At 70.3% G+C, this 56,109-nt stretch carries 52 protein-coding genes and 2 pseudogenes (2 of these 54 only partly in view); 21 read left to right on the top strand and 33 right to left on the bottom strand.

Translation table 11 applies throughout. The features are described 5' to 3' along the window. A protein-coding gene (locus tag OO70_RS37855) for a lysophospholipid acyltransferase family protein (protein ID WP_407702864.1) crosses the window boundary here: on the top strand, positions 1-510 show its 3' portion. Its footprint begins 120 nt before the window's first position; the window shows 510 of its 630 coding nt (coding positions 121-630); its start codon lies off the left edge, out of view; it ends in the stop codon at positions 508-510. Positions 511-565: 55 nt separating this feature from the next. On the opposite strand, the gene OO70_RS37850 is transcribed toward OO70_RS37855, so the two are convergent. The 4 genes from OO70_RS37850 to argH form a co-directional block, all read right to left on the bottom strand. Further along, a complete protein-coding gene (locus OO70_RS37850) occupies positions 566-2,077 on the bottom strand; it encodes an MFS transporter (RefSeq protein WP_043681897.1) in 1,512 nt (503 codons plus the stop codon). Further along, positions 2,074-2,640 carry a TetR/AcrR family transcriptional regulator gene (locus OO70_RS37845; protein WP_043681894.1) on the bottom strand — a complete coding sequence of 189 codons (567 nt, stop codon included), beginning with the start codon at positions 2,638-2,640 and terminating at the stop codon, positions 2,074-2,076. The genes OO70_RS37850 and OO70_RS37845 overlap by 4 nt, the downstream gene beginning before the upstream one ends. Positions 2,641-2,720: 80 nt before the next feature. After that, positions 2,721-3,692, bottom strand: a complete 972-nt coding sequence (locus OO70_RS37840; RefSeq protein ID WP_043681891.1) for an aldo/keto reductase — start codon at positions 3,690-3,692, stop codon at positions 2,721-2,723. A 149-nt stretch (positions 3,693-3,841) separates the two neighbouring features. Next, entirely contained in the window at positions 3,842-5,269 is a 1,428-nt protein-coding gene (gene argH, locus OO70_RS37835) for an argininosuccinate lyase (RefSeq protein ID WP_043681888.1), read from the bottom strand. A gap of 229 nt (positions 5,270-5,498) precedes the next feature. Here argH and OO70_RS37830 point away from each other — a divergent pair. After that, a pseudogene (locus tag OO70_RS37830) lies at positions 5,499-5,998 on the top strand (hypothetical protein). 132 nt (positions 5,999-6,130) lie between these two features. Continuing rightward, the gene (locus OO70_RS37825; protein ID WP_043681885.1) at positions 6,131-6,835 is read left to right on the top strand and encodes a L,D-transpeptidase family protein; all 705 of its coding nucleotides are present in this window, start codon (positions 6,131-6,133) and stop codon (positions 6,833-6,835) included. Between the two features lie 113 nt (positions 6,836-6,948). Here OO70_RS37825 and OO70_RS37820 read toward each other — a convergent pair whose 3' ends face one another. Then, complete coding sequence (locus OO70_RS37820; protein WP_043681882.1) at positions 6,949-8,460, bottom strand: sensor histidine kinase; 1,512 nt, start codon at positions 8,458-8,460, stop codon at positions 6,949-6,951. Continuing rightward, positions 8,457-9,197 carry a response regulator transcription factor gene (locus tag OO70_RS37815; RefSeq protein ID WP_043682046.1) on the bottom strand — a complete coding sequence of 247 codons (741 nt, stop codon included), beginning with the start codon at positions 9,195-9,197 and terminating at the stop codon, positions 8,457-8,459. The genes OO70_RS37820 and OO70_RS37815 overlap by 4 nt, the downstream gene beginning before the upstream one ends. A 151-nt stretch (positions 9,198-9,348) precedes the next feature. Here OO70_RS37815 and OO70_RS37810 point away from each other — a divergent pair, with 151 nt between their 5' ends. From OO70_RS37810 to OO70_RS37790, 5 genes are all read left to right on the top strand, one after another. Further along, complete coding sequence (locus OO70_RS37810; RefSeq protein ID WP_043681878.1) at positions 9,349-10,701, top strand: ferredoxin reductase family protein; 1,353 nt, start codon at positions 9,349-9,351, stop codon at positions 10,699-10,701. A gap of 7 nt (positions 10,702-10,708) precedes the next feature. Continuing rightward, entirely contained in the window at positions 10,709-11,167 is a 459-nt protein-coding gene (locus OO70_RS37805) for an FMN-binding protein (RefSeq protein ID WP_043681876.1), read from the top strand. Between the two features lie 75 nt (positions 11,168-11,242). Beyond that, the gene (locus tag OO70_RS37800) at positions 11,243-12,625 is read left to right on the top strand and encodes a ferredoxin reductase family protein (protein WP_043681874.1); all 1,383 of its coding nucleotides are present in this window, start codon (positions 11,243-11,245) and stop codon (positions 12,623-12,625) included. A 19-nt stretch (positions 12,626-12,644) separates the two neighbouring features. Then, positions 12,645-13,433, top strand: coding sequence for an FMN-binding protein (locus OO70_RS37795; protein WP_199827488.1), 789 nt, complete (start codon positions 12,645-12,647; stop codon positions 13,431-13,433). Beyond that, positions 13,426-14,229, top strand: a complete 804-nt coding sequence (locus OO70_RS37790; protein WP_234337029.1) for an FAD:protein FMN transferase — start codon at positions 13,426-13,428, stop codon at positions 14,227-14,229. Before OO70_RS37795 ends, OO70_RS37790 begins: the two co-directional genes overlap by 8 nt. 70 nt (positions 14,230-14,299) lie before the next feature. Here OO70_RS37790 and OO70_RS37785 read toward each other — a convergent pair whose 3' ends face one another. The 6 genes from OO70_RS37785 to OO70_RS37760 form a co-directional block, all read right to left on the bottom strand. Continuing rightward, positions 14,300-14,839: an arginine repressor gene (locus OO70_RS37785; protein ID WP_043681871.1), complete on the bottom strand. Its 540-nt coding sequence runs from the start codon at positions 14,837-14,839 to the stop codon at positions 14,300-14,302. Positions 14,840-14,858: 19 nt separating this feature from the next. After that, positions 14,859-16,046 (bottom strand): acetylornithine transaminase, encoded by a 1,188-nt coding sequence (locus OO70_RS37780; protein WP_043681868.1) that lies wholly within the window; start codon positions 16,044-16,046, stop codon positions 14,859-14,861. Next, positions 16,043-17,002, bottom strand: coding sequence for an acetylglutamate kinase (argB, locus tag OO70_RS37775; RefSeq protein WP_043681865.1), 960 nt, complete (start codon positions 17,000-17,002; stop codon positions 16,043-16,045). The genes OO70_RS37780 and argB overlap by 4 nt, the downstream gene beginning before the upstream one ends. Beyond that, the gene (argJ, locus tag OO70_RS37770) at positions 16,999-18,153 is read right to left on the bottom strand and encodes a bifunctional glutamate N-acetyltransferase/amino-acid acetyltransferase ArgJ (RefSeq protein ID WP_043681861.1); all 1,155 of its coding nucleotides are present in this window, start codon (positions 18,151-18,153) and stop codon (positions 16,999-17,001) included. The genes argB and argJ overlap by 4 nt, the downstream gene beginning before the upstream one ends. Continuing rightward, entirely contained in the window at positions 18,150-19,178 is a 1,029-nt protein-coding gene (gene argC, locus OO70_RS37765) for an N-acetyl-gamma-glutamyl-phosphate reductase (RefSeq protein WP_043681859.1), read from the bottom strand. Before argC ends, argJ begins: the two co-directional genes overlap by 4 nt. A gap of 195 nt (positions 19,179-19,373) precedes the next feature. Beyond that, a complete protein-coding gene (locus OO70_RS37760) occupies positions 19,374-20,756 on the bottom strand; it encodes an SMI1/KNR4 family protein (protein ID WP_043682037.1) in 1,383 nt (460 codons plus the stop codon). A 168-nt stretch (positions 20,757-20,924) separates the two neighbouring features. Between OO70_RS37760 and OO70_RS37755 the strand changes: the two genes are divergently transcribed. Further along, complete coding sequence (locus OO70_RS37755) at positions 20,925-21,668, top strand: VOC family protein (RefSeq protein WP_043681856.1); 744 nt, start codon at positions 20,925-20,927, stop codon at positions 21,666-21,668. A 46-nt stretch (positions 21,669-21,714) separates the two neighbouring features. Here OO70_RS37755 and OO70_RS37750 read toward each other — a convergent pair whose 3' ends face one another. Continuing rightward, positions 21,715-22,539 (bottom strand): hypothetical protein, encoded by an 825-nt coding sequence (locus OO70_RS37750; protein ID WP_043681853.1) that lies wholly within the window; start codon positions 22,537-22,539, stop codon positions 21,715-21,717. Between the two features lie 171 nt (positions 22,540-22,710). Between OO70_RS37750 and OO70_RS37745 the strand changes: the two genes are divergently transcribed. Both OO70_RS37745 and OO70_RS37740 read left to right on the top strand, forming a co-directional pair. Next, on the top strand, positions 22,711-23,163 hold the full coding sequence (locus tag OO70_RS37745) for a MerR family transcriptional regulator (RefSeq protein WP_043681851.1): 453 nt from the start codon (positions 22,711-22,713) through the stop codon (positions 23,161-23,163). Continuing rightward, entirely contained in the window at positions 23,160-23,603 is a 444-nt protein-coding gene (locus OO70_RS37740; RefSeq protein ID WP_043681849.1) for a carboxymuconolactone decarboxylase family protein, read from the top strand. Before OO70_RS37745 ends, OO70_RS37740 begins: the two co-directional genes overlap by 4 nt. On the opposite strand, the gene OO70_RS37735 is transcribed toward OO70_RS37740, so the two are convergent. Continuing rightward, positions 23,590-26,076, bottom strand: a complete 2,487-nt coding sequence (locus tag OO70_RS37735; RefSeq protein ID WP_043681846.1) for an alpha-L-arabinofuranosidase C-terminal domain-containing protein — start codon at positions 26,074-26,076, stop codon at positions 23,590-23,592. The two genes, OO70_RS37740 and OO70_RS37735, sit on opposite strands and share 14 nt — an antisense overlap. A 138-nt stretch (positions 26,077-26,214) precedes the next feature. Between OO70_RS37735 and OO70_RS37730 the strand changes: the two genes are divergently transcribed. Beyond that, positions 26,215-26,466 carry a hypothetical protein gene (locus OO70_RS37730; RefSeq protein WP_043681843.1) on the top strand — a complete coding sequence of 84 codons (252 nt, stop codon included), beginning with the start codon at positions 26,215-26,217 and terminating at the stop codon, positions 26,464-26,466. A 2-nt stretch (positions 26,467-26,468) separates the two neighbouring features. Then, positions 26,469-26,912: a DUF6314 family protein gene (locus tag OO70_RS37725; RefSeq protein ID WP_043681840.1), complete on the top strand. Its 444-nt coding sequence runs from the start codon at positions 26,469-26,471 to the stop codon at positions 26,910-26,912. A gap of 730 nt (positions 26,913-27,642) precedes the next feature. On the opposite strand, the gene OO70_RS37720 is transcribed toward OO70_RS37725, so the two are convergent. Both OO70_RS37720 and OO70_RS37715 read right to left on the bottom strand, forming a co-directional pair. Then, positions 27,643-28,236 (bottom strand): histidine phosphatase family protein, encoded by a 594-nt coding sequence (locus OO70_RS37720; RefSeq protein WP_043681838.1) that lies wholly within the window; start codon positions 28,234-28,236, stop codon positions 27,643-27,645. Between the two features lie 104 nt (positions 28,237-28,340). Then, positions 28,341-28,778, bottom strand: coding sequence for a GNAT family N-acetyltransferase (locus OO70_RS37715; RefSeq protein ID WP_043681835.1), 438 nt, complete (start codon positions 28,776-28,778; stop codon positions 28,341-28,343). 91 nt (positions 28,779-28,869) lie between these two features. Between OO70_RS37715 and OO70_RS37710 the strand changes: the two genes are divergently transcribed. Then, a complete protein-coding gene (locus OO70_RS37710) occupies positions 28,870-29,484 on the top strand; it encodes a DUF6461 domain-containing protein (protein ID WP_158711563.1) in 615 nt (204 codons plus the stop codon). On the opposite strand, the gene OO70_RS37705 is transcribed toward OO70_RS37710, so the two are convergent. Then, positions 29,481-30,914, bottom strand: coding sequence for an aminotransferase-like domain-containing protein (locus tag OO70_RS37705; RefSeq protein ID WP_043681829.1), 1,434 nt, complete (start codon positions 30,912-30,914; stop codon positions 29,481-29,483). The two genes, OO70_RS37710 and OO70_RS37705, sit on opposite strands and share 4 nt — an antisense overlap. Here OO70_RS37705 and OO70_RS37700 point away from each other — a divergent pair. After that, a complete protein-coding gene (locus OO70_RS37700; protein WP_078651712.1) occupies positions 30,913-31,857 on the top strand; it encodes a DMT family transporter in 945 nt (314 codons plus the stop codon). The two genes, OO70_RS37705 and OO70_RS37700, sit on opposite strands and share 2 nt — an antisense overlap. A 93-nt stretch (positions 31,858-31,950) precedes the next feature. Then, a complete protein-coding gene (locus tag OO70_RS37695; protein ID WP_043681824.1) occupies positions 31,951-32,160 on the top strand; it encodes a DUF1918 domain-containing protein in 210 nt (69 codons plus the stop codon). A 1-nt stretch (position 32,161) separates the two neighbouring features. Here the strand turns inward: OO70_RS37695 and OO70_RS37690 are convergent, their stop codons facing one another. Beyond that, on the bottom strand, positions 32,162-33,406 hold the full coding sequence (locus tag OO70_RS37690; protein ID WP_043681822.1) for a glycoside hydrolase family 10 protein: 1,245 nt from the start codon (positions 33,404-33,406) through the stop codon (positions 32,162-32,164). Positions 33,407-33,574: 168 nt separating this feature from the next. On the opposite strand from OO70_RS37690, the gene OO70_RS37685 reads away from it, so the two are divergent. Beyond that, entirely contained in the window at positions 33,575-34,450 is an 876-nt protein-coding gene (locus tag OO70_RS37685; protein WP_043681819.1) for a 3-hydroxybutyryl-CoA dehydrogenase, read from the top strand. A gap of 204 nt (positions 34,451-34,654) precedes the next feature. Continuing rightward, positions 34,655-34,912, top strand: coding sequence for a hypothetical protein (locus OO70_RS37680; RefSeq protein ID WP_043681816.1), 258 nt, complete (start codon positions 34,655-34,657; stop codon positions 34,910-34,912). On the opposite strand, the gene OO70_RS37675 is transcribed toward OO70_RS37680, so the two are convergent. From OO70_RS37675 to infC, 10 genes and pseudogenes are all read right to left on the bottom strand, one after another. Further along, positions 34,909-35,478 (bottom strand): NUDIX hydrolase, encoded by a 570-nt coding sequence (locus OO70_RS37675; protein ID WP_043681813.1) that lies wholly within the window; start codon positions 35,476-35,478, stop codon positions 34,909-34,911. The genes OO70_RS37680 and OO70_RS37675 overlap by 4 nt on opposite strands. Positions 35,479-35,554: 76 nt before the next feature. After that, on the bottom strand, positions 35,555-36,895 hold the full coding sequence (locus OO70_RS37670; protein WP_043681810.1) for a hypothetical protein: 1,341 nt from the start codon (positions 36,893-36,895) through the stop codon (positions 35,555-35,557). A gap of 197 nt (positions 36,896-37,092) precedes the next feature. Continuing rightward, entirely contained in the window at positions 37,093-38,223 is a 1,131-nt protein-coding gene (locus OO70_RS37665) for a PP2C family protein-serine/threonine phosphatase (protein WP_199827487.1), read from the bottom strand. Between the two features lie 247 nt (positions 38,224-38,470). Continuing rightward, entirely contained in the window at positions 38,471-40,975 is a 2,505-nt protein-coding gene (gene pheT / locus OO70_RS37660) for a phenylalanine--tRNA ligase subunit beta (RefSeq protein WP_043681807.1), read from the bottom strand. Then, positions 40,975-42,102 carry a phenylalanine--tRNA ligase subunit alpha gene (gene pheS / locus OO70_RS37655; RefSeq protein ID WP_043681804.1) on the bottom strand — a complete coding sequence of 376 codons (1,128 nt, stop codon included), beginning with the start codon at positions 42,100-42,102 and terminating at the stop codon, positions 40,975-40,977. The genes pheT and pheS overlap by 1 nt, the downstream gene beginning before the upstream one ends. 146 nt (positions 42,103-42,248) lie before the next feature. After that, on the bottom strand, positions 42,249-43,385 hold the full coding sequence (locus OO70_RS37650) for a sensor histidine kinase (protein ID WP_043681801.1): 1,137 nt from the start codon (positions 43,383-43,385) through the stop codon (positions 42,249-42,251). Positions 43,386-43,441: 56 nt separating this feature from the next. Further along, a complete protein-coding gene (locus tag OO70_RS37645; RefSeq protein ID WP_043682032.1) occupies positions 43,442-44,281 on the bottom strand; it encodes a TrmH family RNA methyltransferase in 840 nt (279 codons plus the stop codon). A gap of 168 nt (positions 44,282-44,449) precedes the next feature. Next, positions 44,450-44,833 carry a 50S ribosomal protein L20 gene (rplT, locus tag OO70_RS37640; RefSeq protein ID WP_019066261.1) on the bottom strand — a complete coding sequence of 128 codons (384 nt, stop codon included), beginning with the start codon at positions 44,831-44,833 and terminating at the stop codon, positions 44,450-44,452. A gap of 112 nt (positions 44,834-44,945) precedes the next feature. Then, on the bottom strand, positions 44,946-45,140 hold the full coding sequence (gene rpmI, locus OO70_RS37635) for a 50S ribosomal protein L35 (protein ID WP_019065473.1): 195 nt from the start codon (positions 45,138-45,140) through the stop codon (positions 44,946-44,948). A 107-nt stretch (positions 45,141-45,247) separates the two neighbouring features. Continuing rightward, positions 45,248-45,998, bottom strand: a pseudogene (gene infC, locus OO70_RS37630) (translation initiation factor IF-3). Between the two features lie 339 nt (positions 45,999-46,337). Here infC and OO70_RS37625 point away from each other — a divergent pair. Beyond that, entirely contained in the window at positions 46,338-46,709 is a 372-nt protein-coding gene (locus OO70_RS37625; protein WP_043681794.1) for a DUF1844 domain-containing protein, read from the top strand. A gap of 16 nt (positions 46,710-46,725) precedes the next feature. On the opposite strand, the gene OO70_RS37620 is transcribed toward OO70_RS37625, so the two are convergent. Next, a complete protein-coding gene (locus tag OO70_RS37620; RefSeq protein WP_043682029.1) occupies positions 46,726-47,454 on the bottom strand; it encodes an SseB family protein in 729 nt (242 codons plus the stop codon). A 150-nt stretch (positions 47,455-47,604) separates the two neighbouring features. On the opposite strand from OO70_RS37620, the gene OO70_RS37615 reads away from it, so the two are divergent. Continuing rightward, complete coding sequence (locus tag OO70_RS37615) at positions 47,605-48,600, top strand: serine hydrolase (RefSeq protein ID WP_043681791.1); 996 nt, start codon at positions 47,605-47,607, stop codon at positions 48,598-48,600. 12 nt (positions 48,601-48,612) lie between these two features. On the opposite strand, the gene mycP is transcribed toward OO70_RS37615, so the two are convergent. Further along, positions 48,613-49,788, bottom strand: coding sequence for a type VII secretion-associated serine protease mycosin (gene mycP / locus OO70_RS37610; protein ID WP_043681788.1), 1,176 nt, complete (start codon positions 49,786-49,788; stop codon positions 48,613-48,615). Next, positions 49,785-50,873 carry a hypothetical protein gene (locus OO70_RS37605; protein ID WP_234337028.1) on the bottom strand — a complete coding sequence of 363 codons (1,089 nt, stop codon included), beginning with the start codon at positions 50,871-50,873 and terminating at the stop codon, positions 49,785-49,787. The genes mycP and OO70_RS37605 overlap by 4 nt, the downstream gene beginning before the upstream one ends. A 2,134-nt stretch (positions 50,874-53,007) precedes the next feature. On the opposite strand from OO70_RS37605, the gene OO70_RS37600 reads away from it, so the two are divergent. Next, entirely contained in the window at positions 53,008-54,210 is a 1,203-nt protein-coding gene (locus OO70_RS37600) for an amino acid deaminase/aldolase (RefSeq protein ID WP_043681783.1), read from the top strand. Between the two features lie 19 nt (positions 54,211-54,229). Here OO70_RS37600 and OO70_RS37595 read toward each other — a convergent pair whose 3' ends face one another. Together OO70_RS37595 and OO70_RS37590 are read right to left on the bottom strand one after the other, a co-directional pair. Continuing rightward, positions 54,230-55,462 (bottom strand): HAD family hydrolase, encoded by a 1,233-nt coding sequence (locus OO70_RS37595; RefSeq protein WP_043681780.1) that lies wholly within the window; start codon positions 55,460-55,462, stop codon positions 54,230-54,232. A gap of 44 nt (positions 55,463-55,506) precedes the next feature. After that, positions 55,507-56,109 carry the 3' portion of a 3-oxoacyl-ACP reductase gene (locus OO70_RS37590; RefSeq protein WP_043681777.1) on the bottom strand. The gene runs 180 nt beyond the window's last position, so the window shows 603 of its 783 coding nt (coding positions 181-783); its start codon lies off the right edge, out of view — the gene reads right to left on this strand; it ends in the stop codon at positions 55,507-55,509.

Here is a 56,109-nt window from a genome sequence, read left to right as displayed (position 1 = left end):
GACCGGCAGGTGTTCTTCATCGGCAAGGACGAGTACGTCACCGGCAAGGGCTTCAAGGGCCGCCTCATGGCCTGGTTCTTCACCGGCGTCGGCATGATCCCGGTGGACCGGGACGGGGCGAACGGTGGGGTTGCCGCGCTGATGACCGGGCGGCGGGTGCTGGAGGAGGGCAAGGTCTTCGGGATCTACCCCGAGGGGACGCGGTCGCCTGACGGGCGGTTGTACCGGGGGCGGACCGGGATCGCCCGGCTCACCATGATGACCGGGGCACCTGTTGTTCCGTTCGCGATGATCGGGACGGACAAGTTGCAGCCGGGGGGTGCGGGTTTCCCCCGGCCGGGGAAGGTCACTGTTCGGTTCGGTGAGGCGATGGAGTTCTCTCGGTATGAGGGGATGGATCGGGATCGGTATGTGCTGCGGGCTGTGACCGACTCTGTGATGACTGAGGTCATGCGGTTGTCTGGGCAGGAGTACGTGGATATGTACGCGACGAAGGCGAAGGCCGCGTAGGGGTTCGCTTTCGGGTGCGGGTGCGTTGTGGCTGGTCGCGCAGTTCCCCGCGCCCCTAAAGGCGTTGCCCTCGCAGGAGGAACCATGCGGCCGCCGCTGTCGCGAGCAGGACCGCCGCGCCTACGCCCGACGCCACGCTGAGGCCGCTGACGAAGGCCTCTCTTGCCGAGGTCAGCATTTCCTGGGCTGCCTGTGTCGGCATGCTTGCCGCCGACTCCACCGCTCCGCCCAACGACTCGTGTGCCCCGCTCGGTGTGCCCGCCGGAGCTGCGAAGCCCCTGTACACGCCCGTCACGATCGAGCCGAGTACGGCGATTCCGAGGGCCGCGCCCAACTCATAGGCCGTTTCCGAGACCGCCGATGCCGCTCCCGCCTGTTCCTTCGGTACGGAGGAGAGGATGACGTCGGCTGTCACCGTGAAGGAGAAGCCGGCGCCTATGCCGACCACCAGGAGCGCGGCGCCCAGGAGCGGGTAGCCGGTCGACTGGTTGAGGGTTGTCAGTACGGCCAGTGCCAGGCCCACCGCCGCCAGGCCTCCGGCGACCACCGCGCGGACCGAGAAGCGGCGGGCCACTCTTCCCGCGATCAGGCCTGCCGCCACCGCGCCCACCGCTGCGGGGATTTCGGCCAGGCCCGCCTCGAACGGGCCCCTGCCCTGGACCAGTTGCAGGTACTGGGAGAGGAAGAAGACCAGGCCGGAGAGGCCGAGGATGGTCAGCAGGTCGGCCAGGACCGCTGCGCTGAAGCCGCGGTTGCGGAACAGGCGCATGTCCAACAGGGGTGCGGGGAGCGTGAGTTGGCGGCGGACGAACCAGTACAGGGCCGCCGCGCCCAGGGCGCCCACCGCGAGCGAGGGCAACTCGAAGCCGTGGGTCGCGGCCTCCTTGACCGCGTAGACCACGCCGATCACACCGACGAGGGACAGGACCACGCTGATCAGGTCCCAGGGGCCGGGGTTGGGGTTCTTGGACTCGGGGAGGGTCTTGATGCCGACGAGGACGAGGACCGCCATCACGGGCAGGTTGATGAGGAAGACCGAGCCCCACCAGAAGTGTTCGAGCAGGAAGCCGCCCGCCACCGGGCCGACTGCCGTACCGGCGGAGGCGGTTGCGCCCCAGATGCCGACGGCGAGGCTGCGTTCGCGCGGGTCGTGGAAGAGGTTGCGGATCAGGGCGAGGGTGGCGGGCATCAGGGTCGCGCCCGCGACGCCGAGGAGCGCCCGCGCCAGGATCATCAACTCCGGTGTCGTGGCATAGGCGTTGAGGATCGATATCGCGCCGAAGGCGGTGGCGCCGACGAGCAGGATGCGCTTGCGTCCTATGCGGTCGCCAAGGCTGCCCATCGACACGAGCAGGCCCGCGATGACGAAGGAGTAGACGTCGCCGATCCAGAGGAGTTGGGTGCCGGACGGCTTCAAGTCCTCGCTGATGTAAGGGGTTGCGAGGCCCAGGACGGTCGCGTCCACGGCCACCAGCAGCACGGCGAGCACGAGGACGGAGAGCGCGAGCCAACGGCCCGGGCGCTTCTCCGTCTCGGTCACAGCCGCCGGCTGCAGGGTGCTGGTCATGATTCCTCTCTCCGTGTTTCGTCTCTTCGTAGTGCTCCGCCGAGCAGCAGCTCGGCGATCATGCGCGTGAAGTCCTTGGGGGCGCCCTTGCCGCTCTGGACCATCCAGACACCGGAGGCCAGCAGGCCGAACAGCGCCTCGGTGAGCCAGGCGGGCGTGAGGTCGATGCGGAACTCGCCGTTCTGCTGACCGCGCCGGAACAGGGCGGTGATGCGGTCGTCGATCCGGGTCCAGCCCACGTGCTGTTCCTCGCCCTCGAACAGCTGGTTCTCGGTGTAGAGGAAGGCGAGCAGGCCGGAGGCCGGCTCGGCCTCGCGGACGAGCCGCCGTACGGCGTCCTCGGCGAGGCCCTCGTCCAGCCGTGCCGCCTCCAGCGCCGTCTCGCACTCCGCGATGCCGAGCGCTTCCAGCGCCCGTACGAGGGCGTCGCGGCCCGCGAACTGGCGGTGCAACGTGGCCCGACTGATCCCGGCCGCCTTGGCGACCTCGTCCATGGTCGCGGTGGACTTGCGGGTCAGCAAGGCTGCGGCAGCGCGGAGCACGTGATCGCGATCGACAGACATGAGACAACCATAACCCACATGAGACACTCATGTCTCAATGCGGGCATGGCCGTCTCATGCCGGTCGGCTGTCGGGGGCTTTCAGTGCCAGGGCAGCTGCCCGCGCTTCGCCCAGTACGTCTGCGGGTCCTCGGCGAGCGTCGCGAGGCGGGCGAGCTGGTCATCGCTCAGGTCCACGACCGCCGCGTGCAGGTTGGAGGCGAGTTGGCCGACAGTGGCCGCGCCGGAGAGGGCCACGCCTGCCCATGGCTCCCGCAGGATCAGGGCCAGGGCGATCGCGTCGGCACCCAAGGACGTCTCTTCGGCTACGGCCTTCAGCGCGTCCGGTGCGTATGGCGCCGCGAGGCGTCCGTTGGCCATGCCCTCCTTGACGATCACCGTGAGTCCGGCGTCGTGGGCCTCGGCGAGGGCGGGGCCCGCCGAGGTCTCCAGGGCGTTGTAGGTCGACTGGACGGTACGGAAGAGGGGCTCGCCGTCCACCGTCACGGTGAGCGCGGCGCGGATGGCGTCCGCCTGGGCGGGGCCGCTCGTCGAGAAGCCGATGGTCACGCCCGTCGCCGCCAACTCGGCCAGTTTCGCCTGGAGTTCCTTGTCGGTGAGCGCCGGGCTTTCGGGGGTCACCGAGTGGATCTGGTAGAGGTCGAGGCGGTCGCCGAGGAGGTTCGCGGTCTCGGCGCGCTGGCGCTCGTACGTCTGGACGCTGTGGTCCTTGACCTCGTGTTTCTCTGCGTCCGTGGTCCAGTCGGCGGTGTAGGTGTAGCCCCATTTGCTGCCGACCACGATGTCGTCGAGGTCGGGGTGTTCCGTCAGCCAGTCGGCCAGGAACTCCTCCGAGCGGCCGTAGGAGCGGGCTGCGTCGAAGTAGCGGACGCCTTGCGCGTACGCGGCGTCGAGGAGTTCGTGGGTGCGGGTGCGGAGGGTTTCTACGGTGCGGGTCTCTCCGAGGTCTTCGTCGCGGCCCAGGTTGATGTAGCCGGGGCGGCCTACTGCGGCGAGGCCCAGTCCGAGGTGGCTGGTGGGGGTTGTTGCGTTGGCCAGTCGGGCGAAGGGCATCGCGGGCTCCGTTTACGTCGGCTCCGTTGTGGCTTCCGACCAACGTAACCCGCGATGACCTTCGCTTCAGAGCTCGGGTTGTTGCGGTTGTTTGGCGAGTGCGGGTGCGTCGTGGTTGCTCGCGCAGTTCCCCGCGCCCCTAAAAACACTCAGCTCTTCGCCGTTGACCAAGCGTGCTGTACCGCCAAATCCCGCTTCACCTCTGCCAGTTGGATCGCCACTGCGCTCGGGGCCGTGCCGCCCCTGCCGTTGCGGGATGCCAGGGCGCCCGGCACGTTCAGGACCGTGCGGACCTCCGGGGTGAGGTGGGCGGAGATCTTCGCGAACTGTTCGTCGGTCAGGTCGTTCAGTTCCTTGTTCTCGGACTCGGCGACCTTGACGCACTCGCCGGCGACCTCGTGGGCGACGCGGAACGGAACGCCCTGCTTGACCAGCCACTCGGCGATGTCGGTGGCGAGGGAGAAGCCGGCGGGGGCCAGTTCCTCCATGCGCTCGCGGTGGACGGTGAGGGTGGCCATCATTCCGGTGAACGCCGGGAGCAGGACCTCGAGTTGGTCGATGGAGTCGAAGACCGGCTCCTTGTCCTCCTGGAGGTCGCGGTTGTAGGCGAGGGGGAGCGCCTTGAGCGTCGCCATCAAGCCCGTCAGGTTGCCGATCAGGCGGCCCGACTTGCCTCGCGCCAGCTCCGCGATGTCCGGGTTCTTCTTCTGCGGCATGATCGACGAGCCCGTGGAGAACGCGTCGTGCAGGGTCACGAAGGAGAACTCCTTCGTGTTCCAGATGATGATCTCCTCGGCGATCCGGGAGAGGTTCACCCCGATCATCGCGGTGATGAAGGCGAACTCCGCGACGAAGTCACGCGAGGCCGTGCCGTCGATCGAGTTCGCGACCGAGCCGTGCTCGAAGCCGAGGTCCTTCGCCACCGACTCCGGGTCCAGGCCGAGGGACGAGCCCGCCAGGGCGCCGGAGCCGTACGGCGAGACCGCCGTCCGCTCGTCCCACTGGCGCAGGCGTTCCGCGTCCCGGGACAGGGGCTGCACGTGGGCCAGGACGTGGTGGGCGAAGAGGACAGGCTGGGCGTGCTGGAGGTGGGTGCGGCCGGGCATCGCCACGTCCGGGTGGGCCTCCGCGAGGCCGACCAGCGCGTCCTGGAGGTCGGCGATCAGGCCGCCGATCGTCCGGGCGTGGTCGCGCAGGTACATGCGGAAGAGCGTCGCGACCTGGTCGTTGCGGGAGCGGCCCGCGCGCAGCTTGCCGCCGAGGTCGGGGCCGAGGATCTCCAACAGGCCGCGTTCCAGGGCCGTATGGACGTCCTCGTCGGCGATCGTGCCGACGAGGGAGCCGTCGGCGACGTTCGCTTCGAGCTGGTCGAGGCCCGCGAGCATCCGGGTCAGCTCGTCGTCCGTGAGGAGGTTCGCCTTGTACAGCACGCGCGCGTGGGCGCGGGAACCGGCGATGTCGTAGGGCGCGAGCCGCCAGTCGAAGTGGACGGACGCGGACAGCTTCGCCAGGGCCTCGGCGGGACCGTCGGCGAAACGACCGCCCCAGAGCCGTACGTCACCGCTGTTGCTGCTCACTTGCGCTGCTCCTCAAAGGCCGCGGACGGGGGTCGTCGTTCTGTGGTGTTCCTGCATTGTCTCGCATGCATGATTATGCAGAGCACTGCATGATTCGTCAATTTCATGGGATCTTGAGCGGCCCTTGAACATCGGCAACCGCTTTCTCGTACCTCTCGCCGAACGCAGGCGCCGCGTTTCCCCCCACGAGTCACTTTCAGTTCACCCCTGACCCGAGTGAGGCATTCGCATGTCCAGGGCTCTCCCCAAGTACAACAAGCGTCGCGTCGTGTTCATCGGCGGTGCCGCCGCCGTGGCGCTCACCGGTGCTGTCATCGCCGGCACGCCGAGGCCAACAAGCGACTCGTCGACACCGTCGGACAGGGCGGCGCCAACTTCGTCCAGAACGCCATCCTCGGCCCGCTGAAGGACAAGCGCGTCTCCACCATCGACCGGATCGCCATCTCCATCGGGCGCAAGGGCACCAAGCCGACGGGTCTTGACGCGCTCGCCGCGTGCACCCTCAACTCGGCCGGTACGACCGGTTCGACCGGGGCGACCGCCGAGGCCAACAAGCGACTCGTCGACACCGTCGGACAGGGCGGCGCCAACTTCGTCCAGAACGCCATCCTCGGCCCGCTGAAGGACAAGCGCGTCTCGACGATCGACCGCATCGCGATCGCCATCGGGCGTCAGGGCACCAAGCCGACCGGGCTCGACTCCCTGGCCGCCTGCACGCTCACCAAGTGACGTGACAGGCAGCCGTGGCCGCCCCGATGAACGCCGGCCGGGGCGGCCACGGTGATGTCCGGGGCGATTGTGTCTTGTCTGTTTGGCCCATCTGAGGTGCCGTCACCTCGCCTGCGCCCTACCGTCTGAACCATGCGTCCCGGTGTGCTCGCCCTTGCGTCCGCGTCCCTTCTTCTCCTGCTCGGTGCGGTGCCCGCGCGTGCGGTGGAGCCTCCGGCGCCCTCGTCGCTCTCGGACACCGGGGGTGGGAGTCAGCTGATCCTCGCTCAGGCGCCGCGAACCAACTCCACGACGGGGACTCTCAGTTGGTGGGAGCGGCGGAACGGGTCGTGGGTGAAGGTCGGTTCTACGGTTGCCCGGTTCGGGGCGAAGGGGCTGGTCGAGGGGCGGGCTCGTAAGCAGGGGTCCTACACGACTCCGACCGGGTTGTACGACCTGCCGTTCGCCTTCGGGATCAAGGCCGCGCCGGGTGGGACCAAGGTCAAGTACCGGCGGGTGCACGGGAGTTCGTGGTGGTGCGAGGACATTCGGTCTCGGGTCTACAACCGGTGGAGTGAGCCGCTGGCCGGGGACTGTCGGGCGTCCGAGTCGGAGCGGTTGATCTCGTATGCGACGCAGTACGCGTACGGGATTGTCGTTGGGTACAACTACGCCAAGCCTGTGAAGGGGCGGGGGGCCGGGATCTTTTTGCATGTCAACGGGCGTGGGGCTACTGCCGGTTGTGTGTCGGTGTCCGTGGATGCGATGCGGAGGATTCTGCTGTGGGTTGCTCCTGGGCGGGCGCCGCATATTGCGATTGGGACGGTGAGTGGGGTTACGGCAATTACTCGGTACTGATGCGCGCGGGCGCCGTTCAAGTTCGGTTGTACGGCGAGTGCGGGCCGGATGTGGCTGGTCGCGCCCACGCGGCGGAGCCGCATATCGACACAGCCCCGCGCCCCTGAGGGAGTTCAGCCCGGCGGAAGTTGGACCGTGAACGTTGTTGAGCCTGGGCTGCTTTCCAACTCCACGCTCCCCCCGTGCGCCTCCGTCACCGCCGCCACGATCGACAGGCCCAGGCCTGCTCCCCCTCCCCCCATCCCTCCCCCGCCCTCCGCCCGTCTGCGGTCCGCTCGGGTGAAGCGTTCGAAGACTCCCGGCTGGACCTCCGCAGGGACGCCCGGGCCGTCGTCGTGGACCACCAGGGAAGTCGCCTCTGTGCCCGACTCCACCGCCACCGTCACCTTCGTGCCAACAGGCGTGTGCAAACGGGCGTTGGCCAACAGGTTGGCCAACAGCTGTTGGAGGCGGTGGGCGTCGCCTGTGACCGTGACCGGTTCCTCGGGGAGTCGTAGGGTCCAGCGGTGGTCGGGGCCCGCGGCCCGGGCGTCGGCGATGGCGTCGAGGACCAGGCGGGTGAGGTCGACGGGGCGGCGTTCGAGGGGGCGGCCCGCGTCGAGGCGGGCGAGGAGGAGCATCTCGTCGACCATCACGCCCATGCGGGCGGACTCGGCCGCGATGCGCTCCAGTGCCCGGGTCACCTTGGGCGGGACGGGGTCCGGGTGGAGGAGGGCGAGTTCGGCGTGGCCCCGGATCGACGCCACCGGCGTACGCAACTCGTGGCTCGCGTCGGCCGCGAAGCTGCGCAACCGTTCCTCGCTGGCGTGCCGGTGGGTGAGCGCGTCCTCGACATGGCCGAGCATGCGGTTGAAGGCACCGGCGACCTTGCCCACCTCGCTGCGCGGATCGGACTCGGGCGCCCGGGGCGGCAGGGTCACCTCGCCGCTGGCCAGCGGGAGTTCACTGACTTGGGTGGCCGTGGCGGCGACCCGGCTGAGCGGCCGCAGCGACCAGCGGACCCAGAGCGCGCCCGCGAATCCGGCGGCCAGCAGGGCGGCACCGAAGACGATCGCGGCGACCGCCTCCAGCCGGTGGACGGCGGCCTCCACCGACTCCAGCGGGAGTCCGGTGATCATGACGTCGTTGTCCCGGCCCGCGGCGGCGAGGACGCGGTACCTGCCGAGGGAGGAGAGGTGGAGGGTGTGGGCTCTGCCGTTGACGGGGACCGCGGCGAGTTCCCGTCTGTCCCGCGCGGTCAGGGGGACCTTCAGGTCGGTCGTGGCGTCGTCCTTGTCGGTGGGCACGACCGCCGCGTTGGTGACGGTGCCGTCGACCAGGCGGGCGCCGAACGTGCCCGGCGCCTGTCGGCGGGTGTCGCCGCGTTCCCGGTCGTCGGCGTCGTGGTCGGTCAGCGTCTGGCCCTTGTGCTCCAGGCTGGCCGGGAACTGGGTCCCGACCTCGGCGAGTTGCTGGTCGAGCCGGCCGGTGAGGAAGCCGTCCAGTTCGATCACCGCGGCCACCCCGACGGCCGCGCAGCTGACCGCGAGCAGCACGACCAGGCCCGCCGTCAGGCGCGCCCGCAGGGTGTGCGGCCACAGCAGCCGTCCCACCGCCCGGCCGGCCTCCCGCAGCCGCTTTCTCATCGGACGACCGGCTTGAGCACGTAGCCGGCTCCGCGCACGGTGTGGATCATGGGTGCGTGGCCCGCGTCCACCTTCTTGCGCAGGTAGGAGATGTAGAGCTCGACGACATGGGCCTGGCCGCCGAAGTCGTAGGACCAGACGCGGTCGAGGATCTGGGCCTTGCTGAGGACGCGGCGCGGGTTGCGCATGAGGAAGCGGAGCAGTTCGAACTCGGTCGGCGACAGTTCGATGAGCCGTCCGTCGCGGCTGACCTCGCGGGCCTCCTCGTCCATGACCAGGTCACCGACGGTCATCCGGGGGCCCTCCTCCTGCTGGCGGGCCATGCCCGCGCGGCGCAGCAGTCCGCGCAGCCGGGCGACGACCTCCTCCAGGCTGAAGGGTTTCGTGACGTAGTCGTCGCCGCCCGCGGTGATGCCGGCGATGCGGTCCTCGACGGTGTCCCGGGCGGTGAGGAAGAGCACGCAGACGTCGGGCTTCACCTCGTGCAGGGAGCGCAGCACGGCGAAGCCGTCGGTGTCCGGGAGCATCACGTCGAGGACGACGGCGTCGGGCCGCAGCTCGTGCGCCCCGGCGAGCGCGGAGGCTCCGTCGCCTGCCGTGCGGACCTCCCAGCCCTCGTAGCGCAGGGCGCCGGAGAGCACCTCGGCCAGGTCGGGGTCGTCGTCGACGACCAGGACGCGGACGGGGGTGCCGTCGGGGCGGGTGAGGGCCGGTCGGCCGGAGCGGGTCGTGTTCATCGCGCTTACCAGCATCACCCCTCACCGCGTCCTCGGCCGCCGCGGGCCCCTCTGAGTTTCCTCTGAGAACGCTGAGAAATGCGTTCGCTCAGAAGTCCCTCAGAGGTTCGGCCCGCACAGTTGCGTGCAGGACGGGTGAAAGGACGCACACATGACCACCGTGTACGAGCGGCGGACGGCACCGCCCGTGGTGCCGGCCCCCCGGCGGTCACCGGCGGGTGCGGTGCTCGGGCTGCTGTGGGCCGGGGCGGCGGCCACGGTCGCCCTCTGGTGGACCGGCACCGGGTCGGTGGTCGGGGCGGCGGGCTGGCTGACCGGGGCCGGGCGGATCGCCGGGCTGTTGTGCGGGTACGCCTGTGCCGTGCTCGTGGGTCTGATGGCGCGGGTGCCGCTGCTGGAGCGGCGGATCGGCTCGGACCGGGTGGCGCGCTGGCACGCGATGGCCGGCCGCTACACGGTCTGTCTGCTGGTCGCGCACATCGTGTTCATCCTGCTCGGCTACGCGGCCCAGGACCGTGCCTCGATCGTGCACGAGACGGTCAACGTGGTCCTGGACTATCCGGACATGCTGAAGGCGACCTTCGGCGCGCTGATCCTGTTCGCGGTCGGCATCACCTCGGCCCGTGCCGCGCGGCGCAGGCTGAGCTACGAGTTCTGGTACTACGTCCATCTCCTCACGTACGTCGCCGTGTTCCTCTCCTTCTTCCACCAGCTGTCCCTGGGCAACGAGTTCGCCGGCCGGGCCGCTGCCACGGGCGCCTGGTATGCCCTGTATCTGGGCGTCGCGGCCCTGGTGTTGTGGTTCCGGGTTCTCGCCCCGGTACGGCTCAATCTGCGGCACCGGCTGCGGGTCGAGTCCGTGCACCGGGAGGCCCCGGGTGTTTACTCCGTCGTCGTACGCGGGCGGCGGGTCGACCAACTGGGCGCGGAGGCGGGGCAGTTCTTCCGCTGGCGGTTCTTCGGCGAGGGCATGGGCTGGACGTCGACGCCGTACTCGCTGTCGGCGCCGCCCCGCCGGGACCTGCTGCGGATCACGGTCAAGGCACTCGGCGACCACAGCGCGGCGGTGCCGTTGCTGCGGCCGGGCGCCCGGGTGTGGGCGGAGGGTCCGTACGGCTCGCTGACCGCCGAACGGCGCACCGCGCACCGGTCGTTGCTGATCGCGGCCGGGGTCGGGGTCACCCCGCTGCGGGCGCTGTTCGAGACGCTGCCCGGCGAGGTGACGCTGCTGTACCGGGCGCGGACGGCTCAAGACCTGGCGCTGGGCGCCGAGTTGGAGGCGATCGCGCAGTGGCGCGGGGCGAAGGTGCTGTACGCGCTCAACGGGCCGCAGGGGCAACGGCCTTCGCTCGGCGCCACAGCCCTGCGCGAGGCCGTGCCCGATCTCGCCGGGCACGACGTGTACATCTGCGGTCCGCACGCGTTCGCCCAGGACCTGTACGGGGCGCTGCGCGCCGCCGGTGTGCCGGACCGCCGTATCCACCACGAGTCGTTCGAGCTGTGAGGCCGTCGTGCACCCGTTGAACAAGAACCGTCCGCTGCGCCGGATCGTGCTGGCGAGCGCGGTCACCGCGTCCGGTCTGGTGATGCTGCTGGCGCTGAAGCCGCACACGGCGCCCGAGGTGGCCTCGGCACCCCAGGTAGTCTCGACGCCCGCGCCCTCCGGCAGCGCGAGCGGCAAGGCCGTCGCCGGGACGAAGACCGTCAACGGCGATACCGTGCAGACCCGTTGGGGACCCGTGCAGGTGAAGATCACCGTGCAGAACGGCAAGATCACCGATGTCACGGCGATCCAGTCCCCCTCGGACAATCCGCGCGACCAGGAGATCAACTCCTATGCCCTGCCCCAGTTGAAGAGCGAGGCACTCGCCGCGCAGAGCGCGAGCATCGACACGGTGTCGGGAGCCACGTACACAAGTGACGGTTACCGCCAGTCACTCCAGTCCGCACTGGACTCGGCGGGACTCTGAACGCACGAGCGCAACGGCACGTACTTCAGGACCAAGGGACCAGCCCACCCCCCTTGCCCCGTCCACGGAGGAACCGTGACCACCACGCTCGCAGGCGGACGTGCCGCCCGCCGACAGACGATGCGCCGCATCCGCCCGCGCCGCTCCCCAGCGACCCTGCTGCTGCTCGCCGTCTGGGCGGGCGCGGTCGGAGTGCTGTGGATGTGGTGGCACAACACGCCGTCCATCGCCGACCAGAACGGCAAAATCCTCAACGCGGGCCGCATCACTGGCCTGTTGGCCGGATATCTGATGGCACTGGTCGTGCTCCAGATGGCCCGCGTGCCCGCTCTGGAGCGGCGGGTCGGCTCCGACCGGGTCGCCCGCTGGCACGCGATGAGCGGCCGCTACACGCTCTGTCTGGTCTTCGCGCACGTCTTCCTCATCATGTGGGGCTACGCCCTCCAGGCGGGCAAGACGCTGAGCGACATCGTCCAGCAGACCATCGACTCGGTGAACCAGCTGCCCGACATGGGCAAGGCCGCCATCGGCACCGGCCTGTTCCTCCTGATCGGCCTCTCGTCGATCGGCGCCGTCCGCCGCAGGCTGCCGTACGACCTGTGGTACCACGTGCATCTGCTGACGTACGCGGCGGTGTTCTTCACCTTCTGGCACCAGATCACCACCGGCAACGACTTCGCGCTGACGCCGATCGCCAAGACCGTCTGGTACGGGCTGTACGGCTCGGTCACCGCGCTGGTGGTCTGGTACCGGATCCTCACCCCGATCCGCCTCAACATGCGGCACCGGATGCGGGTCGAGGCGGTCATCGAGGAGACGCCCGGCATCGTGTCCGTGCTCATCGGCGGGCGGAAGCTGCACCGGATGGGCGCGGAGGCCGGGCAGTTCTTCCGGTGGCGGTTCCTGGCGCCGGGGATGCGCTTCAGCTCGCACCCGTACTCGCTGTCGGCGGCGCCCCGCCCGAACATGCTGCGGATCACGGTCAAGGCGATCGGCGACCACAGCGCCCGGCTGCGCGAACTGCGGCCCGGGACCAAGGTGTGGGCCGAGGGCCCGTACGGCGCGCTGACCTCGCAGCGGCGCACCCGCGGCAAGGTGCTGCTGGTAGCGGGCGGCGTCGGCATCACACCGATGCGGGCGCTGTTCGAGACCCTGCCCGGAGCCGCCGGCGACATCACGCTGCTCTACCGGGCCAACACCACCCAGGACCTGGCACTGTGGGACGAGTTGGCGAAGATCGCCGACGAGCGCGGCGCCCGGCTGATGTACGCGGTCAACAGCCCCGACGGGGAACGCCCCGACATCTCGGCGGAGTCCCTGCGGCGCAAGATGCCCGACATCGACAACCACGACGTCTTCATGTGCGGGCCGCCCGGCTTCGCGCAGTCGGTCTACGAAGCACTGCGCGGCGCGGGGGTCCCCGCCCGCCGTATCCATCACGAGTCGTTCGAGATGTGAGCGACGGGAGTCAGGAGCGATGAAGAAGAGCCACCCCATCCGGCGTGTTCTGCTTGCGAGCGCCGCCACCGTGTCCGGGATCGTGCTGCTGCTCTCCCTGAAGCCGGCGACCGACTCCACCTCGGCGTCCGCGCAGGGTGCGGCGGCCCAGGGTGCCGCCGCCGCGCAGGAGTCGCCCCAGGGCGGTGCCGCGGCGGCCGGGACCTCGACGGTCACGGGCGCTGTGGCCCAGACCCAGTACGGGGTCGTCCAGGTCCGCCTGACGGTCGCCAACGGCAAGATCACCAAGGCCGAGGCGATCCAGGCGCCCAAGGGCGGCACCAGCGACCAGAAGACCGCGCTGTCCGTCCCCAAGCTCAACCAGGAGGTCGTCGCCACCCAGAGCGCGGACATCACGTCCGTGACCGGGGCGACGTACACCAGCGGCGGCTACAAGCAGTCCCTGCAGTCGGCCATCGACAAGATGAAGGCCGCCGGCGCCAACACGGCGTCCCCGTCGCAGAGTTCGGCCGCCGGGTCGGGTCAGGCCGCGCAGGCCAAGACGGTCACCGGTGACGTCGTGACGACCGAGTACGGGCCGGTCCAGGTCCGGATCACCGTCGCGGGCGGCAAGATCACCAAGGCCGACGCGGTGCAGGCGCCGAGCGGCGGGACCAGCGACCAGAAGACTGCGCTGTCGATCCCCAAGCTCAACCAGGAGGCCGTGGCCGCCGGGAACGCGAACATCGACTCCGTGTCGGGTGCGTCGTACACGAGCGGCGGTTACAAGAAGTCCCTGCAGTCGGCACTGGACAAGGCCGGTGGCTGACACGGTGACCGATCCCGCGGAGGCTCCCGCCGCGCTGCGGCACGCCGAGGAGGTCATGGGGACGGTCTTCTCCTTCGACATCCGCGGCGGGGAGCCCGAGGCCGTCCGGACCGCGCTGGACCATGCGGTCGCCCAACTGCACCGCGTCAACGAGGTGTTCAGCACCTACCGCGACGACAGTCAGGTCTCGCGGCTGGCCCGCGGCGAGCTGACGCTGGCGGAGTGCGACGCCGAGGTCGCCATGGTGCTTGAGCTGGGCGCCGAGGCGGAGCAGGTGAGCGCCGGCTGGTTCAGCACGACGTACGAGGGACGGCTCGACCCGACCGGCATCGTGAAGGGCTGGGCCGCCGAGCGGGCGGCCGAGCTGATCGCGGCGGCGGACGGCGTGAGCGGGGTCAGCGTGAACGGCGGCGGTGACGTCCAGATGTTCGGTACACCGGGAGCGCACCGCCCCTGGCGAGTCGGCGTCTCCGATCCCCTCCGCCCGGGCGGCCTCGCGGCCGTCATCTCGGCCGCGGGCGCCGACGAGCTGGCCGTGGCCACGTCCGGTACGGCGGAGCGCGGGGCACACATCGTGGACCCGAGCACCGGCAAGTCCGCGGTGACCGACCTGGTCGCCGTCACCGTCGTGGCCCCCCGGCTGACCTGGGCCGACTGCTGGGCGACGGCCGCGTTCGCGATGGGTTCCCGGGAGGGTCTCGGCTGGCTGGAGTCGCTGCCGGACGTGGAGGCGCTACTCATCACGGCGGGCGACGAGGTGCGCTGCACGGGCGGCCTGGCGGCCAGACTCGGCTGAGGCCCCATGCGAGTCGGGGGGGCACCGGACAACTCCGGTGCACCCCCGACTCGTTGCTCCTACGAGTGTGTCAGTGGTCGTTCTGCGCCAGCCGCAGGAGATGGTCCGCGAGGGCCTGCCCGCCGAGCGGGTCCCGGCTGATCAGCAGGAGCGTGTCGTCGCCGGCGATGGTGCCGAGGATGTCCTGGAGTTCCGCCTGGTCGATCGCCGAGGCGAGGAACTGGGCGGCGCCCGGCGGGGTGCGCAGGACCACGAGGTTGGCGGAGGCCTCCGCGGAGATCAGCAGCTCGGAGGAGAGCCGCCGCATCCGCTCCTCCTTCGCCGACTCCCCCAGCGGCACGCGCGGGGTGCGGAAGCCGCCCTCGCTCGGTACCGCGTAGATGAGGTCGCCGTCGTTGTTGCGGATCTTCACCGCGTTCAGCTCGTCCAAGTCCCGGGAGAGCGTCGCCTGGGTGACGCTCAGCCCGTCGTCGGCCAGCAGCTTCGCCAACTGGCTCTGGGAACGCACCGGTTGCCGGTTGAGGATGTCCACGATCCGGCGGTGGCGGGCGGTGCGGGTCTGCGGCACGGCCGGCCCCGCGGGGTGCTCGTGCTCCTGCGCCTGACTCATCGTCGACTCATTCTCCGGATCATCCGTCCCCCTTGGCCACGTCCAGGACACCGGGCAACGCCCGGAGGAACGCGTCCACTTCGTCGTCGCCGAGGTTCAGCGGTGGCATCAGCCGTACGACATCGGGAGCGGGCGCGTTGACCAGGAAACCGGCGTCCTGAGCCGCCTGTTGCACCTGGGGCGCGAGCGGCTCGGTGAGCACGATACCCAGGAGGAGGCCCGCACCCCGGACATAATCGATCAACGGGTGGCCCAGCGACTCGATTCCGTCGCGGATCTTCTCGCTCTGCCGCTTCACGTTCTCCAGCAGGCCCTCGGCCTCGATCGTGTCCAGTACGGCGAGTCCGGCGGCGCAGGCGACCGGATTGCCGCCGAACGTCGTGCCGTGCTGGCCCGGCTGAAGCAGCTCGGCCGCGCGCCCGAAGGCGACGGTGGCGCCGAGCGGCAGCCCGCCGCCGAGCCCCTTCGCGAGGGTCACGACATCCGGCAGGACGCCTTCGTGGGCCTGGTACTCGAACCAGTGCCCGGTACGGCCGATTCCGGTCTGCACCTCGTCCAGGACCAGCAGCGCGCCGTGCGCGGCGGTGATCGCGCGGGCCGCCTTCAGGTACCCGGCGGGCGGTACGACCACCCCGTTCTCACCCTGGATCGGCTCGATGATGACGAGCGCGGTCTCGTCGGTGACGGCGGCCGCGAGGGCCTGCGCGTCGCCGTACGGCACATGCGTGACATCGCCGGGCAGCGGCAGGAACGGCTCCTGCTTGGCGGGCTGGCCGGTGAGCGCGAGGGAGCCCATCGTCCGGCCGTGGAAGGCGCCTTGGGTGGCGACCATGTGCTGACGGCCCGTCAACCGGCCGATCTTGAAGGCGCCTTCGTTGGCCTCGGCACCCGAGTTGCAGAAGAACACCTTGCCGTCCCGGCCGAAGCGCTCCAGCAGCCGTTCGGCGAGGGCGACGGGCGGTTCGGCGATGAACAGGTTGGAGACATGGCCGAGTTCGGCGATCTGCTTGCTGACGGCCTCGACGATCGCCGGGTGGGCGTGACCGAGCGCGTTGACCGCGATACCGCCGACGAAGTCGGTGTACTCGTTGCCCTCGGCGTCCCACAGCTTGGCGCCCGCGCCGCGGACGAGGGGGAGCTTCGGGGTGCCGTAGTTGTTCATGAGCGACCCCTGCCACCGCTGGGTCAGCTCCTCATTCGCGGTCATACGGCATCCCCCTGCTTCTTGCCTGACTTCTTTGCGGACTTCTTCTTGGCGGACTTCGCCTCGGGCAGCTCGTCCGGCACGACCATCGTGCCGATGCCCTCGTCGGTGAAGATCTCCAGCAGGATCGAGTGCTGGACCCGGCCGTCGATGACCCGGGCGGTGGTCACGCCGTTGCGCACGGCGTGCAGACAGCCCTCCATCTTCGGCACCATCCCGGAGCTCAACTCCGGGAGCAGCTTCTCCAGTTGGGAGGCGGTGAGGCGGCTGATCACCTCGTCGCTGTTGGGCCAGTCCTCGTAGAGACCCTCGACGTCCGTGAGGACCATGAGGGTCTCGGCCCCCAGCGCAGCAGCGAGTGCCGCAGCCGCCGTATCAGCATTGACGTTGTAGACATGTCCGTCGTCCTCGCTCCTGGCGATCGACGAGACGACCGGGATACGGCCGTCGTTGAGGAGTGCCTCGATCGCGCCGGTGTCGATCGCGGTGATCTCGCCCACCCGCCCGATGTCGACCAACTCCCCGTCGATCTCGGGCAGATGCTTGGTGGCGGTGATGGTGTGCGCGTCCTCGCCGGTCAACCCGACGGCGAGCGGCCCGTGTTGGTTGAGCAGCCCGACCAACTCGCGCTGCACCTGCCCGGCGAGCACCATCCGTACGACGTCCATGGCGTCCTCGGTGGTGACGCGCAGGCCGGCCTTGAACTCGCTGACGATGCCGTGCTTGTCGAGGGCGGCGCTGATCTGCGGGCCGCCGCCGTGCACGACGACGGGCTTGAGGCCCGCGTGGTGCAGGAACACGACGTCCTGGGCGAACGCGGCCTTCAGGTCCTCGTCGATCATGGCGTTGCCGCCGAACTTGATGACGACGGTCTTGCCGTTGTGGCGGGTCAGCCAGGGCAGCGCTTCGATGAGGATCTGCGCCTTGGGCAGCGCGGTGTGCTTGCGAGTAGTGCTCATGACGAGTACGCGCTGTTCTCGTGGACGTAGTCGGCGGTGAGGTCGTTGGTCCAGATCGTCGCGGTCTCGGACCCGGCGGCCAGGTCGGCGACGATGTGCACCTCGCGGTAGCGCATGTCGACCTTGTCGCGGTCCTCGCCGACTCCCCCGTTCTTGCAGACCCACACACCATTGATGGCGACGTTGAGCTGGTCGGGTTCGAAGGCGGCCTTGGTCGTGCCGATCGCGGACAACACCCGTCCCCAGTTGGGGTCTTCGCCGTGGATGGCGCACTTGAGGAGGTTGTTGCGGGCGATGGAACGGCCCACCTCGACGGCGTCGTCCTCGCTCGCGGCGTTGATCACCTCGACCTTGATGTCCTTGCTGGCGCCCTCGGCGTCCCGGATCAGCTGCTGGCCGAGGTCGTCGCAGACAGCACGGACGGCCTCGGCGAACTCCTCGTACTCCGGGGTGACTTGGGAGACACCGGAGGCGAGCAGCAGCACGGTGTCGTTGGTGGACATGCAGCCGTCGGAGTCGACCCGGTCGAAGGTCGTGCGGGTGGCGGCCCGAAGTGCCTTGTCCAGTACGTCACTTGGGACGTCGGCGTCGGTGGTGAGGACGACGAGCATGGTGGCGAGGCCGGGGGCGAGCATGCCGGCACCCTTGGCCATGCCGCCGACGGTCCAGCCGGCCTTGGTGGTCACGACGGCGGTCTTGTGGACGGAGTCCGTGGTCTTGATGGCGATGGCGGCCTTTTCGCCGCCGTGCGCGGAGAGTTGACCGGCGGCGGTCTCAACTCCCGGCAGCAGCTTGTCCATCGGGAGCAGGAGTCCGATGAGTCCGGTGGAGGCGACGGCGACCTCGGCGGCGTTCAGCCCGAGCGTGTCGGCGACCTTCTCGGCGGTGGCGTGCGTGTCCTGGAAGCCCTTCGGCCCCGTACAGGCGTTGGCGCCACCGGAGTTGAGGACGACGGCGGAGACCTGCCCGCCCTTCAGTACCTGCTCGGACCAGAGCACCGGGGCGGCTTTGACGCGGTTGGAGGTGAAGACGCCCGCGGCGGCGAGGCGGGGCCCGTTGTTGACCACGAGGGCCAGGTCCGGGTTGCCGTTCTCCTTGATCCCGGCGGCGATGCCCGCCGCCGTGAATCCCTGTGCTGCCGTCACACTCACGGCGCGACTCCGATCGTAGAAAGCCCGGTGGTCTCGTCGAGCCCGAGGGCGAGGTTCATGCTCTGGACGGCACCGCCCGCGGTGCCCTTGGTCAGGTTGTCGATGGCGCTGATCGCGATGATGCGGCCCGCGGCCTCGTCGTACGCGACCTGCACCTGAACGGCGTTGGAACCGTAGACGGACGCCGTCGCGGGCCACTGCCCCTCGGGCAGCAGATACACGAACGGCTCGTCGGCGAAGGCCTTCTCGTAGACGGCGCGCACGGACTCCGCGGTGACCCCTGGCTTGGCCTTGGCGCTGCAGGTGGCGAGGATGCCGCGGGGCATCGGCGCGAGGGTGGGCGTGAAGGAGACGGTGACGGTCTCACCGGCCGCCTCACCAAGGTTCTGGATGATCTCGGGGGTGTGCCGGTGGCCGCCGCCGACGCCGTACGGCGACATGGAGCCCATGACTTCGGAGCCGAGGAGGTGCGCCTTGGGCGCCTTGCCGGCACCCGAGGTGCCGGAGGCGGCGACGATCACGGCCTCGTTCTCGGCGAGCCCGGCGGCGTACGCCGGGAAGAGCGCGAGGGAGGCGGCCGTCGGATAGCAACCGGGCACCGCGATGCGCTTGGACCCCTCCAACGCGGCGCGGGCGCCCGGCAGTTCGGGCAGGCCGTAGGGCCAGGTGCCGGCGTGCGCGGAGCCGTAGAACTTCTCCCAGTCGGCCGCGTCCTTCAGCCGGAAGTCGGCGCCCATGTCGACGACGAGGACGTCCGGGCCGAGCTGCTCGGCGACGGCGGCGGACTGGCCGTGGGGCAGGGCGAGGAAGACGACGTCGTGTCCGGCGAGGACTTCGGGGGTGGTTTCCTGGAGGACTCGCCCGGCGAGCGGCAGCAGGTGCGGCTGAAGCGCACCGAGCTTCTGCCCGGCGTTCGAGTTGCCGGTCAGGGCGCCGATCTCGACCTCGGGGTGCGCCAGGAGCAGACGCAGCAGTTCCCCGCCCGCGTATCCGCTCGCTCCGGCCACTGCCGCACGTACCGTCATGGAACCCTCCTCTTGGATGGCATGACTATACGTTTCGCTGCACGTTTATGCAATCCAGTGCTGCGGGCCGGCGCGACGTGGTGCCGTCTGCCGAGCGAGAGGCGGTGCCGAGAGGTCGCGTCCGGAACAGACTGCGGGCGGAGCTGCGCCGGAACCCTGAATTCTCGGTCGCTGTGGGTGTGACGGTCACTATCGCTACGGCAGAGGTCCGAGGTCGCCGTTGACAATGGTCTCGGGGATCGGGGGGCGATCCCAGAGAGCGAGGATCTCGTTCGCCAGGGCGACGATCTCGCGCGTGTCCCGGTCGCCGTACGCCTTGATGGCGGCGGCCGAGAGGCTGCGCGGGACAGCATCGGCGTCGAGCAGGACGCGCCATTCCTCCGGTGCGAGTTCGAGGAACTCCAGCCCTGTCAGCCCGGCGATCTCCAGTGGGTCGGCGAGCGTCCCGGGGTAGCCGGAGAGGGTACGCAGGCGTGGCAGCCCGATCACGGGTGCCAGGCTGAAGGGTTCGCCGTCCCAGACGCCGAGGCTCAGCGCCTCCAGTTCGGGGTGGGCCGCGTCCTCGATGCTCCTGACACTGCGGTGGTTGACCCACGCCACGTGGGGGAGCGCGGACTGGCGGCGACCGGAGTACCAGTCCCGTTCCGGATCCTGGACCAGGTCGGTGAGGGACTCGGCGAACAGCTGGGCCCCGACGCTCCGCTCGTGGTCGAGCACGATGATCTGCCCGGTGTGGCCGCACGGGCCCGGCGTCAGGTCGACGGCGACCTGATCCCCGCCGCCGGTGTCGCCGATGACGATCCATCCGGGCGAGCCGACCAGGTCCTGCACTGCGGCGTCCGGCCCGGTGACAGCCGCCTCCATCGCCGCATGCTCCCAACGGAACGAACGGCACGATCTGTCGGCGATGGAGATGTCCTCCAGGGAGCCCAGCTCGAAGCCGACCGCGTCGAAGACGCGCTGCGCCACCTCGTAGTCGTCGCCCCAGTCCGCCCACCGCGCGCGAGTCACCCGGTAGAGCACCTTGATCTCCTCGGGCAGTGCCACTCCCAGGCGGGCATCCGCCGCGGCGATCTCCGCCTCGGTGGCGCCGATCGCCTCGGGTATCCGCTCGCGCAGCGTCCGTTCCAGTAGCGCCAGATCCACGGACGGAGCCGGCCGCGCCCCGGTCACGGCCTCGGGCAGTCGGCGCCACGGCTCGGGCAGCGCCCCCTCGACCAGGAGCAGCGCCCCCGGGTGGGCGTTGCCGATGCCGGGATCCGCAGCCGGGCTGGGATCGAACAGATGAAGCACAGTCTTTCCGCTCGGCGGGATCTCCGCGGTGAACGCGATATGGGCAGCTTCCGCCGCGGTGAGCGCGTTCCGCACCCGCTCGATCGCGTCGAACTCCTCCTGCATGTCCGACACCAGCAGAGCGCGCCCCGGCTGCGGGCGCCGCTGCTGCACGGGCACGCTCCACGAGCCCTGGCCGATACTCCCCGCCACGTTGCCGCCCGGCGCCGCGAGGGTCTCTGTGTGGGCTGTCCGCAAGAGCCGCAGCAGGGGCTCCCAGGTGGCGAAATCATGGAGCGTGGACAACAGGTCCTCCGGCCGGTCGGTGATGACGACGGTGGTGATTATGTCGTCCACCACTGACAGTCCCCTGCTCCGTCCGGGACGCCGAACATGCTCACGCTCAGCTCGTCAGGTGTCCCGCCCACTCGCCGACTGAAACTCTCGGTCGCCGGGGCGCCTAAGATCCCGGGCATGGCACTGCGACCTGTCCAGGTGAACATCAAGGCCGTTGACGACACGGCCGTCGGCCGGTTCTGGGCGGAGGCGCTCGCCTGGCAGGCCAGAAGCGCGGAACCGGGGGTGACCTCCGCTCAGCCCGCCGGCTTCGACTGGCTGGACCCGGTCGCTGTCTGCCTCGACGTCATCGCCGTACCGGAACCCAAGACGGCGACGAAGAACCGTCTGCACCTCGATCTCGCCACCACCTCCGCGGCCCATCAGGCGGAACTGGTCGCACGCCTCCGGGCGCTCGGTGCGACGCCCGTCGACGTGGGTCAGGGCGAGGTGCCGTGGACGGTCCTCGCCGACCCGGAGGGCAACGAGTTCTGTGTGCTGGAACCCCGCGAGATCTACCGGGACACCGGGCCGATCGCCGTGGTGGTGGTCGACTGTGAGGACCCGCGGGCCATGGCCCGGTTCTGGGGCGAGGCACTGGACTGGACCCTGCACGAGGTGACCGACGACCACGCGGTGTTCCGCTCCGCCAAGGGCGTCGGCCCCCATCTCGAGTTCCTCCGCACGCCCGGCGCGAAGACCGTGCCGGACCGCGTCCATCTCGACCTGCTGCGGTACCCCGATGACGACCAGGAGGCGGAGCCGGCCCGGCTGCGGGCCCTGGGCGCCACCGACCTGGACGTCGGCCAGGGCGAGGTCCCGTGGCGGTGCCTGGCGGATCCGGAGGGGCACGAGTTCTGCGTGCTCGCCCGGTCGTCCTGACACCGGCCTTGACGGCATCTCGCGCTGTGCGGCGTCCGCTTACCGGTCAGTGGCGCTCGGCGAGTTCGGCTTCGAGGTGCGCGAGGTGGCGGGCCTCGGCCTCTTTGCGGACGGCGGCGAAACGGCGGTCGACGATCAGTACGGGGATCACCCACAGGTAGCCCCACGCGCTGAAGGAGTCCACGACTCCCGTCTGACGCAGCGTCGTGTTGGTGACGAAGCACAGGATGGCGCTGACCGCCCACGCGGCCGTCCGATGCCGGCCGAGGAGGCGCACCGGCGCGTTCCACGGACCGGACAGCGCCTCCAGGGTCGCGGCGCGCACGGTGGCGGCACGGTCGACGGTGTCGGCGTCCCGAGTGATCGCGCCGTCCCCCTGCCGGAGGTCCTCGGCCAGGGCGCAGGCCTGGGCCTCGGTGTCACGGCCCGGGAGCGCACCTGCCACCGCCCTCATCCTGATGTCCTCCCAGTAGCCCCGTCGGGCCCAGCGCTCGACGGCGGCGAGCTGTTCGGCCTCGGCCGACTCCGGCGCCAGCTCCTTCAGGCGCCGGGAGAGAACGGTGGCGCGCGTGGCTCGGCCGGGGTACTCGAACGCGTCGGCGCGCAGGCACAGTTCGGCGTAGCCGGCGAGGAGTCCGAGGTGGTCGCCGTCGAGCGCGAGCCCCGCCCGGAACGCCTCCTCCGCGCGATCGTCGTGGTCGTCGTCGTCCTCGGCGGCATGCCCGAGGGCCAGCCAGCAGTAGAGATCGGCCTGTGGCCCGAGCTCCTCCAGCCCCTCCTGCGCGGCACGCCGCACGGCCGCGTTTCCCCCGGCCAGGAACAGCTGCTCGCAGCGGTCCTGGTACACGTCGATCGTGGTCGTCCGGCCCATGTGGAATCCCCCTCGCTGACCCCCTCCCCGGGGGCCGGACAAGTGTGCGGTTCGGGTAATCCCCAGGTCAAGCATGATCCAGCGGTTCGGATACGGGTCCCGCTCGCGCGTCCGGGGTGATCCACCGCCGGGCTTGACCTGGAGCGCGCTCCAGGTTCTACGGTTGTCCTCATGACCAGCGGACAGCCCCGCGAGCCCCTCCCGCGGGACCGGGAACCGACCCTGACCATCGCCCAGGTCGCCGAGCGCACCGGCCTCTCGCACGACACGTTGCGCTACTACGAGAAGGCCGGCCTGATCGAGCGGGTCGGCCGGAGCACCGGCAACCAACGGCGTTATCAGGCGGCCGACTTGGCCTGGCTGGAGTTCCTGCTGCGGCTGCGCGGGACGGGTATGTCGATCGCCGACATGCAGCGGTTCGCGGCGCTGCGGGCGGCGGGGAACGTCACGGTCGCCGACCGGCTGGCGATGCTCCGCGAGCACCGCGCCGAACTGGCCGAGCGGATACGGGCGTTGCGCCGCAACGCGTCAGTGCTGGACGACAAGATCGACCACTACCAACGGCTGCTCCTCGACGAGCACGAGATCGAGCACGAGCAGCCGGGATCGGATGAGACGACATGAGCGCGAGCACCACCCGTGAAGAGCGGTTCGCCAGCGGCCTGGAGGTCCTGAAGCGGGTCGACGGCGAGGCCGGGCAGCGGGTCGTCGACTCGCTCGCCGACATCAACCCCGAACTGGGCCACCAGGTAGTCGCCTGGGCCTTCGGCGAGATCTACGACCGTCCCGGACTCGCCCCGCGCGACCGGCAGTTGGTGACGCTGGGCATGCTCACCGCGCTCGGCGGCTGCGAGGCCCAGCTCGACGTGCACGTGAACGCGGCGCTGAACGTGGGCCTCACCCCCGAGGAGATCGTCGAGGCCCTGACGCACTCCGCGGTGTACTGCGGCATGCCCAAGGCCCTGAACGCGACGTTCGCCGCGAAGAAGGTCTTCGCCGAGCGTGGACTGCTGCCGCTGGGACAGCAGCCCACGCCGGACGCGGTGGACGCTACTTCCGCTTGATCCTCAGGAACGTGACGGAGTTGGCCGGGAAGGTGTAACTGAACCTGTCGGCAACCCCCTTGAAGGTGGACACGACCGGCGCGACCGCGGTGGCCGTCTCGCTGTTCACCGCGTCGGGCGCGGCGGCGAGCGTGGTCACCTTCGCCTTGGAGGCGACCTTGGCACCGCCCAGGTCGATCGCCGTACGGGCCGCCGAGGACTGGGCGTTGACGACCTTGACGATCAGGTCACCGGTCTTCGCGTCCTTGGTGACGACCTGACGGAACGGCTCGGCCGGCTTGTCGTCGGTGAAGCTCCCCCACTCCTGCCCATCTAGGTACAGGGTGACCTGACGGCCCCTCACCTTGATGTCGACGTCGTAGGCGCGGCCCGTCTCGATGGTCCCCGGCTTGGCGATCAGCGTCGACTTGCCGCCGTCCACGGCCTGTTCGACGGCGGTCTGGGTGTTGTTCCAGCCGCCCAGGTTCCACCAGTAGTAGTTGCCGGTGTCCTTGACACCGAACGCGACCAAGAAGCCTTCCTTTCCTGCCTTCTTCGTCGCCTTCACGTGCAGGTCGTAGTCGTGCCAGGCCGGGTCGCCCGCCGACACCATGGTGTTCTCGGCGGCGGTGTCGGTCTGCACGTACTGCCCGTCCGCGAGGCTCCAACTTCCGCCTCCCGTATGGGTCCACCGGGAGGCGTCACCGGAGAAGTCGTCGGAGAGCAGCGCCGAACCGTCTTCCGCCGTCACCTTCACATCGTCGTACGCCGCGCTCGTCGCCCAGGTCGACAGGCCGACCGCGCCGGAGATCGGGGCGACAAGTGACGGTGTGCCGGTGGCAGTTGAGGGCACCACCCGGGTGCCGACGTTGGTCATGAACAGCTTCTGGACCTCGTAGTTGGCGGAGCCCCAGGAGGCGTGGTTGTTGAACCACACGAGGTCCGGGCGCCACTGGACGTAGTCCTCGTTGGCGAACAGGGGGGCGTACGAGGCGAGTTTGACGACGTCCGCGTTGCGTTCCAGGCCGGTCATGTAGGCGGCCTCGGCGAGGCCGTTCTTGAACGCGTTGCCGCCGGAGGCGTATTCGCCGAGGAAGACCTTCGGGCCGGTGCGGTCGTAGGAGTCGTAGCGGTTGTTGTTCTGGAGGAACCACTGCGGGCTGTTGTAGTAGTGCTCGTCGACCATGTCGACCTTGGCGTCCTTGTTGAGCTGCCAGGCCGTGTCGAAGGTCGAACCGCTGTCGTCCGGGCCCGCGTTGGAGATCACGGTCATGTACGGGTACGCGGCCTGGATCGCGGCGCGGAACTGGGTGAAGCGGGCGAAGAACTCGGTGGGGAGGTTCTCCTCGTTGCCGACCTCGATGTGGGTGAGGTGGAAGGGCTTGGGGTGGCCCATCTCGGCGCGCTTCTTGCCCCAGGGTGACGTCACCGGTCCGTTGGCGAACTCGATGAGATCCAGGGTGTCCTGGATGTGCCGCTTCAGCAACGCGGGGTCGTCGACGGCCTTGTTCTGGCCGCAGCCGGTGACCAGGGCGGGTACGACGGGCAGCGGCATCGCGCCGATGTCCTCGGCGAGGCGGAAGTACTCGTAGTAGCCGAGGCCGTAACTCTGGTTGTAACCCCAGAAGTTGGAGTTCGTGGCGCGTGTCTCGACCGGGCCGATCGTGTCCTTCCACTGGTACGAACGCTTGCGCTGGTAGCCGGAGGCCGCGCTGTAGTCCTGCATCGAGCCGGTGTTGACCAGGCAGCCGCCGGGGAAGCGCACGAAGCCCGGGTGCAGGGCGGCGATCTTCTCGGCGAGATCCTTGCGCAGGCCGTTCGGCTCGTGCTTGTAGGTGTCGCGGGGGAAGAGGGACACCATGTCGAGGGCGGTCGCGGCGGAGGAGGCGACGGTGAGGCGGCCCGCGGTGCTGGTGCGGGTGGCGGTGAACGTGGCCTTGTACCGGGCCCAGCCGCTCTTCTTCACCTCCACCTGGCGGGCGGTGGCCAGTGTGCCGCCCGCGTCCTGCAGGCTGACCCCGAGTGTGGTGCCGGCGTCGGCGCGGGCCCAGACCGAGAAGTCGTACTTCTTGCCGTCCTCGACGGCGATGCCGGTGTTGTAGCCGGCGTTCGTGACGGACGAACCGGCCGTCAGGGAGAGGTAGTTGCGGTTGGTCTCGTTGAGGCGGCCGGCGTCGTTCACCACCTGGGCCGTTCCGGCGACCGTCCAGGCGGTCAGCGGGGTGTACGACTTGTTGTCGTCGGTGGAGTACTCGAAGGACCGGTTCTGCACGAGCTCGGCGTACAGGCCGCCGTCGGCCGCGCGGTTGATGTCCTCGAGGAAGACGCCGTACATCGTCTTGTCGATCCTGGCGCCCTCGGCCGACGGGTCGACGGTGATCGCGTAGTCGGTGACGTCCTCGGCGTGGGCGGGGACGGGGACGACGGCCGTCGCCAGCAGGAAAGCGCTTGCCCCTAAGGCAAGTCTCAGGCGGGTGCGGCTGGTGCGTGACATGGATACTCCGCGGCTCTTGAAGTTGCTCTGAAGTTGTTCGAAATATCAGACGTCGGTCAGCACTTCGAACGGCAAGATAGGCAAGGGTCGTGAGCACGTCAATGGGACCGGCGGGTGGGGGGACGTAAGGTCGATGGCATGTCCGCACTGCTGCCCGCCCTGATCGTGTTCGGCTGCCTGGCCGCCGTCATGGGGTTCTTCGCCTGGCTGGCACGCGTGATCCGGCGGCACGGCGGGGCGGGCGGCGGCGTGGGCGCGGCATTGGCCGCCTACGAGGAGGCCTTCCGCGCCACGAGCCACGCCTCGCACCACGAGATCCAGGCCCAGGCGGAGCGGAAGGCGCCTGCCGACTCGCCGGACGGGTGGCGTCGGCGGCGCGGGAAGGGGTGATGATGGGCGAGTTCTGGCCAGTGCCGGATGTGCTGACTTATCTGTCCGGAACCTGGCGGGTGCGGCGGTCGGTGCGGGATCTGGCGAACGGCGACGAGGGCGACTTCTCGGGCACGACCGTCTTCAGCGCACTGCCTGAAGGCGGCCTGCTGCACGCCGAGTCGGGCACCTTCACCTGGCAGGGCATGGCCCGCCCCGCCGAGCGGACCCTACGGTTCCTGCCGGGCGGTACGCCCGGCACGGCCGACGTGCTCTTCGGCGACGGGCGGCCCTTCCACGACCTGGATCTGACCTCGGGGCATCATGTCGCCGACCATCCCTGCTCGGCGGACCTGTACCGGGGCGAGTTCACCGTGCTGGACGCGGACCACTGGCGGACGGTGTGGCGGGTGGGCGGGCCTGCGAAGGATCTGGTGCTCAGTACGGGGTACACGCGCGTGGGCTGAGCGGCGATGGGTGTGGTGGCTCCGGGCGGGGGTGGTGGCGGCGGGGCAGGGGTGCGCGGGCCTTTGTGAACCAGGTTGGTTTCAGGCGGTGTTGGCACCGGGTCGCGCGCGTGGGAGCTGGAGACAGAGCGCGGTGGCCGTGGCTGCTCGGTGCGTGCCCGGATCTCTGCGCGCGGGGCGCGTCGACGAGCCCTGTCCGCTCCACGCGGAGTCCACACCGGGGAGCGTGCGAAGTGAACCTCAGCGCATCAGTCCGGTTCCGGGCAGAGTTGTATCGGGTTGCGCGTGCGCGGGCTGGATGCAGAGCGCGGTGGCCGTGGCTGCTCAGTACGTGCGCCGATCTCTGCGCGCGGTAGCTGCGCGTCGGCCAACCCGGTCCACTCCACCAGAAATCCGCACCGGTTCCGGTTCCGGTTCCGGGCAGAGTTCGCCCGGAGTTGCGCGTGCGCGGGCCAACCGGAGAGCGCGGCGGCCGCTGCCGCTCACGCGTGTACCGATCTACACGCGGATGCCTCAGCACCGGCCAACCCGGCCTATTCCGCGCGGAGTTCGCATACACAACACCCGCATGAAGCAGGCGCGGGCGAACCCCGCCGGTACCGGCCGGAGTTCACGCCGGCCACGCACGCATGGGCCGAGCGGCAACAACCCCGGGCCGATCCACCCGGCGTAAGCACGCTTGCCCTGACTTCGACGAACTCGGTTGGCCCTACCCGGAGTTGACCCGGGCCTACGTCCGCGTGGGCTGCACCGCCGCCCCGTCGAAGCGCAGGTTCCAGCGGCCCGCGTGGCCGGTGACCGTCGTTGTCGACAGGGGGCGTACGTCGATGTTCCAGTAGGTCGAGGGCGGGGCCTTGAGGGCGTAGACCAGGGCGGCGCGGATGACGGAGGGTTCGGCTACGGCGACGATGCGGCCGCCGTCGTCGTCGGGTCGGGTGTCCAGCCAGCCGCCCACGCGGGAGATGAAGGACAACAGTGACTCGCCGCCGTGCGGGGTGGAGCGCGGGTCGGCGAGCCACGCGTCCACCAGTGCCGGCTCACGGGCCATCGCCTCGCCGAGTGTCAGGCCGCGCCAGCGGCCCATGTCGCAGTCCCGCAGGGCGAGTTGCACCAGCGGGGTGTAACCGAGGCCGTCACCGGTCGTCCGGCTGCGCGGGGTCGGCGAACAGTAGCGCAGCTCCGCCGCCGCCAACGGCAGCAGAACCGGGGCGGCGCGCTGCACCTCGTCCCAACCCGCCTGGTCGAGCGGGCGGTCGTCCTCGAAGCGCTCCGCGAGCAGCGGCGAGCTGCGCGCGGCGGCGACGAACGTGACCCGAAGTTGCATGCGGCGATCGTGATCCCGCCGAAGTGCGCAGGTCAAGGGGGACCGGATGAGAGTTACCCACGGTGGGCGAAACCTTACTTCACGGTCAGGACCAGGCGGACAAGTCACTCGAAATACAGGGCCATCCACTGGTCGGGCCGCGCCAGTGGCTTGAACCCGACCTTCTCGTACACCCCGTGGGCGTCGTGCGTGGCGAGCAGGATCCGGCGCAGTCCGAGCGGCCGCAGCTCCTCCCGTACGGCGCCGACGAACGCCGTGCCGATGCCCTTGCCGCGCGCCGACGGCGCCACGTACACATCGCACAGCCACGCGAACAGCGCCCCGTCGGTCACCACGCGCGCGTAGGCCACCTGCTCCCCCGAAGCGGTGTCGTACACCCCGTAGTTCAGCGAGGACGCGACCGCGCGCTCGTGCTGCTCGCGGGGCCGGTCCTTCGCCCAGTAGGCGTCGGTGGACAGCCAGTGGTAGGTGCGGTCGATGTCGACGCGGGCGGAGTCGGCGGAGAACTCGTAGCCGTCGGGGAGGCTCGGGATGTCGTTCATGGCGGGAGAATCGCAGGCCAGGGGCGCGGGTGTCGAGCGGTTTTGGCCGGTGGCGCGGGCGTTGTCAGTGGCGGGTGGCAGGCTTCGAGGCATGACAGGGATGACGACCGCCGACGACTACATCTGGCTCCGCGAGCGGCATGCGCCGCTGATGCACGCGTACTGCGTCACGCTGGTCCGGGAGATCGCACCGGAGCGGCTGCTCCAGGAGTTGGGGGCGGTGGAGGACATACGCGTCACGGGCGTCGGGGCGCTGTGCGAGCCGTCGTACGACTCCTGGGACAAGTACGGCGGGGACCCTCTGTTCGTCGGTGTCGCCGCCGTCGGCGACTGGTCGCTCATGGTCGAGCACAACGGCTACCTGGGCGTCACCGGCAACCTCATGCTCCCGATCTCGCGCGGACGCACGGTGGTCTCCCACTTCCGCAACGTGAACGCGGTGGACCGCTTCTACTGGTTCGAGGACGGGGAGACGCGACTGCGCTTCGAGCCGCTCTTCGCCCACACCCGGACCGGCAGCCACGCGGACCAACTCCTCACCGAGATGCGGGAGTCGGGCTTCGACCTGAGAAAGGGCGACGACCGGAGCCACCACCTCCACACGGATGCCGCCTTCGCGCTCGCCCATCGCCTCACGGGTGTCCGCCTGACGCCGGAGCTGTTCGAGTCGCTGCCCTTCGTCTGCGGTGCGGTGCCCGTCCCCTAGAACACCTCGTCACAAGCCGCCCGAAGTCGCCGCACCCCCTCCACGATCTCCCCCGTCCCCGCGACCGCCGCGAAGCTCAACCGGACGTGGGCGGCCGGGGGTTCGGCGCTGAAATAGGGGCGGCCGGGGGTGATGGAGACGCCCGCGCGGAGGGCCGCGGTCGTCAGCGACTGCTCGTCCGTGCCGTCGGGGAGGCGGAGCCAGAGGTGGTAGCCGCCTGAGGGAATGTGCGGGAGGGAGAAGGAGGGGAGTTCGAGGCGCAGGGTGGTCGTCATCGTGTCCCGGCGGGTCTTCAACTCCGTTGAGATGGCGCGGAGATGACGTGGCCACGCCGGTGAGCCGACGAGTTCGAGGGCCGCTTCCTGGAGCGGGCGGGGGACGAAGAAGGTGTCGACGACCTGGATGGCGCGCAGGCGCTCCAGTACCGGACCGTGCGCGGCGAGTGCGCTGACCCGGAAGCTGGGCGAGGTCGCCTTGGTGAGGGAGCCGACGTGGACGACGACTCCGTCGGGGTCGTCGGCGGCCAGCGGGCGCGGCAGCGGGCCCGCGTCCTCGTGCACGAGCCGTCGTACGAAGTCGTCCTCGATGACGAACGCGCCTGCCTCGCGGGCGATGCGCAGGACCTCCGGGCGGCGGGCGGGGGCGAGGACGGCGCCGGTCGGGTTCTGGAACAGGGGCTGGCAGACGAACACCCGGGCGCCGGTCGCGCGGAACGCGTCGGCGAGGAGGGACGGACGGACGCCGTCCGCGTCAACCGGTACGGGGACCGGGCGCAGGCCCGCCGCCCGCGCGATCGCCAACATGCCCGGGTAGGTGGGGGATTCGACCAGGACCGGTGCGCCGGGGGGTGCCAGCGCGCGCAATGCCGTCGTCAGTGCGGTCTGGCCGCCCGCGCTGACCAGTACGTCGGCCGCGGTGACCGACCCGCCGATGCTGCGCGCGAACCACTCGCGCAGCTCCGGCAGGCCCTCCATCGGCGGCCGGCCCCAGGCGCCGGGGCGGCGCCCGGCCCGTGACAGGGCCGCGGCCATCGCCCGCTCGGGCTGCAACGACGGGTGCAGATAGCCGCCGTTGAACTCGATCACGCCGGGTGGCGGGACGGCGAGTGAGGCGAGGACGCCGGACGCGTCCACCGTGCGCGGTACTTGGTCGGCGGCGCCGTCCGCGCTGAGCGCGACCTCCTGCCAGGAGGTGTCCCCCGCGGCGGCGGTCGCGGGGCGGGGCCTCGCGCGGAACGCTCCGGCGCCGGGGCGGGTGACCACCAGTCCCTCCGCGGCCAGCTGCGCGAGGGCGCGCGAGACGGTCACGGGGCTCACCCGGAACCGTTCGACGAGCGCCCGGCTCGACGGCAGCTTTCCACCGGGAGAGTAGCGGTCGAGTTCCTGTCGCAGGCTGTTGGCCAGTTCACCGACACTGCTACGCTCTTGCATGAGAGCACACGATAGCGCTACTGCCCCGAGCCCGATAGCGGTCAGCACCTCCCCCACCACCGGGACGGACCGCGCGGCGAAGGTCCCCGCCGGTACCGGTACGGTCCTCGCCGCGCTCGGGGTGATCGCCTTCTCCCTCACCTTCCCCGCCACCGCCTGGGGTCTCGAAGGCTTCGGCCCCTGGTCGTTGGTGGCCGTGCGCTGCGTCCTCGCCGCGGTCATCGCGGGCAGCTGTCTGCTGGCGCTGCGCGTCCCCGTGCCCGACCGCCGGCACTGGACCGGGCTGGCCGTCGTGGCGGGCGGAGTGGTGGTCGGCTTCCCGCTGCTCACCACGCTCGCCCTGCAGACCTCGACGACCTCGCACGCGGCCGTCGTGGTCGGCCTGTTGCCGCTGACGACCGCCGCCCTGTCCGCCCTGCGCACCGGCATCCGCCCCTCGCGCACCTTCTGGACGGCCGCGCTCGCGGGCGCCGGCGCGGTCCTCGCCTTCACGGTCCAGCAGAGCGGCGGTGCCGTGACCACCGCCGACCTGTATCTCCTCGCGGCGCTGCTGGTCTGCGCGGCCGGTTACACCGAGGGCGGCCGGCTGGCCCGGGTCATGCCCGGCTGGCAGGTCATCGCCTGGGCACTGGTCCTGTGCCTGCCGCTGAGCGTGCCCGCCGCCGCGCTCGCGCTGTCGTACGACGCCCCGCACCTCACCGCGCACAGCGTGGCCGGACTGCTGTGGGTCGCCGCCGGTTCGCAGTTCCTCGGGCTTGTCGTCTGGTACCGGGGCATGGCGGCCATCGGTGTTCCGAAGGCCAGCCAGTTGCAGTTGGCCCAGCCACTGCTCACGCTGGTGTGGTCGGTACTGCTGCTCGGCGAGCACCTGACGCCGGCCGCTCCGCTGACGGCGGCGGCCGTGCTGGTGTGCATCGCCGTCACACAGCGGGCCCGGAGTTGAGGGGCGTGCACGTCCCGGTCCCGGCCGGGCGGGCCGCCGTAGACTCGAAGGGCGTGGACCGCTGCTCCCGTACTCGGTGAGGAGGCGTTGCAGATGCGTGCAATCGTGGGTGATCGGCTTGTCCAGCACGGCAGGGTGGTCGGCCTGCACGACCAGGTCTCGGAAGTCGTCGAGGTGCTGGGCAGGGAGGGCAGTCCGCCCTACCGCGTCCGCTTCGCCGACGGACACGAGGCCGTGATGTCACCCGGCCCCGACTGCGAGATCAAGCATCAGGACATCAAGTCCCCGGACCCGGAACGGTAGTTCAGCGCGGGGGTTTCGCCGGCTGCCGGTAGTGGTCGGCGACCACCCGTGCCATCGCGCCGATCGGGTCCACCGCGACCTCCCGGGCGGCGAAGAAGACATGCCCGCCGACCTGCGGATACCGGGCGGCGAGGGTCAGGTGCCGGGACAGTTCGGCCGGGTCCTGCCAGGCCGCGGGCTGCGCCGGGTCGCCCGCCTTGTACAGCGCCTCACCGGCGTACAGCCGCGTCTTCGTGCCCCGCGCGACCTCCGCCCACCAGGGCAGCAGCTTCGCGTAGTCGGCGGCGGCGAAGCCGATGTTCCAGTACAGCTGCGGGACGATGTAGTCGATCCATCCCTCGCGCACCCACTTCCGGGTGTCCGCGCAGAGATCGTCGTACGTCTGCACCCCGGCCCGGGTGTCCGAGCCGCGCGGATCGGTCGCGATGTTGCGCCACACGCCGAAGGGGCTGATCCCGAAGCGGGTGCCGGGGCGGATCGTCTTGATACGGGTCGCGGTCTCGCGGATCAGTTTGTCGATGTTGGCGCGGCGCCACGCGGCCCGGTTCGGGAAGGCGCTGCCGTACGTGTCGTAGGCCGCGTCGTCGTCGAAGGTCTGCCCTGCGACCGGGTACGGATAGAAGTAGTCGTCGAAGTGGACCGCGTCCACGGGGTACTTGCGCACCGCGTCGAGGATCGCGTTCTCGACGAAGGCGCGGACCTGGGGCAGCCCCGGGTTGTAGTAGAGCTTCCCGCCGTACGGCACCACCCAGTTGGGGTGTTTGCGCGCGGGGTGCGAGGCGACGAGTTTCGTCACGTCCGTGTTGTTGGCGATGCGGTACGGATTGAACCAGGCGTGCAGTTGCAGTCCCCGCACATGCGCCTCTTCCACGGCCGTCTTCAGCGGGTCCCAGCCGGGGGCCACGCCCTGGGTGCCGGTGAGGTACTGCGACCAGGGCTCGTAGGGCGAGGGCCACAACGCGTCGGCGGTGGGCCGTACTTGGAAGATCACCGTGTTGAGGCGGTCGCGGACCGCCGCGTCGAGGTGGGCGATCAGCTCGGTGCGCTGCTGTGCCGCGGTGAGCCCCGGGCGGGAGGGCCAGTCGCGGTTGGACACCGTCGCCAGCCACACGCCCCGCATCTCGGTGGCCTCGCGCGGACGCCCTGCCGCCCTCGATGCGGGTCCGGTCTCCGCCGCCGCGCTGCCCGTCGTGGCCAGCGTCGACAGCGCGGCCGTCGCGAACGCCCGACGTGACAATCGCCCCATCTGCACACCCCAATACGCTGTGGATCCGTGCCGTCACGGATCGTCTCCGCGCCCCAGAATGCCCGACCCCGGCGATCGATCATCGATACTTGCGGGTAACGTGCACGATCGGAGCAGGAACCGGACAACGGGCTCCTGCCACTGCCGTAGATCAGCGAAGGGGACGATGTGACGGACATCCCGGCGGGAGACATCTCGCGCGTCGGAGTGGTCGGGTGCGGCCAGATGGGCGCCGGTATCGCCGAGGTGTGCGCCCGCGCCGGCCTGGACGTGAAGGTCGCCGAGACCACCGGTGAGGCCCTGGAGATCGGCCGGACCCGGCTGTTCAACTCGCTGACCAAGGCCGCCGAGCGCGGCAAGATCTCGGCGGAGGAGCTGGCGGAGACGCAGGCGCGGCTCAGCTTCACCACCGACCTCGGCGAGTTCGCCGACCGCGACCTCGTCATCGAGGCCGTCGTCGAGAACGAGCAGGTCAAGACCGAGATCTTCCAGGTGCTCGACCAGGTCGTGACCCGCCCCGACGCGATCCTGGCCTCCAACACCTCCTCGATCCCGCTCGTACGGCTCGCGGTCGCCACCTCACGCCCCGACCAGGTCGTCGGCATCCACTTCTTCAACCCGGCCCCGGTGCAGAAGCTCGTCGAGCTGATCCCGGCGCTGACCACCTCCGAGGGCACACTCAGCCGCGCCCAGTTGTTCGCCGAGAAGGCGCTCGGCAAGCACGCGATCCGCGCCCAGGACCGCTCCGGGTTCGTGGTCAACGCGCTGCTGATCCCCTATCTCCTCTCCGCGATCCGGATGTTCGAGTCGGGCATCGCCAGCCGCGAGGACATCGACAACGGCATGGAGCTCGGCTGCGCCCACCCGATGGGCCCGCTCAAGCTGGCCGATCTGATCGGGCTGGACACGGTCGCCTCGGTCGCGTTCTCGATGTACGAGGAGTACAAGGAGCCGCTGTACGCCGCTCCGCCGCTGCTCCAGCGCATGGTCGACGCGGGGCGGCTCGGCCGGAAGTCCGGGTCGGGCTTCTACAGCTACGCCTGAGCTCCTTCCGCGCGGCAACTCACCGTAATACTTTGGGCAGTACGGGCCCGGCACTCTTCGGAGTGCCGGGCCCGTCGCATTCACACACCGTGTGCGCGCCGGGCCCGCATATGCCGCTCGCACACTCTCCCCTCGTGTCCACCAGGCGAGTTGACTCTTCATGCGCATGCAAGGGATGTTCCGACTACGGAAAGGAGCGGACACGTGACCGCCGACCCCGAGCATCCCGTGGTTCATGGAGAACTCGCAGAGTTACGCCGCCGCCTCGATGTCGCCTACGCGCGGGTCGAGGGAGGGCTGGCTCTGCTCAGCCATCGCACCGAGGAGACCGACAAGGAAGTGGATGACCTGAGCGCGCGGATCGTTGCACTTGAGCACACGCGGTGGCCGCTGCCGGCTATTGCTGCGCTGACCGCCGTGGGTGCGCTTGTCGTGACGATCTGGCAGGCCCTCGGGCGCTAGACGCCTGGCCGCCGGGCGGGATTTCGAGGGGCGTCCTGACCCAGCCTGAGATGGTGCAACAGCATTAACGCGGCCGCCATGTTGGCGGCCGGGACCTCCCCGCGGGCGACCATGTCGGGTACGAGTTTGAGCGGAACCCACTCCCGGCGGTCCGACTCGAAGTCGTCCACGGGGTGTCCGGTGTACTCGCCCTCGTCGGCCCAGTAGATGTGGTGCCGGGCGTCAGTGAGCCCGTTGGACGGTTCCACGCTCATCAGGTGGTGCAGGGGCCCCGGCCGCCAGCCGGTCTCTTCCTCCAGTTCCCTGGCGGCCGCGAGCGCGATGTCCTCGCCGTCCTCCACGACGCCGGCCGCGAGCTCCCATCCCCAGCTGTCGGTGATGAAGCGGTGCCGCCACAGGAGGAGTACTTCGTTCGCCTCGTTCACGACCGTCGCCACCGCCACCGGCCTCAGCCGTATGAGGAAGTGGTCGAGGTGTCGGCCGTCGGGTAGTTCGACATCCGCGAGATTGACGCTGAACCAGCGGTTTGAGTACACAGTTTGTTCGTTCTGTTTCGTCCACTGCACGGTTCTGCCACCTTCCGTCGAGTAAGTGGCAATATCGCAGCAGGGACTGTGTCGTGGACGTCTACGAGTTGTCGGTCTACAGCGGTACGCGCAGTGCCCCGTCGATGAGTTCGGCCGCCTCGGCCGTACCCGCGCAGTCGCTGCGCACCAGGTACTCGCGTACCGCGCGGAGTCTGTCGCGCAGCCGCTGGGACTCCATCCCCCTCGCCTGCTCGGCCATCTGCACCGCCGTGGCCACCGCTTTGTCGGCGTTTCCCTGGCGCAGTTCGATCTGGCTGAGCATGGCGAGGCGGTGCACCCGGCCCCGGTCGTGCGCCGGAGTGTCCACGGCCGCCATGGCGTGCTCCCCCGCCGCCGTCAGATCGCCCAGGCTGAGCAGGGCCTCCGCCACCTGGACGTTGACCAGGCCCGGCTGGACATAGCCGGTCTCGTCGGGCTCGTATCCGCGCCGGATGCGTTCGGCGGCCTGCTCGGCACGACGGATGCAGGACAGGGCGCTCGTGCCGTCGCCGAGGTGTGCGTACGCCTTCGCCTGCATCGCGTACAGGTCGGAGGCGAGAGCCGGAGTGATCTGCCGTCCTGCGGCGCGCAGCGCGGCCTCCGTGAAGGCGACGGCCTGGCGGAACTCCCGCATGAACAGCGACTGGTTGACGAGCAGCGCGATGACGTACGCGCCAAGTCCCCTGTCGTTGCTGGCCTTTGCGAGCCGCAGGGCCTGGTGGAAGTAGCGCTGGGCGAGTCCGTGCGCGTCGGAGTCGTAGGCACAGATGCCCGCGATCGCCACCAACCCGCCGGTGGCCCGGTGCAGTTGGCGGCCGGTGGCGTCGGTGTAGCTGCCGCGCAGCAGTGGCGCGGTCTCGGAGTTGAGGAAGCCGACGATGCGGGTGCGGGTCGCCACGCCGCCGGCCTTGCGGTACATCTGCTCGTAGTGGGCGCGGGCCGCGCGCAGCATCTCGATGTCGGCCATGCTCACCCGGTGCCGGCCGCCGCGCGAGACGTCCACGTCGTCGGGCGGGTTCTCCCACTCCCACACGGGCATCACCGCGGGCGTGCCGGTGACCGCGGGTGCGCCCAGGATGTGCGGGCGCTGCTGTTCGTCGGAGCGCCACAGGGCGGTGGCCCGCTCCACGAAGCCGGAGAGGGAGGTGCCGTGCGGGGTGGACGGTTCGCCCGGTACGCCGAGGCCGATGTCGTCGAGCGTGACGGGGCGGTGCAGGCGGGTCGCGAGTACCTCGCAGATCAGGTCGGGGACCTGGCCTCGGGGTCGCTGGCCCTTCAACCACCGTGCTACGGCGGTGTGTTCGTACCGGAGTGCGAGCCCTCGGGCCCGGCCCGCCTGGTTCACGTGTGCGGCCAGTCCCGCGTGCGAGATGCCTGCCTCGTCGAGGATCGCGTCGAGGAGTGTGTTGGGCTGCATGGATGGCCCCCCGGTGACTCGGTGCGGACAGAGTAGTGCGGGTCCGTTCACACGGGGTGTGAACGGAGTGCGTGGATCCGGGGTGTGTGCGCGCTGTTGCGGAGAGTTTCCGACCGGTTGACTGGATTGCCTCGCAAGAGGCCGGCCGGGCCGCCGGCTCCCCCTCGTAAGTGCGGCGGCCTGGCTTTGCGGGGGGACTAAACACCGTTGGGCTGTCGGTAGTTGGTCGGCTGCGGGTGCACTGTGGCTGGTCGCGCAGTTCCCCGCGCCCCTAGGTGGGGATGCGCAGCCTTGCGGTCATTGCGCAGGACGAGTAAAGCGACGTCATCAGCGGGTGTGCCGCCCGCATGACGCAGTAGCTCCGTGAAGACCGAGCCAAGTACGGACTGCGGGACTGGGAGCGGCTGTTGGCCAGCCACCTCTACCAGTACATCGTGCAAAGGGAAGAAGCGGCCCCGGCGGTCCCGGGCGTCTTCCGCGCCGTCCGTGTACAAGAACAGGGCTTCGCCCGGGAGCAGTTGACCGCAGCAGACGAAAGGCATCGCCGCCGGCAGGGGAAACGGGCCGAGGGGCGGAAGGGGATCCGCGCGGGAAAGCGGTTCGGCACCCATCCCACTCAACCGATACGGCCACGGGTGACCGCAGTTCAGGCCCCGTACCTCTCCGTCCCTGCCGATCTCCAGCAGCAGTACGGTGACGAACTCCTCGGCGACCGGGCTGTCGGGATCAAGGGCCCCCGTCGACGGGTGTTCCGCGCGGGCGCGTTCACGGAGGTGGCGGGCGAGGGCGCGGTCGAGGCGGCGTAGGACGCCCTCCAGGTCTGGTTCGTCGTGGGCGGCCTCGCGGAAGCTGCCGAGGACCGCGGCGACCGTGCCGATCGCGGCGATGCCGTGGCCGCGTACGTCGCCCATCACGACCCGGACTCCGTGCTCGGTGGCGATGACCTCGTAGAGGTCGCCGCCCACCACCGCGCCGCGTTCGGCGGAGAGTTGGGCGGCGGCGATGTTCAGGCCGTCGAGGCGGGGTGGCAGTGGGCGGAGCAGCGCGCTCTGGGCGGCGCCGGCGATCTGGCGGATCTGCCGGAGTTCGCGGAGCAGGGAGCGGCGGACCTGGACGATGAGACCGGTGCCGACCGCGAAGAACACGGCGCTGGTGACGATGCGGGCGCCGAGGTCGTTCTCCTGGGCGAGCGGGCAGGCGAGTTTGTAGGTGATCGCTATGGCGCCCCAGACCGTGGGCAGCCCCAGGGCGAGCGCCCGGCGCAGTGGACGGCGGGCGCGCGGCCTCGGGCGCGGCCTGCGGGGAACCCCAGCCTTGATGCGGATCATGCCTGTGGCCCCCCAAATAGGCCCCGACAGCGCAATCGGACCGACCCCGAAAGGCCGGTCCGATTCTGTCGACCGCATGCCCCGATCGGGCCAGATCACCCGAACTTCTCACCCGAACGAGTGAGGTGACATGAGACACCCGCATTTATGCAGATAGGGCAGGTGGAGCGCCCCTTTAGGGGCGCGGGGAACTGCGCGACCAGCCACGAACAACCCGCACCCGGCACACAACCGCAGCCCCCACCCCTTAGCCGCGAAGCACCGCCCCAACCCGCTCACCGGCAAGCGAAACCGCCGCATCCCGAGCAGCAGACGCCTCATCCACAGTCAACGTCCGATCACCCGCCCGGAACCGCAACGCATACGCCAGCGACTTCTTACCCTCGCCAAGCTGCGCAGCATTCTCGTACACGTCGAACAACCGGATCGACTCCAGCAGTTCACCCGCCCCCTCACGCAACGCCGCCTCGACACCCGCATGCGGCACAGCCACATCAACAACGAGCGCGACATCCTGCGTGGCAACCGGGAACGTCGAGATCTTCGGCCCCTTGGGAACACCCGCGGACGCCAACTCCAGCACATCCAGGTCAAGTTCCATCGCACTGGTACGCGCGGGCAGACCCAACGTCTTCAGCACACCGGGGTGCAACTCCCCTGCGTACCCGATGACTTGCTCAACACCCTCGACGACAACCGCGAGTTCCGCGCAGCGACCGGGGTGCCAGGGCCCGTACTGCCCACCCCGGACGATGAGTTCCGTACCGGCCTCACGCGCGAGCACCCGCGCCGACTCGACCGCGTCGGCCCAGTCGGAGGGACGCCCCTTGCCCCACCAGCCGGCCTGCTCGCGGGCGCCCGTGAGGACGACGGCAGCGTGCCGGGGCTGGACGGGGAGCGCCTCGGTGAGAGAGGCGATCTCCTCGTCGGTCGGACGCCGGTCGACAGGCAGCCGTACCGCGATCTTCAGCTCTTCGCGCGGGTGGAAGACCAGCCCGGTCTCGAACAGCGCGAGATCGTGCGAGCCACGACCGTCGTTCCGGCGCAGCGCACCGAGCAGGCCCGGCAGCAGCGTCGTACGGAGTGCGGGCTCCTCGTCGGAGAGCGGGTTGACCAGCTTGACGACCTTGCGGTTCGGGTCGTCGGCGGCCAGGCCGAACTGGTCGAAGACGTGCTCGCCGACGAAGGGGTAGTTCGGCGCCTCGACGTAACCGGCACCGGCCAGCGCGCGGCCGACGCGGCGGTGCAGGCGCTGGCGGTCGGTGAGGCCCCGGCCCGCGGGGGGCTTGGGGAGCGTGGAGGGCAGGTTCTCGTAGCCCTCCAGGCGGATGACCTCTTCGGCCAGGTCGTTCGGGTCGGTCAGGTCGGGGCGCCAGGACGGGACGGTGACGATCAGCTCGTCCTGCCCGTACACGTCGCAGCCGACCTGCTGGAGACGGCGTACGACGGTCTCGCGGCCGTAGTCGACACCCGCCACCTTGTCCGGGTGGTCGGCCGGAATGGTGATGGTGTGCGGGGCCGAGGGCGCGATGACCTCGGTGACGCCCGCGTCCGCCGTGCCGCCCGCGAGGAGGACCAGGAGGTCGACCGTGCGCTGGGCGGCGGCCGACGCGGCCTGCGGGTCGACGCCGCGCTCGAAGCGCTTGGACGCCTCGGAGGCCAGCTTGTGGCGGCGGGCCGTACGAGAGATGGAGAGCGCGTCGAAGTGGGCGGCCTCGACGACGACCTCGGTGGTGGTGCCCTCGGTGTCGTCGATCTCGGTGTTGGCGCCGCCCATGACACCCGCGAGGCCGATGGGACCGCGGTCGTCGGTGATCACCAGGTCCTCGGCGTCCAGCGTGCGCGTGACACCGTCGAGGGTGATGAGCTTCTCGCCCTGGGTGGCCCGACGCACGCCGATCGGACCCTGGACGCGGGTGCGGTCGTAGGCGTGCAGGGGCTGGCCCAGCTCCAGCATCACGTAGTTGGTGATGTCGACGGCGAGCGAGATCGGGCGCATGCCGGCCTTCTGGAGGCGGCGGGTCAGCCAGAGCGGGGAGCGGGCCTCGGGGTCGAGGCCGGTCACCGTGCGGGCGGTGAAGCGGTCGCAGCCCATCGGGTCGGAGACCTGGACCGGGTAGCCGAAGGCGTTCGGCTGCGGTACGTCGAGCAGGGCCGGGTCGCTCAGCGGGAGGCCGTAGGCGATGGCGGTCTCGCGGGCGACGCCGCGGATCGACAGGGCGTAGCCGCGGTCGGGCGTGACGGCGATGTCGAGGACCTCGTCGACGAGCTGGAGCAGCTCGATCGCGTCGGTGCCGACCTCGTGCTCGGGCGGCAGGACGATGATGCCCTTGGTGCCGTCGTCGCCCATGCCCAGCTCGTCGCTGGAGCAGATCATGCCGTGCGAGGTCTTGCCGTACGTCTTGCGGGCGGCGATCGCGAAGCCGCCGGGCAGGACCGCGCCGGGGAGGACCACGACGACCTTGTCGCCGACGGCGAAGTTGCGGGCGCCGCAGACGATCTCCTGGGGCTCACCGGTGCCGTTGGCCTGGCCGACGTCGACGGTGCAGAAGCGGATGGGCTTCTTGAACTCCGTCAGCTCCTCGATGGTGAGGACCTTGCCGACGACGAGCGGGCCCTTGAGGCCGTCACCGATCTGCTCGACGGTCTCTACCTCGAGGCCGACGGAAATGAGCTTGGCCTGGACGTCGCGGCCGGTCTCCGTCGCCGGCAGGTCGACGTACTCCCGCAGCCAAGAAAGCGGGACGCGCATCAGATCTCCATCCCGAACGGCCGGGTGAACCGGACGTCGCCCTCGACGATGTCTCGCATGTCTTCGACGTTGTGGCGGAACATCAGCATCCGCTCGATGCCGAACCCGAAGGCGAATCCGCTGTACTTCTCCGGGTCCACCCCGCAGGCCACGAGGACGCGGGGGTTGACCATGCCGCAGCCGCCCAGCTCGATCCAGCCCTCGGAGGAGCAGGTACGGCAGGGGCGGTCGGGGTTGCCGACGGACTCGCCCTTGCAGACGTAGCAGAGCATGTCCATCTCGGCGGACGGCTCGGTGAAGGGGAAGTAGTTCGGGCGCAGCCGGGTCTTCATCTCCGCGCCGAAGAGCGCCTGGACCATGTGGTCGAGGGTGCCCTTGAGGTCGGCCATGGTGAGGCCCTCGTCGATGGCGAGGAGCTCGATCTGGTGGAAGACCGGGGTGTGCGTGGCGTCCAGCTCGTCCGTGCGGTACACGCGGCCGGGGCACACGATGTAGACCGGCGGCTCGCGGTCCAGCATGGCGCGGGCCTGCACGGGCGAGGTGTGCGTGCGCAGCACGACACCCGACTCGTCGCCCTCGGTGCCCTTGGGGCCCTGGACGAAGAAGGTGTCCTGCATCTGCCGGGCCGGGTGGTCCGGGGTGAAGTTCAGGGCGTCGAAGTTGAACCACTCCGCCTCGACCTCGGGGCCCTCGGCGATCTCGTACCCCATGGACACGAAGACGTCCGCGACCCGCTCCATGAACGTGGTCAGCGGGTGCCGGGCGCCGGCCGGGACCCGGTCGTACGGCAGCGTGACGTCCACCGCCTCCTCGACCAGGACGCGGGCGTCGCGGTCGGCCTCCAGCTCGGCCTGGCGGGTGGCGAGGGCCTTGTTGACGGCGCCCCGGGCCTGCCCGACGAGCTTGCCCGCCGCGGCCTTGGCCTGCGGGGGCAGCGCGCCGATCTCGCGGTTGGCGAGGGCGAGCGGGGAGGTGCCGCCGGTGTGGGCGACCTTGGCCTCCTGGAGCGCGTCGAGGTCACCGGCGGCGGCGAAGGCGGCGAGCGCCTCGTCCCGCATGCGCTCGATCTCTTCCGGTTTCAAGGCCTCGACCTCTACAGGGTCGTACGACTTATTCGGTGCCGACATCTCTTCCCGTGCTTCCGGTTGGCTGGCTGGGGTCCCCGTCTACGGCTCGGAGACGCATCGTCCCTGTGATGGAGACGCAAAGGTGCCAGAGGCCGAGTCTAACGGGGGTGAAGTGTGCGAACGCGCCCGTGGGTCCTCGGTCGGCGCTACTGCAGATACGCCGGGGTGCCCACGGGCAACGTAAATCGGAACTCGGCGCCGCCGCCCGGGGCGCGGCCGACCGTGATGGTGCCGCCGTGGGCTTCGACGATGCCCTTGACGATGTACAACCCAAGGCCCGTGCCGCCGCGCTTGCTGCCCCGCCAGAAGCGGGTGAAGACGCGGTTCATGGACTCCTCCGGGATGCCTGGGCCCTCGTCGCTGACCGTCACCGATGTGCCGGTCTCCTCCCCCTCGCGGGGGGACGCCGAGGCCGTGACGTCGATAGTGACGGTTCCCTCGCCGTGGCGCACGGCATTTTCCAGCAGGTTGCTGAGCACCTGGTCGACCTTGTCGGGGTCGGCCCACAGGTCGGGCAGCGGTTGCTCGACGCGGAGCAGGAACCGGTCGGCGGTCTGCCCGGCGGCGACGTAGGCCTGGATGTGGCGGCCGACGGCGGCGCCTATGTCGACGGGCTGGCGGCGCAGTTCGAGCCGTCCGGAGTCGATGCGGGAGATGTCGAGCAGCTCGGCGATGAGCCGGGTGACGCGGTTGGCGTCGGCGTCGACGGTCTCCAGCATCAACCGCTTCTGGTCGTCCGTGAAGCGTTCCCATTTGGCGAGCAGCGTCGCGGTGAAGCCCTTGACGGAGGTGAGCGGCGAACGCAGTTCGTGGGCGACGGTGGCGATCAGCTCGGCGTGACTGCGCTCGGTGCGGCGACGGGCCTCGGTGTCCCGCAGCGAGACGACGACCCGACGCACCGGACCGAGCGGCTCCGCACGGACATAGCGCGCGGTGACAAGAACCTCATGCCCGCCCGGCAGCAGCAGATTCCGCTCCGGCTGCCGCACCCGGATGGCCAACCCGCCGTAGGGATCGGTCAGTTGCCACCAGCGGCGGCCCTCCAGATCCTCTAAGGGGAGGGCCTTCTCCAGTCGCTGTCCGAGGGCGTCGGAGGCGGCGACGGCAGTGATGCGCTCGGCGGCGGCGTTGAAGCAGACAACGCGACCGTGCTCGTCGGCGACGACCAGTCCGTCGGGCAGTTCGTCGGGGTCGATGCCGAGGTCGGCGAGGTCGGCGTGCCGGGCCGTGGACGGCCGGGGCACGCCCCGTGCTCCCGGCGCGCTGCTCGTGCCGACAGTCATCCCCGTACCCCACCTCTTCTCATACGGCGCAGGTGGCCCCCGAGCTGGTCACCCTACTAGCTGTCGGTGACGGAGCGGCACCCTCCGGAGGCGCGCTGTGCACGGGCAGACGCATACAGACATACGGCGGCGGCGGTGGCCAGGTTCAGGCTTTCGGCCTTCCCGTGGATCGGAACCCGCACAACGGCGTCCGCGAGCGCGCGAGTCTCCTCCGGAAGCCCCCAGGCTTCATTCCCGAACACCCAGGCGGTGGGCCCGCCCATGGTCCCCTGATCCAGCTCGTCGTCGAGGTCGTCGGTCCCGGCCCCGTCGGCGGCAAGAATGCGCACCCCGATGCCCTTGAGCCCGGCCACGGCCTGCTCGACGGGCACCCCGACGGCGACGGGAAGATGGAAGAGCGAGCCTACAGACGCCCGCACAGCCTTGGGGTTGTAGAGGTCAACAGAAGCGTCGGTCAGTACGACGGCCTCGGCACCGGCGGCATCGGCGCAGCGCAGGACGGTGCCGGCGTTCCCGGGATCGCGCACATTCGCCAGCACAGCGACGAGCTTGGGCCGCGCCTTGAGGATCTCCTCGAACGGAGTGTCGAGGAACCGGCAGACCCCGACCAGCCCCTGCGGAGTGACGGTGGTCGAGATATCGGCGATGACCTGCTCATCAGCAAGATGCACGCGCGCACCGGCATCACGGGCCTCGCCGACGATGTCGGCGTACCGCTCCGCGGCTTCAACGGTGGCGAACAGTTCGACGAGCGTGTCCTTGTATCCCGCAGCCTCCCGCACAGCCTGCGGCCCTTCGGCCAGGAACAGCCGCTCCTTGCTCCGGAAATTCCGCTTCGCGAGCCGCCGGGCGGCTGACACACGAGGGGAACGAGGAGAGACGAGGTCGGGGGACATGTTCAGCTTCACCTTCAAATCTCAGGCCACCGGTATTCCCCTAGGGGCGCGGGGAACTGCGCGACCAGCAACAACGGACCCGCACCCGAACAACTACCAGACCGGGGCAGCAAAGAACCCGCAGGCCTGAAAACCTGCGGGTCCTTCAACTCACGGCGAAAGCCAGCGTCACGCGGCCTTGGGCGCGTTCACATCGCTGGGCAGCGCCTTCTGCGCAACCTCGACCAGCGCAGCAAACGCACCGGCGTCGTTGACAGCCAGCTCCGCGAGGATCTTGCGGTCGACCTCGATGTTCGCCGCGTTCAGACCCTGGATGAAGCGGTTGTAGGTGATGCCGTTGGCGCGGGCAGCGGCGTTGATGCGCTGGATCCACAGCCGACGGAAGTCGCCCTTGCGCTTCTTGCGGTCGTTGTAGTTGTAGACCAGCGAGTGGGTGACCTGCTCCTTGGCCTTGCGGTACAGACGCGAACGCTGACCGCGGTAGCCGGAGGCGGCTTCGAGGATCGCCCGGCGCTTCTTGTGGGCGTTGACTGCCCGCTTGACGCGTGCCACTTGTTTAACTCCTTGTAGCGGGGCCGTGGTTGGACTCACACGGCCCGGAATCGATGGGGTCCCGGTCCAGACGTACGGCGCGAGAAGATCTATTGATCACGCGCCGCGTACGTCACTTGCCGAGAAGCTTCTTGATCTTCTTGGCGTCGCCCGGGGCCATCTCGGCGTTGCCGGTGAGGCGACGCGTCACACGGGACGACTTGTGCTCGAGCAGGTGGCGCTTGCCGGCACGCTCGCGGAGCACCTTGCCGGAGCCGGTGATCTTGAAGCGCTTGCTGGCACCGCTGTGCGACTTGTTCTTCGGCATAGCGCCGTATCTCCTCGTCGGTGGCGCTCCGGTGCCCGGTCGTGAAACCGGGCACAGGTGGAGCGTCGCTCTTGTATCGGTTACATCCCTGGACTGGCGTCCGGGGATCAGGCGTCGGCGCGAGCCTCGGCCGGGGCCTCGACGGTCTCGACCTCGTCGGCGGCGTCCTCGTCAGCGATGACTTCGCCTTCGATGCCTTCGCCGTCGATGCCTTCGCCGTCGAACTCGGACTCCGCGGCGTTCTGCGACTTGCCCGGGTTGGCCTTCGCTTCTGCCTTGCGAGCCGCCTGGGCCTCACGGGCCTCGGCCATCGCCTCGGTCTTCTTCTTGTGCGGACCGAGAACCATGATCATGTTTCGGCCGTCCTGCTTCGGGTTCGACTCGATGAACCCGAGATCCTCGACGTCCGTGGCGAGCCGCTGCAGCAGTCGGTAGCCCAGCTCGGGCCGGGACTGCTCGCGACCACGGAACATGATCGTGATCTTGACCTTGTCGCCCTGCTTCAGGAACCGGACGACGTGACCCTTTTTGGTGTCGTAGTCGTGCGGGTCGATCTTCGGCCGGAGCTTCATTTCCTTGATGACCGTGTGCGCCTGGTTCTTGCGCGCCTCACGGGCCTTCATGGCCGACTCGTACTTGAACTTCCCGTAGTCCATGAGCTTGCAGACCGGCGGGCGAGCGTTCGCCGCCACCTCGACCAGGTCGAGGTCGTACTCCTGCGCAAGCTCAAGGGCCTTGGCAAGCGGAACAATCCCGACCTGCTCGCCGCTCGGACCGACAAGTCGCACCTCGGGAACGCGAATCCGGTCGTTGATACGGGGCTCGGTGCTGATGGATCCTCCTCGGTTAGCACCACACGGCCATCTGGCGGACGGCCGCGTTTGTCTTTGGTAGACAGACCTAACCGCGCCGGAACATGAAAAATGCCCCGGACGATCACAAGACGGGGCTCCAAAACACTGCCGGAGCACCGCCGCGATGATCGCGGGGCGCGCTTTCGGGCGACTCCATCGTCCGTACGGAACGATGGCAACCGCCTGACCGGGGTGACCCGCCGTCCGTGAGGACAGTCAGGTGGGAGATCGGAGCCTCCACTTGTTGGCCGGGCACAACAGCGCCTGGCCGGTCATCACACAAGGTTAGCAGCTCCCCGGGGGTGGTGCGAACCGCCGTACACCGGGCCCTATCGTGTGGGGCATGAGTGACACGCCTTCCGAGTCCGCCAATGCCGACTCCCCCGACTTCGACGCCATGGCCCGCGACATCGCGGAGGTCCCGGCGGTCGAGGTGATCGTGACGGTCGCCGTCAACCTGATGAGCGCCGCCGCCGTGAAGCTCGGTCTGACCGACGAGGGCGACAAGTACAAGGACCTGGACGAGGCCCGCAAGCTGGTCACCGCCCTGGCCGGTCTCCTCGACGCGAGCGCGACCGAGATCAGCTCGTTCCACGCGGCCCCGCTGCGCGACGGCCTGAAGTCCCTCCAGCTGGCGTTCCGCGAGGCGTCCCTCGTCCGCGACGAGCCGGGCCAGGGCCCGGGCGAGAAGTACACGGGCCCGATCTACGGCTAGTCCGTCCCCTGTTTGATCACCGTACGTACAAGGGCTCGCCCGGTGGCGTCGCCCCGGCCGGCAGCAGTGCCAGGTCGAGGCCGCGCACCAGGCGGGCCCTCAGCGTCTCGTCGTCGGCCAGGCGCCGCGCCACCGCACGCGCGGACTCGGCGGCGGGCGCGGACGGGTCGAGCACGAGGGCGAGGGTGCCGTCGGCCTGCCCCGGCCCGAGATGGGCGCGGAGCACGGCGGGCTCGGCGGCGACCGCGGTGCGTACCGCCTCGACGACCGCCGGGTCGGTGAGCGGATCGGCGGTCGTCCGCCCCTCCGCCACCGCGAGCAGCGCGGCCCCGCTCAGTTCGTACGGCACAGGACCGGCCAGGTCCAGCACGATCGTGTCCGCCTTCTCGTGCACGGCGGCCTGCAGAGCCTGGTGCAGCGGTACGGCCACGGGCCGGGCCGCCGGGTCCCAGCGGGCCAGCGACTCGGTGGACGTGAAGGCGGGCAGGGCGGTGCGGCCGCCGGCCTTCAGGGTGGGTACGGCCATGTCGCTGGTCTTCTCGCGGCGCAGCCCGTTTTCGTCCTCCTCGACCTCACCGAGCACGGCCACCACGGGCACGAGCAGCCGGGCCCCCTTGAGGGCCTCCAGGACGGGGCCCACGGCGGTGCGGTCCTCGGCCCAGGCGGCGAGCGCCGCGCTCAGCCGGGGGTCGGCCGAGCCGTCGTCGTCGGAGTAGCCGGAGTCGGGAATGTTCTTGTTCGCCACGGTGACCGACCCTATCGGGGGGAAGTTGCTGCACTTGTGCGGGCCCTGAAACGCGACAGTCACAGAACTCACACCTTTCTCAGACAGCGTTGACAGACATCTAACTTCCGTCTCACGGTCCGCACAGTCGGCGCCCCCACGATCGCGGGCATGGAGTCCTCCAGAGCCGCCCGCCGAGATCACCGCGCGCGTTCCTCCCGACGCCGTCCCCTCCTCTACACCGCCCTCGCCTCCGTGGCCGTCGTGGGCGGCACGGCGGCGGGAACCGTCTATGTGAAGGCCCAGGCGCACTCCGGCCCCGTATCCTCGTCGGCGGCGCCGTCGGCCTCGGCGTCGGCGTCGGGCAGTGGGGAGGCGACGGTGGAACCTGTGACACAGCCGACGGTCGACTACGACGAGCTGCTGTCCGAGGCGATGAAGTCGGTGACCCCGGCCGGCGACCAGAAGGTGTCCGTCGCCGTGCTCGACGTGGACTCCGGCGAGAGCGCGACGTACGGCGGCACGGCCTTCGACACGGCGAGCATCGTCAAGGTCGACATCCTGGCGACGCTGCTTCTCCAGGCGCAGGACGCGGGCCGGCAGCTGACGACGACCGAGAAGTCGTACGCCACCACGATGATCGAGAACAGCGACAACAACTCGGCGTCGGCGCTGTGGCGGATCATCGGCAAGGCTGGTGGGCTCGACGCGGCGAACAAGAAGTTCGGGCTGACGGGCACCGCGGGCGGCGACGACATGCTGTGGGGGCTGACCCAGACCACGGCCGCCGATCAACTCACCCTGCTCCAGCAGGTCTTCGGGGACGACTCGAAGCTGAGCTCGGCCTCGCAGTCGTACATCCAGGGGCTGATGGGTCAGATAGAGGCGGACCAGCAGTGGGGGGTGTCGGCCGCGGCCGACGGCGCGAAGTGGAAGCTGAAGAACGGCTGGCTGGCGCGGAGCACGACCGGGCTGTGGGACGTCAACAGCATCGGGAAGGTGACCGGCACCGACGGCAACGAGTACCTGGTCGCCGTGCTGTCCAAGGGGAGCACGACGCAGGCCAAGGGGATCTCGTTGATCGAGGCGGCGGCGAAAGCGGGGGTCGCGGCGTTCGCTGACGCGAGCGGCTCGTCCACGTCGGCTTCCGCGTCCGCCACCGACTGACCTCTCCGGGGTCTAGAAGGCCTCGTGCCGCTTGCGTCGGCCGCGCCACAGGACGACCGCCGCGACGAGCAGGACTCCGCCGACGCTGCCCGCGAGGGGGCCCGCCCAGTCGGACGTGTCGCTGTCGGTCTTGGCCGCGTCCGGGCCGGTGCCGAAGTACTTCTTGCCGTAGGCGGCGGAGCTCAGGCCGGTCGGCTTGAGGCGGGCGGCGGCCTTGATGGCGGCGGCGGGGTCGATGAAGCCGTAGCCGCGGGAGTCGTCGCGACCGCTCGCCGGGGGGTTGCGGGCGGTGTCCTCGAGGAGCTTCTTGATCTGGGCCGGGGTCAGTCCCGGGTGGGCCGCCTTGATGAGCGCCACCGCGCCCGACACGAAGGCGGACGCGGCGCTGGTCCCCCACCCCTCGTAGTACTTGTGGTCGGGGTCGGCGATGACGACGTTGACGCCGGGGGCGCTGACCGTGGCGTACCAGCGGCGGGTGGAGAAGGAGGCCCGGGTGCCGAAGCGGTCGACGGCGGTCGCGGCGATCACGCCCGGGTAGGCGGCCGGGTAGGAGACGTGGTCGCCCTTCTCGCCGCCGTTGCCGGCCGAGGCGACGACGGCGACGCCCTTCTTCAGGGCGTACTGCACGGCCTCGTCCTCGGCGGGCTCGGGGTGTGCGGAGGCGGAGTCGTCGCCGAGGGAGAGGTTGATGACGTCGGCGCCGTGGTCGGCGGCCCAACGGATGCCGTCCGCAAGGGCGTTGCCGCGGGTGGTGCGGGCCTTGCCGCGGGCGGAGTCGCCGTCCTCGAGGATCACGCGGACGGGGAGGATCTTGGCCTCCGGGGCGATGCCGATGACGCCGTCGTCGTCACCGGGGCCGTGTCCGTGCCCGGCGATGATGCCGGCCATGGCGGTGCCGTGACGGGCCCACGCCCGGTCGCCCGGCTTGGCCCCGAAGCCGACCATGTCCTTGCCGGTGAGGACGTTGCCGACGAGGTCGGGGTGGTCGGCCTCTACGCCGGTGTCCAGGACGGCGACGGTGATGCCCTTGCCCTTGGTGGTCTGCCAGGCCTCCTGGGTGTGCATGGCGTCCAGGGCCCATTCCTGAGCGCGTATGCCGTCGGCGTGCGCGACGGTGGAGGGCACCAGGACGAGGGAGGCGGCGAGGGCGACGCTCAGCAGACCGGCCCGACGGGTCATGGCGCTCATGAGGACTCCTCCGAAGTCTTCGAGGGCTTCGACGAGGTGTCCGAGGTCCCCGAGGGGGAGTCGACGGTCTTGCGCAGGCTGCGCTCGACGCGGTCGGCGAGGCCCTGCGCCTCGTTGCCGAGACCCGCCTGGGCGGGGGCCGTGGTGCCACCGGAGGTGACGGCTTCGTCGGCGGGCTCCGGTACGTCGACCTTGCGGCCGTCCGCCCAGCCGGAGACGGCGTAGACGACGACGGGGGCGTCGGTGAGGACGGAGACGGTCCACGAGGCACGCTGTTTGTCGCCGAAGGCGGCGGCGAGGGTTCCCTTGGCCGCGTACGGGCGGGGCATGAGGTCGGTCCGGTTGCCGAGGTTCTCGTTCTTGAACCGGGTGGACAGGGCGGTCATCGCGGTGATGTCGGCCTTGGTGAAGAGGATGCCGACGGTGGTGACGTAGCTCTGGGTGGCGTCGGTGTAGGTGGCGCGCAGGAGCCGCTGGCAGCCGACGGGGGCGAGGACGTCGCGCAGCAGCGGGTCGAAGGCGCCCGTGCAGCCGGTGTCCGGGGCCACGGCGATCCGGGTCCAGGTGCGGTCGGCGCCGCCGGGACCCGCGCCCTGTCCCGTCACGGTGGGCGGGAACAGCTGGTCGACGGGCACGCTGTGCCACAGCTGTCCGGCAGCGGCGAAGGTACTGGCCTTGCCGTCGACCCCGTCGTCCCCGGTGAGCCAACTCCCGGTCACCGCACCGCCGATGAGCCCGAGACCGAGCACGACACAGGCGGCGACGGCGGCGGTACGGGTGCGTATCCGCGCCCCCAACGGCCGCGCCCGCACCCGCTCGTCGTACCCCTCGGGCTCCCCGAACGACACAACTGGCCGCCCACCGCCGGGATTCACGGGCGCGCTCCACGAAAAGGCGGGATCGGGGGCCGAGTTGGCCCCGGGGTGCGTCGGGGTTCCGGGAGTGGAGGGGGACCAGGCACGGGTGTCGTCACCGATGTCGTCGACGACCGAGCCGAGGCCCGATACGGCGTGCTCGGCGGGTTCGGCCTCGGAGGCACGAGTCCCGGAGGGATAGGGCGCACCGGCACCGGACGGCGACCACACACCCCGACTGGGCGCACCGCCTGTCGGATCCCCGAACGATTCACCTCGCCAGGGGTCGGTCGGCCGAAGCCGAGTGGTGCTGGTGCTGGTGCTGTCCGAGGGGGGTTCGGGGTCGGAGGTGGACCGTTCGCGATCGGGCGCCGGGTGTGCGGGCTCGGTTGCGGGGCGGGGCGGGGTGGCGGCGGAGGTAGGAGGTGTTGCCGGGCGGGTGGGGGTCTGACGGGGGCGGTCGGGCGACTGGCTCGGGGGCTCGGTCGCGGGGCGGGGAGGCGTCGCCGAGCCAGGAGGCGTCGCCGGCCGGGGAGAGCTCTGACGCAGCCGGTCGGATGCCTGGCCCTGGGCCTCACCTGCGGGACGCGGCGGGGTGACGGAGCCGGCAGTCGTCCCCGGACGGGTGGGGACGTAACGCTGCCCATCGGACGACGACCGACGCGGGGCCTCACCCTCAGGGCGCCGCGAGTCGGATGCCCGGCGCGCGTCCTCGCCTGCGGGACGCGGCGGAGTGGCCGAGCCCGCAGTCGTCCCCGGACGGGTAGGAACGTAACGCTGCCCATCGGACGACGACCGACGCGGACCCTCACCCTCAGGGCGCGGAGGCACAGCCGGGCCCGCAGAGGTCGCCGGGCGAGGAGAGTCCTGGCGCATCCAGTCGGACGACTGGCTCGGGCCCTCGCCCTCGGGACGGGGCGGGACAGCGGAGCCGGCAGGTCTCGCCGGGTGGGCGGAGTCCTGACGCCGTTGGTCGGATGCCTCGCGCCGGGGCTCGGCCGCAGGGCGCCGCGGGTCACCGGAACGGGACGGGGTGTCCGCGCCGCCGGATGCGGTCGGGCGGAAGGGGGCGGCCGTCTCCGGCTTGGTCTCCCGCTGCGCTTCGCCCCCACCCTGTGCCGCCGTGGGGCGGTGGGGCGGCCGGGGTGGCACGGCACCCGGTGCTTCGGGGTTCGCGCGACGCGGGTCGCCACCGGGCGCGGGCGGTGTGTCCGGGAAGCGTGCCGAGGCCGGCGGAGGCGGTGGACTCACGGGGTCGGCGGCACGGGGTGAGAAGGGCCGCAGGCCGGGGAAGCGCGGCCGGTTGCCGGAGGGGACGGAGGCGGAACCGGAACCAAACCCGTTGCGGGCGTCGGAGCCGTCGTTCCGGGTCGCGGTACGAGGGTCGGAGCCGTTGCTCGAAGATTCGGTCCGAGCGTCAGGGGCGTTGCCCGAAAACGCCGTGCCCGCATCAGGGCCGTTGCCCGGCGGCACGGTACGCCCGTCGGGACCGTTGCCCCAGGACGTCACGGTACGGGCGTCGGTCCCCTTGGGCTGCGGTGCCGTGCGTCTCCCGTCCCCGCCGTCCCACCACGACTCACCGGGTCGGCCGTCGCCGCCCCACGATGCGGAACCGAAGCCGTCGCTCCCGCTCGCTGCCGAGCGCGGCGGCACGTCAGAACCCGTTGCGGACGGTGCGCGCCCGGTTCCCGGAACTCCGGCGGACCCCCAGGCGGCCCCCGAAACGGGGCGCCCGTCCACGGCACCACCGTTCGTCGGCGCACCCGAACTACCCGGCGTACCAGGCCTGTTCGGCGCAGCCGGCCGGCTCGCGGCACCCTGCGCACCCGGCCCGTCCGAAACCGGACCGGACCCCGAAGCAGACGCCGACGGGGACCCCGAACCGGGCCCCGATGCCGAACCCGAACTACCCGAACTGCCCGTCGAGCCGGAATGCGGTTGGTCCAAGTCCTCGCCTGTTACGTCGTCCGACGACGGCCCGGCCGCCGAGTTCGTCGGGTTCGTGGGGTGTGGCGGTACGGGGGCGCGCCGCGCTTCCGTGCTCATGCACCCCCCGTTTCCTCGTACCCGGGCCACCGTTTGTCCGTATGCGGGCCGGTGTTCTCCTGCCCCTGCTCGTATACGGACCGACGTCCGCCCCGCCCTCACCTGGCACGCACACAAATACAAAGTCGTCCCGGGCACGCATACCCGCAGCGGCGGACCGCCATCCCGGGCGCGGTCGAACGACCGGCGGCGTTTCCTCCGTGCGTGCGCGTCACTCTACGGGTTGCCCCCGCTCGAACGGGAACCAGTCCACGCCCCCGGGGCATCTGCCCGGAACGTCCCCCTACCCTGCGGTAATCCTGTCTGGCAGGCTGCGTTCATGACTGCGCGCGCCGCCGACCGGGCCCGTTACGACCGGGCCACCGCCCACCTCGACGCCCCCGTCGCGATCGTCGACCTGGATGCCTTCGATGCCAACGCGGACGACCTCGTCCGCCGGGCCGGCGGCAAGCCGGTCCGCGTCGCGAGCAAGTCCGTCCGCTGTCGAACCCTGCTCGAACGGGTGCTGGCCAGGGACGGCTTCGCGGGCCTGATGTCCTTCACCCTGGCCGAGTCCCTCTGGCTCGCCCGCTCCGGCTTCGACGACGTCCTCCTCGCCTACCCCTCCGCCGACCACGCCGCCTTCGGCGAACTGGCCAACGACCCCAAGCTCGCCTCCGCCGTCACCGTGATGATCGACGACCCGGCACAGCTCAAGCTCATCGACGACTCACGCGACGGCGGCACCGAAGTCGTGCGCGTCTGCCTGGAGTTGGACACCTCGCTGCGGATGCTCGGCGGCCGGGTCCGCGTCGGCGCGCTCCGCTCACCCCTCCGCTCCCCCGCCCAACTCGCCGACATCGCACGGACGGTGTCCCGCCGCCCCGGCTTCAAGGTCGTCGGGATCATGGCCTACGAGGGCCACATCGCCGGCGTCGGTGACTCCGTCGCGGGGCGGCCCTTCCGCTCCCGCGCCATCCGGCTGATGCAGGCCACCGCCAAGCGCGAACTCGCCGAGCGGCGCGCGGAAGTGGTGCGGGCGGTGCGGGCCGTGGTGCCCGACCTGGAGTTCGTCAACGGCGGCGGCACCGGCAGTGTCCAGTACACCGCCGCCGAGGACTCGGTGACCGAGATCGCGGCCGGTTCCGGTCTGTACGTGCCGCGCCTCTTCGACAACTACACGTCGTTCACCGGCCGTCCGGCCGCGCTCTTCGCCCAGCCCGTCGTACGGCGCCCGGGCGTCGGCGTCGTCACCGTCCTCGGCGGCGGCTACCCCGCCTCCGGCGCCGCAGGCCCCGACCGGCTCCCGGTGCCGTACCTGCCGGAGGGTCTGCGCTACGACCCCCAGGAGGGCCCCGGCGAGGTGCAGACGCCGCTGCTCGGCTCCCCCGCCGACGACCTGCTCATCGGCGACAAGGTGTGGTTCCGGCACGCCAAGGCGGGTGAACTGTGCGAGCGGTTCGACGTGTTGCACCTGATCGAGGGCGACACGGTGACGGCGACCGTCCCGACCTATCGCGGCGAGGGCCACACCTTCCTGTAGCCCCAGCAGCCGTCAACTGTCAGTAGACCGCGTCCTGTTGGTCGGGCACCGGCGAACCGTCCTCCCGCAGAAGGGGGTTGTGGGTGCCGTCCGGCGCCGTGTAGGCCGTCGTCGAGCACGGGTAGGGGTCGGGTCTGCGCGGCAGCGGGTCGATGAACATCGGCGTGACCAGCCAGTGCCCGTCCTCGTCGTCGTACGCCCGGCACATCAGCTCGGCCTTGTTCCGGTTGACGACGAGGTGGGCGCCGGTGGCGTCGCCGACGAACGTCACGTCGGTGTCGGCGTCGCCGCCCGCGATCACCGGACGGTGCCGCCAACTCGCCCGCCTCCAGGCTTCGTTGCCCTGGATTCCGTAGATCTCCTGGTTGATCCAGCAGCGTTTGCCGTCGATGTACGGGATCGCCTCGCCGCGGGTCGCCGGGATGTCGCCGCAGCCGGTGTTCCACGGGGTGATGCGGCCGTGCCGGTCGAGGAGCGAGCGGATCGCGATGGTGTGGGGTCCGTCGATGCCCACGCCCTGGGACCAGACCTCCGTGATCGGTTCGGCGCCGGCCGAGACGATGTAGACGTCGAATCCGGCCCGTTGGAGGGTGTGGATCAGGTCGCGCTGCTGGTCGTAGTAGCGGATGAAGGCCGGGACCCTGTGGGTGCCCAGGAGTTGGGTCGCGCCGATGGGGGCCATCAGGGCTTCGCGGCGGGCTGCCCGGGCGTAGGACGCCAGTTCGGCGGGGGTGCGGCCCGTGAAGAGCTGGGGTACCCACGCGTACTGCGGGACCGTACGGCGGTGGTTCCAGGTGCCGGCGAAGGCCGGGGCGCCGCTCGTCGTCGTGCCGGTCTCGCGGATCTCGGCGATCTCGTCCGTGCAGCGGGAGTTCGCGGCGGTCGGGAGGGGGATGCCCGCCGGTACGGACGTGCCGCAGGCCTTCGTCAGAGTCCTGTCGGCCGTCGGCGTCAGCCACTCGCTCGTGTCGGTCCAGTGGGCCGGTCGGAGGAGCTTGTCGTGTTTCAGGGCCCAGGCGAGGGTGGCGTCGGTGACGTCGTTCTTGGTGACCGTGTTGTCCCAGTCGAAGACGGCCACCGGGTGGTCGCCGCCCATCCGTGAGCAGATCACCCGCTGGAGGCGGGCACGGTCGTCGCCGTACCAACTGGCGGACAGACGCGGGCAGTTCGGGTGAGTCGTCGGCACGGGGGCGGTGGGCGCGGCCGCCAAGGCGGCGGCCGCGCCCAGGGTCCACGCGAGAAGGTGTCGCATACGCGTGGACCGTACCGGTTTGATGAGTTTTTACGGCTTATTTCCTACAGGGGTGTGACGTACGCGCCCGAGATGCCGCCGTCCACCAGGAAGTCGGCGGCGTTGACGAAGGACGAGTCGTCGCTGGCCAGGAACGCGACGGCCGCGGCGATCTCGGTCGCCTCGGCGAAGCGGCCGACCGGGATGTGGACCAGGCGGCGCGCGGCGCGCTCGGGGTCCTTGGCGAACAGCTCCTGGAGGAGCGGGGTGTTCACCGGGCCCGGGCAGAGGGCGTTGACGCGGATGCCCTCGCGGGCGAACTGCACGCCCAGTTCACGGGACATGGCCAGCACACCGCCCTTGGACGCGGTGTAGGAGATCTGGGACGTGGCCGCGCCCATCCTCGCCACGAAGGACGCCGTGTTGATGATGGAGCCCTTGCCCTGACGGCGCATGTACGGGATGGCGGCCTTGCAGCACAGGTACACGGAGGTGAGGTTGACGTCCTGGACGCGCTTCCAGGCCTCCAGGCCCGTGTCGAGGATGGAGTCGTCGTCGGGCGGCGAGATGCCCGCGTTGTTGAAGGCGATGTCGACGCTGCCGTAGGTGTCGAAGGCCGCCTTGAACAGCGCCTCGACCTGCTCGGGGTCGGTGACGTCGACCTTCAC

This window comes from Streptomyces xylophagus (genome assembly GCF_000716435.1).
Lineage (GTDB): Bacteria > Actinomycetota > Actinomycetes > Streptomycetales > Streptomycetaceae > Streptomyces > Streptomyces xylophagus.
The sequence above is the reverse complement of the archived record's forward strand: the minus strand, read 5'-3'. Positions and strand labels throughout refer to the sequence as shown.

What these genes read in the sequence shown, in the direction of transcription:
- OO70_RS37850 (WP_043681897.1), bottom strand. Translation starts at nt 2,077, where the DNA reads ATGACCAGCACCCTGCAGCCGGCGGCTGTGACCGAGACGGAGAAGCGC.
- OO70_RS37845 (WP_043681894.1), bottom strand. Translation starts at nt 2,640, where the DNA reads ATGTCTGTCGATCGCGATCACGTGCTCCGCGCTGCCGCAGCCTTGCTG.
- OO70_RS37840 (WP_043681891.1), bottom strand. Translation starts at nt 3,692, where the DNA reads ATGCCCTTCGCCCGACTGGCCAACGCAACAACCCCCACCAGCCACCTC.
- OO70_RS37825 (WP_043681885.1), top strand. Translation starts at nt 6,131, where the DNA reads ATGCGTCCCGGTGTGCTCGCCCTTGCGTCCGCGTCCCTTCTTCTCCTG.
- OO70_RS37820 (WP_043681882.1), bottom strand. Translation starts at nt 8,460, where the DNA reads ATGAGAAAGCGGCTGCGGGAGGCCGGCCGGGCGGTGGGACGGCTGCTG.
- OO70_RS37815 (WP_043682046.1), bottom strand. Translation starts at nt 9,197, where the DNA reads ATGAACACGACCCGCTCCGGCCGACCGGCCCTCACCCGCCCCGACGGC.
- OO70_RS37810 (WP_043681878.1), top strand. Translation starts at nt 9,349, where the DNA reads ATGACCACCGTGTACGAGCGGCGGACGGCACCGCCCGTGGTGCCGGCC.
- OO70_RS37795 (WP_199827488.1), top strand. Translation starts at nt 12,645, where the DNA reads ATGAAGAAGAGCCACCCCATCCGGCGTGTTCTGCTTGCGAGCGCCGCC.
- OO70_RS37785 (WP_043681871.1), bottom strand. Translation starts at nt 14,839, where the DNA reads ATGAGTCAGGCGCAGGAGCACGAGCACCCCGCGGGGCCGGCCGTGCCG.
- OO70_RS37780 (WP_043681868.1), bottom strand. Translation starts at nt 16,046, where the DNA reads ATGACCGCGAATGAGGAGCTGACCCAGCGGTGGCAGGGGTCGCTCATG.
- argB (WP_043681865.1), bottom strand. Translation starts at nt 17,002, where the DNA reads ATGAGCACTACTCGCAAGCACACCGCGCTGCCCAAGGCGCAGATCCTC.
- argC (WP_043681859.1), bottom strand. Translation starts at nt 19,178, where the DNA reads ATGACGGTACGTGCGGCAGTGGCCGGAGCGAGCGGATACGCGGGCGGG.
- OO70_RS37755 (WP_043681856.1), top strand. Translation starts at nt 20,925, where the DNA reads ATGGCACTGCGACCTGTCCAGGTGAACATCAAGGCCGTTGACGACACG.
- OO70_RS37750 (WP_043681853.1), bottom strand. Translation starts at nt 22,539, where the DNA reads ATGGGCCGGACGACCACGATCGACGTGTACCAGGACCGCTGCGAGCAG.
- OO70_RS37745 (WP_043681851.1), top strand. Translation starts at nt 22,711, where the DNA reads ATGACCAGCGGACAGCCCCGCGAGCCCCTCCCGCGGGACCGGGAACCG.
- OO70_RS37740 (WP_043681849.1), top strand. Translation starts at nt 23,160, where the DNA reads ATGAGCGCGAGCACCACCCGTGAAGAGCGGTTCGCCAGCGGCCTGGAG.
- OO70_RS37735 (WP_043681846.1), bottom strand. Translation starts at nt 26,076, where the DNA reads ATGTCACGCACCAGCCGCACCCGCCTGAGACTTGCCTTAGGGGCAAGC.
- OO70_RS37730 (WP_043681843.1), top strand. Translation starts at nt 26,215, where the DNA reads ATGTCCGCACTGCTGCCCGCCCTGATCGTGTTCGGCTGCCTGGCCGCC.
- OO70_RS37725 (WP_043681840.1), top strand. Translation starts at nt 26,469, where the DNA reads ATGGGCGAGTTCTGGCCAGTGCCGGATGTGCTGACTTATCTGTCCGGA.
- OO70_RS37720 (WP_043681838.1), bottom strand. Translation starts at nt 28,236, where the DNA reads ATGCAACTTCGGGTCACGTTCGTCGCCGCCGCGCGCAGCTCGCCGCTG.
- OO70_RS37715 (WP_043681835.1), bottom strand. Translation starts at nt 28,778, where the DNA reads ATGAACGACATCCCGAGCCTCCCCGACGGCTACGAGTTCTCCGCCGAC.
- OO70_RS37710 (WP_158711563.1), top strand. Translation starts at nt 28,870, where the DNA reads ATGACAGGGATGACGACCGCCGACGACTACATCTGGCTCCGCGAGCGG.
- OO70_RS37700 (WP_078651712.1), top strand. Translation starts at nt 30,913, where the DNA reads ATGAGAGCACACGATAGCGCTACTGCCCCGAGCCCGATAGCGGTCAGC.
- OO70_RS37705 (WP_043681829.1), bottom strand. Translation starts at nt 30,914, where the DNA reads ATGCAAGAGCGTAGCAGTGTCGGTGAACTGGCCAACAGCCTGCGACAG.
- OO70_RS37695 (WP_043681824.1), top strand. Translation starts at nt 31,951, where the DNA reads ATGCGTGCAATCGTGGGTGATCGGCTTGTCCAGCACGGCAGGGTGGTC.
- OO70_RS37690 (WP_043681822.1), bottom strand. Translation starts at nt 33,406, where the DNA reads ATGGGGCGATTGTCACGTCGGGCGTTCGCGACGGCCGCGCTGTCGACG.
- OO70_RS37670 (WP_043681810.1), bottom strand. Translation starts at nt 36,895, where the DNA reads ATGCAGCCCAACACACTCCTCGACGCGATCCTCGACGAGGCAGGCATC.
- OO70_RS37665 (WP_199827487.1), bottom strand. Translation starts at nt 38,223, where the DNA reads ATGATCCGCATCAAGGCTGGGGTTCCCCGCAGGCCGCGCCCGAGGCCG.
- pheT (WP_043681807.1), bottom strand. Translation starts at nt 40,975, where the DNA reads ATGCGCGTCCCGCTTTCTTGGCTGCGGGAGTACGTCGACCTGCCGGCG.
- pheS (WP_043681804.1), bottom strand. Translation starts at nt 42,102, where the DNA reads ATGTCGGCACCGAATAAGTCGTACGACCCTGTAGAGGTCGAGGCCTTG.
- OO70_RS37650 (WP_043681801.1), bottom strand. Translation starts at nt 43,385, where the DNA reads ATGACTGTCGGCACGAGCAGCGCGCCGGGAGCACGGGGCGTGCCCCGG.
- OO70_RS37645 (WP_043682032.1), bottom strand. Translation starts at nt 44,281, where the DNA reads ATGTCCCCCGACCTCGTCTCTCCTCGTTCCCCTCGTGTGTCAGCCGCC.
- rpmI (WP_019065473.1), bottom strand. Translation starts at nt 45,140, where the DNA reads ATGCCGAAGAACAAGTCGCACAGCGGTGCCAGCAAGCGCTTCAAGATC.
- OO70_RS37625 (WP_043681794.1), top strand. Translation starts at nt 46,338, where the DNA reads ATGAGTGACACGCCTTCCGAGTCCGCCAATGCCGACTCCCCCGACTTC.
- OO70_RS37615 (WP_043681791.1), top strand. Translation starts at nt 47,605, where the DNA reads ATGGAGTCCTCCAGAGCCGCCCGCCGAGATCACCGCGCGCGTTCCTCC.
- mycP (WP_043681788.1), bottom strand. Translation starts at nt 49,788, where the DNA reads ATGAGCGCCATGACCCGTCGGGCCGGTCTGCTGAGCGTCGCCCTCGCC.
- OO70_RS37600 (WP_043681783.1), top strand. Translation starts at nt 53,008, where the DNA reads ATGACTGCGCGCGCCGCCGACCGGGCCCGTTACGACCGGGCCACCGCC.
- OO70_RS37595 (WP_043681780.1), bottom strand. Translation starts at nt 55,462, where the DNA reads ATGCGACACCTTCTCGCGTGGACCCTGGGCGCGGCCGCCGCCTTGGCG.